This is a genomic window from Microbulbifer litoralis (assembly GCF_023634065.1).
GTDB lineage: Bacteria > Pseudomonadota > Gammaproteobacteria > Pseudomonadales > Cellvibrionaceae > Microbulbifer > Microbulbifer litoralis.
The window spans coordinates 1-57,671 of the sequence record NZ_JALKCV010000011.1 but is presented as its reverse complement, the minus strand read 5'-3'; the positions used below and the strand labels follow the sequence as shown (position 1 = coordinate 57,671).

Here is a 57,671-nt window from a genome sequence, read left to right as displayed (position 1 = left end):
TTGCGTCTGTCGGTTCCTCCATCGGCAGTTTCCGCAATATGTGTTACGCGATGGATGATCCCCTCGCGGCCCTGGAGCGGCTGGAATACGGCTACATCAACCAGACCTACGCCTCCGCGAGGCCGACGCCGGCGGAGATTACCGGCGCCGCCGAACGCATCCTGAAGGATGTGCTGGGCGACGATGGCGCGCGGCAGGTGGCGGAGAGCCCGGTCTGGCAGAGCCATTTCGTCACGGTGCGCGGCCGCGGACCGCTGGCCAGTGAGCGGCGCACGCTGCTGGCGCCGGCGCTGCTGGCATCGGCGCTGGCCAATGCGCTGTCGCGCCGCTCGCTGCGGGTGTTCTGGGACCGGGTGGTCTTTCACGCGGGCGAGCGACCGTCGGTGAACTTCCGCAACCTCAGCACCGTCAACACGCGCCTGTCGCCGGAGAATGTCCGCGCGTCGGTGCTGGCCAGCGGCTCCATTCCGCTGGTGATGGCGGGTATCCGGGATCCCCGGGGCGCGCCCGCCGGCAACTATCGCGACGGCGGTATCACCGATTACCACTTCGACCTGCTGTTCGAGCACCCGCGGGGGCTGGCGCTCTATCCGCATTTCTTCCCCTACATGGTGCCCGGCTGGTTCGACAAGAGCCTGAGCTGGCGCTGGGTACGCGGCGGCGCGCTGCAGAATACGCTGCTGCTGGCGCCGTCACCGGGCTTTGTCGCCAGCCTGCCCTACGGCAAGATCCCCGACCGCAACGATTTCTACAAGCTCGACAACAACGAGCGGCTGAAATACTGGAATACCGTGGTGGATATGAGCCGTCGCGTGGCGGAGGATTTCCACGAGATGTGGCAGGCTGGCAGCATCGCCGATCACCTGATCGAGGTGGCGGCCGACGATGTGTTGCACAAACTGCCGCGGGTGGCTGCCGCGTGAGGTGTTCATGAAGACATCGCCGGAATTCAGTGCTCCCCAGGAGGAGTACCGCACTACCCAGGAGCGGGTCTACTACCAGGTGCGCGACGCGATACTGCGCGGCAAATTCCTGCCCGGTCACGCGATCACTATCCGCGGCCTGGCGGCGGAGTTGGATTGCAGCCCGATGCCGGTGCGCGAAGCACTGCGGCGCCTGACTTCCGAGCGCGCGCTGGAGCTGTCGGATACCCGCCGCGTGACGGTGCCCACGATGACGCCGGAAAAGCTCGCCGAGATCTGCGCGGCGCGGGTGGCGCTGGAGTGCCAGGCGGCGGAACAGGCTCTGCCGTTCGTCGGCCCCGACGAGCTGGAGCAACTGCGCCGCCTCGACGACCGGGTGACCGCGTCGCTGGCGCACAAGGATATCGAGGAGTATGTCACTGCCAACCTGGAGTTCCACTTCACGCTCTACCGGCTCGGGAGGCCGCATATCATCCTGTCGCTGATCGAGAGCCTGTGGCTGCAGACGGCGCCACTACAGCACCTGGTGTTCCAGAAGTTCGGCGTACAGGAGTTGCCGGACCGGCATCGGGACCTGCTCGAAGCCATCACCTCCGGTGTCGCCACACAAGTCAGAACCGCTATTCGCCAGGATATCGAAGAGGGCCTGGGCTCGATTTCCGCAGAAGAATTACTCTAAAGAGTTACATTGATGTTCAGCTATATTCATATCTTTTTACACTTCCTGGTGCCGGTAGCCATTGCCTGGTTTTTCTTTCGCGACGACTGGAAGAAGGCCGCAGTGATTATGCTGGCCGCCAACCTGGTGGATTTGGACCACCTGTGGGCCGACCCGGTCTACGATCCCAATCGCTGCAGTATCAACACCCACCCGCTGCACAAGATGCTGCCAATCTCCGTATACGGTGCCATGATGTTCCTGCCGTGGAAGCCGGTGCGCTGGTTGGGGATCGGGCTGGTTACCCATATGTTGCTGGATGCGGTGGACTGTGGGTTCTGATGCCGGCCTGCGGTAGTCCTCTTGCTAGACCTGCGGGGCTGGCGCCCCGCGTTCCCGGGAACCCAACCTACACTCCCTGATACCCCTATTGCACAATCGGCTCGGCCCGCACTAAAATGTGATCACAAATTTGCGGGAGGCATATCGGCAGCTTTTGGCTGGCCGCCGGCCGGGCCACAGGGAGGTGGCGAGTCACATTTGGTTGTCGCCCCGACCGGGCGGTTTTATCAGGAGCGAGACATGAACAAGAGCGAACTGCAACAACACGACCGCGAACACCTGCTGCACCCCTTTACCGACTTCAACGACCTGGGCAAGCAGGGCACGCGGGTGATCACCGGTGCCGAGGGGGCCTATATCACCGATATCGACGGTCACAAGATGCTCGATGGCATGTCCGGTCTCTGGTGTTGCAACCTGGGCTACAGCCGCAAGGAAATCTCCGACGCCATCTACGAGCAGCTGAACACGTTGCCGTTCTACAACAGCTTCTTCCAGTGCACCACGGTGCCGTCCATCGAGCTGGCGGATGCGCTGGCGGAAGTGACGCCGGAAGGCCTGAACAACGTCTTCTTCACCGGCTCCGGCAGCGAGGCCAACGACACCAACCTGCGCATCATCCGCCGCTACTGGGACCTGAAAGGGCAGCCCGAGAAACGCGTTGTCATTTCGCGCAAGAACGCCTACCACGGCTCCACTATCGGCGGTGCCAGCCTCGGCGGCATGAGCGGCATGCACAAGCAGTTCCAGTCGCTGGACTATATCGAGCATATCCAGCAGCCCTACTGGTTCGGGGAAGGCGGCGACCAGTCTCCGGAAGAATTCGGCGTGCAGGCAGCGCGCGCGCTGGACGAAAAAATCCAGCAGCTGGGCCCGGAAAAAGTGGCCGCGTTTATCGCCGAGCCTATCCAGGGCGCCGGCGGTGTGATCATCCCGCCGGAAACCTACTGGCCGGAAGTAAAGAAGGTTCTGGACCAGTACGATATCCTGCTGGTGATGGACGAAGTGATCTTCGGCTTCGGCCGCACCGGCGAGTGGTTCGGTGCCGACTACTACGGCATGAAGCCGGACCTGATGACCTTTGCCAAGGCGGTGACCAACGGCTACTTCCCGCTGGGCGGCACAATGGTCAGCGACCGCGTGGCGGAAGTGATCAAGGCCAAGGGCGGCGAGTTCACCCACGGCTACACATACTCGGCGCACCCGGCCGCCTGTATGGCCGGCCTGGCGACGATCAACATCCTGCGCAATGAGAAAATCATCGAAAACGTGCGCGACAAAACCGCGCCTTACCTGGCCAAACGCTGGGCGGAACTGGGCGACCACCCGATCGTGGGCGAGGCCCGCAGCCTGGGGCTCGTCGGTGCGCTGGAGCTGGTCAAGGACAAGGGCAGTCGCGCGCGTTTCGACGAAGACTGCACCGCGGGCGCCGTCTGCCGCGATATGAGCATCAAGCACGGCCTGGTGATGCGCGCCACAGGTGACACCATGATCATCGCGCCGCCGCTGATCCTGACCACCGCGCAGGTGGACGAGCTGGTGGATAAGGCGCATCGCGCACTGGACGACACGGCGAAGGCGATGGCTTAAGCTTGTCGGGGCTCGGGGCTCGGGGCTCGGGACTTGAGCCAGTGCGCTCGGCGCACCCTACGGCCCCAGTCCAAAAGAATATCGAAGCTTGATGCGAGGGTCCTGCTGCCGGGGGCGGTTTGCGGGACCGTATGAGACAGGGATGTCGATTACGAGCGTACATGGATGTATTCACAGCGTGTCCTGCAAACCGCCCCCGGCAGTGGGACCGCCACAGAATCATCTTATTGGCACAGGGAAAAGCCCGCTCAAAGGCAATTTATGTCGCAAGAAAAAGAATTCACCCCGCAACCGGAACTGCTGGAACAATCGCAGCAGTTCCTGCGCGAGCACCCCGACCTGAAATGGGTCGAGGGCTTCATGTTCGATATCAACGGCATCCCCCGCGGCAAGTGGCTGCCGGCGGACTCCGCTGAAAAGCTGTTGAAAGGTGCACTGCAGATGCCGCGCAGTGCCGCCAGCCTGGATGTCTGGGGGCGGGATATCGAGAACAGCCCACTAGTATTTGCCAGCGGCGACAGCGACGGCGTCTGCCTGCCGGTTTCGCCCATCTGCCTGGCACCCTGGCACCGCGAGCCGACCGCGCAACTGCATATGCAACTGCACGAGGCCGACGGCTCCCCCCTCTACGCGGATCCGCGCACCCAGCTGCAGCGGGTGGTGGCGCGGCTCAAAGAGCTGGGTTACACCGCCGTCTGTGCCACCGAACTGGAGTTCTACCTGCTGCGCGAGGACGCCGACCACCTGTCGCGGCCGCGACCGGTCAGCGACAATGACGCCGAATTGGTTCCATCCACCGACGTCTACGACCTGGCGGAACTGGATGCGCAGCGACACTTCTTCGCCGACGTGCGCGCCGCCTGCGAAGAACAGGGGATCCCGGCCGACTCGGTGCTCTCCGAGTGCGCCCCGGGGCAGTTTGAAATCAACCTGCTGCACAGCGCCGACGCGGTCAAAGTCGCCGACCAGACGCTGCTGTTCAAGCGCCTGCTGAAAGGGGTTGCGCGCAGCCACGGCTACCGTGTCTCCACCATGGCCAAGCCCTTCGGGGACCAGGCCGGCAATGGCATGCACGTGCACCTGAGCCTGCTCGGTGACGATGGTAAAAACGTCTTCGACGACGGCACCGATACCGGTTCCGGGCTGCTGCGACAGGCCGCCGCCGGCATGCTGGCCACCGCCAATGACGCCATGGCCTTTTTTGCGCCGCACAGCAACTCCTACCGACGCTTTCAGGAAAGCTCCCATGCGCCACTGAACCTCTGCTGGGGCTACGACAACCGCACCACCACCCTGCGGGTACCAGCCAGCAGCCCCGAGGCCCGGCGCATCGAACACCGCATCGCCGGTGCCGACGTCAACCCCTACCTGGTACTGGCGGCGATCCTCGCCGGTGTCTGCCACGGCATCGAGAAAAAACTCGAGGCCCCCGCACCGGTGGAGGGGGATGCCTATCAGGTAGAGAGCGCCAAACTGGTCAACCACTGGAACAGTGCGCTGTGCCACTTCGAGCAGAGCCCTATCTGGCCGACCTATCTGGACCCGCGCTTTGTAGAACTGTTTCTATTATTGAAAAGACAGGAGCTCGCGGAGATCGATGCGCGGGTAACCGACATCGAATACCAGAGTTACCTGCACCGCGTGTGAGACCGGCCACTGGGGGAGGGCGGCGCGACATGCGACGGCCGATGAATGGCTTTGGCGACAGCGCCGGTGCGGGGGGCAAACCTTTGCTATACCTAGATTAAGCGTCCAGTGCGCTTAATACTCTCCTCCTGAAAGTGTGTTCGAGAAAACTGGCCCGCCATCTGGCGGGCATTTTTTTTGCCCACTGAAATTCTGTCGGAATATCTTTCCCCAAAATCCCCGGCATTGAGGCAACCCATACTGCAGGTTGAAAAACCCCGCCTATACTGGAACTAACCGCAACTGCGGCGAAGGAGCTATTTGGCATTAAAAGGAGTTACCCCATGAGACTGAAGCCCCTCCTCATTCCCCTGGCTCTGGCGGGTTGCGCGGGCCTCGCCGCACAGCCGGTTCTCGCCGGCCCTTCCGGTTACCCGATGCAGCCTCCGGCCGACTACAGCGCCGGCGCCATCATGGTTCGCATAGGTGCCTCCTATGTAGATCCCGATGACGATGTTTTTTCCGGGGTGCAATCCTTCGTTGCAGATGATCCATCTACAGAGGACGTCGTTGAAGGGGTGCCGGTGGACGTGGGGGTCGATGTCGACCTGGATGACGACACCACCTGGTATGTCAGCTTTGCCTGGATGGCAATGGATCACTGGGGGCTTGAACTCTATCACTCCAACGATGCGAGCCTGGAGGCCGACCTCTACTCCGATGCCTACTCCGGCCGGACCTTTATCGGTGACTTCTCCGAGGGCATCGGCGACTTCGATACCTACACCACCAGCCTGTTCGTGAACTGGTATCCGCTGGATACCAACTGCCTGATCCAGCCCTATGCCGGTATCGGTGTCAGTTACGTGGATATCGAAGAGGATTTCCTGCGCCCGGTATTCGACGACCCGGATGGGGATTTTGGCCTGTTGCGCTTCGGCAGTGACTTCAGCTGGACGGCGCAGATCGGCGTGGATTTCAATTTCGGTCCCAAGAGCGCCTGGCAGGTGAACGCTTCCGCAATGTATGTGGATGCCAGCCCGGAACTCCATATGGGATTTGATACCGCCACACAACCGCCGGGCTTCGGAGAGCCGGCCGTGCTGCCGGTGCGTATCCGTGACGACATGGACCTGGATCCCTGGATTTTCAATCTGGGTGTGGGGTACAAGTTCAGTTTCTGATCAGCCAATGGTTCGCGCTTTTGCAGGCGGTCGGCAGCGCTGCCGGTCGCCTGCCTTGTGTTTATGGATTCCCGGCAAGCTCCCGGCGGGCCGCGCGACTTTGCCAGTGATGTGGACCGATTCTACCTAGCAGTCATTTCCTCGCCGGTGTATTCTTCGCTCCACCCGCAGTAAAACAACGTAAGGGAAGCCATGACCGCCCTGGAGCATTGTACAGACGGTCCATCCGAGAATTCGCGTCCGCTGAAGATCTGCCTGCTGGGCTACCGCAGCCATCCCTACTGTGGCGGGCAGGGGGTTTACCTGTACTACCTGAGCAAGGCACTGGTCGAGGCCGGGCACCGCGTGGATGTGGTCTCCGGCCAGCCTTATCCCGAACTGGATTCCCGCGTCAAACTGATCGAAATGCCCGGGCTCAACCTGTTTGATACCGAGTCTCCCACGCGTGCGCTGCGCCCGCGGCACCTGTTGTCGTGGACCGACTTTTTCGAGTGGTGGAGCAAACTGACCGGCGGTTTCGCCGAACCCTACACCTTCGGCCGGCGTGTGGCGAAATACCTGCGCCGGCATGGGCAGCGATACGATATCGTGCACGACAACCAATCGCTGTGTTACGGCCTGCTGGATGTCGAAAAAAACGGCCTGCCGATAGTGGCCACCATTCATCACCCGATCACCCGCGATCGCCAGCTGGCCCTGGACGCGGCGCCGGACTGGCGCTATCGCCTTCTGGTGCGCCGCTGGCACAGTTTCCTGCGCATGCAGATCAAAGTGGCGCGCCGGCTGCGCCATATCGTGACCGTTTCCCGGCAATCCGAGCGGGATATTATCGAGCAGTTTGGCGTGGCGCCGGAGCAGATAGAACTGGTCTACAACGGTATCGACACGGAAATATTCCAGCCGCAGCCGCATATCGAGCGGCGGCCACTGCGGATCATGACCACCGCCTCGGCGGACCAGCCGTTGAAAGGGTTGCGCTTCCTGCTGCATGCACTGGCGGAATTGCGCGAACAGCACCCGCATCTCGAATTGCTGGTGGTGGGGCAGCTGCGGGAGGGCGGTGCTACCGAGCAGTTGTTGCGCCAGTTGCAACTGCAGGGCGCGGTGCGATTCGTGTCCGGGGTCTCCAACCGCGAAATGGCCGAATACTACGCGAGTGCCGCGGTGGTGGTCTGCCCGTCGCTGTACGAGGGATTTGGCCTGCCCGCCGGCGAGGCCATGGCCTGCGGCGTGCCGGTAATTTCCAGCGACGGCGGTGCCCTGCCGGAAGTGGTGGGAGACGCCGGCGTGGTAGTGCCGGCCGGAAACAGCGGGGCCCTGGCGCACGCGCTGGCGGAACTGCTGGCAGATGAACCCCGCTGCACTGCCCTGGGAGAAAAAGGGCGCGCGCGCATCGAAAGGCATTTTTCCTGGCGCCTGGCGGCGGATCGCCTGGTGGCTTACTACCGCCGGATTCTCGGGGAGGAACCGGGAAGCTCCCGTCTCCGCCCGGCCCGGGCCGCAGCCAACCCGTCCGGCGGCGGGCGGGACGCGGAGGCCGCCTGATGATTACCGTCGACCCGCAGCTGTTGAACCTGCGACCGGGCCAGAAAGTGCTGGACCTGGGATGCGGTGAGGGGCGCCACGCAATTCACCTGCTGGCCTCGGAAACTGTCGAGGTGGTCGGCATGGACCTGGATTTCGACGATGTCCGCACCGCCCGCGAGCGCGCGCAGCCATTTGTCGAGGATACACAGAGCCCCGGTCGCCTGTTGCTGGGCGTCGGCGATGGCCTGCAGTTGCCGTTTGCGGACGATACCTTCGATGTGGTGATCTGCTCGGAAGTACTGGAGCATATCCACGACTACAGCGGCGTACTGGCAGAGATCGACCGCGTAGTGAAGCCGGCGGGGATTTTTGCGGCCAGTGTACCGGCGTATTTTCCCGAGTGGGTATGCTGGAAACTCAGCACTGAATATCACAATGTGGAAGGTGGCCATATCCGGATTTTCCGCGAGCGACAGTTGCGGTCGCGTATCGAAAAGCTGGGCCACCACTACTTCGCCCGCCACCGGGCCCACGCGCTGCACGCGCCTTTCTGGTGGTTGAAGTGCCTGCTCTGGAACAGGCCCGACTCGCGCCTGCTGGCCGCCTACCACCGCCTGCTGGTGTGGGACCTGATGCAGCGCCCGCTGTTTACCCGGCTGCTGGAAAAAATACTGAACCCGATACTGGGCAAGAGCGTCGTGCTCTATTTCGTCAAGCCGGCGACCGGCAGTGCACTGCCGGCAAACGAGAGCATCGATGTTTTCACCGCAGGGGAGGGCGCCGCGTGAACAACCCGGCCGCTTTGCCGAAGGCGACTGCCGACGCGCTGTTGCCGGCGGATTTTGTCTGTGACAGCGCCCGCTACATTCTCGGCCGGCAACGGCCGGACGGCTCCATTCCCTGGTTTGACGGCGGCTATGCCGACCCCTGGGACCATGTGGAGGCCGCCATGGGGCTCAGTATCGCCGGCGAATATGCGGCGGCGGAAAAAGCCTACCGATGGCTGGCCGGCGTACAACTCGGGGACGGCAGCTGGTGGGCGGCCTACCGGGATGGAAGCGTGCACAACGGGGAGCGGCGTGAGACCAATTTCGTCGCCTATATCGCTACGGGAATCTGGCATCACTATCGGATTACCGGGGACGACAGCTTTTTGCGGGCATTCTGGCCGACGGTGGAGCGGGCTGTGGAATTCGTGCTGGCGTTGCAGACCGGGCACGGCGATATCCACTGGGCCGTCGACGAGCGGGGGCGCGCCAGGCAGGACGCGCTGATCACCGGCTGCTCGTCGATTTACAAAAGCCTCGAGTGCGCCGTCAATATCGCCCACAGCCTCGGCCAACCGCGGCCGCAGTGGGTCTCTGCCCGGGCGGCGCTGGGGTGTGCCCTGCAGGAAATGCCGCAGCGCTTCGACCGCACCTGGGAGAGCAAGGCGCGCTTTTCGATGGACTGGTTCTACCCGGTGTTGGGCGGTGTTTTCTCCGGTGCCGCCGCCCGGGCGCGGCTGCAGCAGAAGTGGGATGAGTTTGTCGTGGCGGGGCTCGGCTGTCGCTGTGTCAACGACGAGCCCTGGGTCACGGTGGCCGAATCCTGCGAGCTGACCATGGCGCTGCTGGCGGCGGGAGAGCGTTCCCGCGCGGAGGAACTGTATCGCGGCCTGCACCGTTGGCAGGATACCGACGGCGGTTACTGGACCGGTTATGTCTACCGCGACAGCGCCATCTGGCCAGAGGAAAAAACCACCTGGACCGTCGGGGCCATGTTGCTGGCAGCGGACGCGCTGGCAAAGCTGACACCGGCGAGCGACCTGTTTACCTCGGTGCGGCTGTTGCCGGAGCCGGCGCGGGTGGCGCTGGGCTGACGGCGGCAACGTCTGTGAAGCAGGGGCAGTGGCTCCCTCCCCGAGCCGAAGTCCTTGACTGTGTATCCTCAGCAGATCCTGCGCAGGATACCGAGGGTGTCGACCATCTCGACCAGCTCGAACTGCCCCGAGGCCAGTGCCAGTTTATAAATATCGTAGGGGGCCTGGCCGCCGTCGGCCGGGTCCGGGAAAATATCGTGAATGGCGAGATAGCCGCCGGGCACGATGTGCCGCGCCCAGCAGCGGTAATCGGTCATCGCCGCTTCCAGGGAGTGGCCGCCGTCGATAAAGACCAGCCCCAGTGGCGTATTCCAGTGGCGGGCGGCAATCGCGGAAGACGCCACCAGCGGCACTACCCAGTCTTCGAGTTGTGCCGTGCGGATATTGCGGCGAAAAGTGCGGAAGCTGTCCATCAGCCGGGCGTGCTCATCGAACAACTCCGGATCGTGGTACTCCTCTCCCGGCTGGTGCTCCTCGGAGCCGCGGTGGTGATCTACGGCAAAAACGATTCCGTCCACCAGTTTGCAGGCAGAGGCGATATAGATGGTGGATTTGCCGCAGTAGCTGCCTACTTCCAGGCAGGCGCCCAGTGCACTGGCCTCCGCCGCCAGGTGGTGCAGGGCGGCGCCCTCGCTGGAAGCGAGAAAGCCTTTGATGGCGCGGATATCGATAGGCAGCTTGATGGACATACTTTCGTCTTCTGGTTTTTTTACTGCGGCAACAGTAAACCGGCGCATGGGCAAAAGCAATTGGCTGCCGATTGAAAACAGAGTTAAAAAATGCGCAGAGACCACCGTCCCTATTGGCTGAAACACTGGCAGCTTCGCTTCCGCCACTGGCGGGCGCGCCATTTTCTGTTGCCGCAGTTCGACGCCGTCGGCAGTGAACCGGAAATCATGGATCCCGGTTCCGTGCATGTGTTCGGGCGCAAAATCCGCCTGGGTGATTATCCGCACCTGATTTCCACACCGGACAACTGTATCCGCCTGACCACTCTCGGCCACCGGGGCAAGGAGGCGGGCATCACTATCGGCGATTATGTGTTGATTTCGCCCGGTGTGCGTATCTCAGCGGAGGAATCCATCACCATCGGCAACGCCTGTATGATTGCCGCCAATGTCTATATCTCGGATTCGGACTGGCACGGCCTGTACAATCGAGCGCGGCCGTTCCGCTGTACCCGGCCGGTGCAGCTGGGCGACAATGTGTGGATCGGCGATAGCGCGATCATCTGCAAGGGGGTCTCCATTGGCGACAACTCGGTGGTGGGCGCCGGCAGTGTGGTGACGGCGGATGTAGCGGCCAATACCGTGGTGGCCGGCAACCCGGCGCGGGAGATCAAGAAGATCGAACCCCGGCGCCGCATGATCACCCGCGAGGTGCTGTTTGCCGACGCCTTCCGCCAGGCGCACAATATGGACGAGCTGGACAGGATGCTGCTGGAGGGCAACAGTCTCCGCGGTTGGTTGCGCTCGCTGTTGTTCCCCCGCCGGGGAGATTGATCAATGATATCGGGGGCGTCTCTCTGTCTGTGCGCCCGCGCCGATTGCTGCAGTTGGTTTTGAAGAATGAAAAAAAAGAGAAGTGTTGTCCTGATCGGGATGCCGGGTGCCGGCAAGAGTACGCTGGGGGTTCTGCTGGCCAAGGAGCTGGCGCTGGATTTCGTCGATACCGACCTGTTGATCCAGTCCCGCGAGGGCAGGACGCTCCAGGAAATCATGAATGAGAGCGATTACCTCAACCTGCGCCGTATCGAGGGCGAGGTGATTGCCGATGCCGAGTTGCCCAGCCATGTGATCGCCACCGGCGGCAGTGTGGTCTACAGCGAGGAGGGCATGGCCAACCTGCGCCGTTTCGGGCCCGTGGTATTCCTGAACTGCTCCGCGGCGGAACTGCGCCGCCGCATTAACAATTACGAAAGCCGCGGCATCGCCAAGGCACCGGGTCAGAGCTTTGCCGCGCTGTTCGAGGAGCGCCAGGCGCTGTACCGACAGTATGCGGATATCACCGTGGATTGCGACGGTAAGGATATGCAGCAGGTGCTGGATCGGCTGCTGGAAGAGCTGCAGACCCTGGCCTGAACATCCGACCTCGGTATTCCTGTTCGGCCGGTGCGCACGGCGCACCCTGCTGAAGTTCCGAGTTCCGAGTTCCGAGTTCCGAGTCCCGAGTCCCGAGTCCCGAACCTATAGCGGCAACTGGGTCGTATACTTGACCTGCTTCAACGCAAAGGTAGAGTTGACCGAAGCCACGTTCGGCAGGTGTACCAGGGTGCGCTTCAGCAGTTGCTCGTAGTGCTCCACGCTGTCCACCACCACGCGCAACACATAGTCCTTGTCGCCACTGGTGGAGTAGCATTCCACGACTTCCTGCACATCCTGCACGGATGACTCAAAACTGTTCAGCGAGTCCTCGTCGTGGTTTTGGATGGTGACATAGCAGTATACTGTGACTCCTAGGTCGAGTTTCCGGGGGTCGAGCAGGGTCACGCGCCCACGGATGATGCCCTCGGCTTCGAGGCGTTTGATTCGGCGCCAGCAGGGCGTGTGGGAAAGACCCACTTTGTCTCCGAGTTCCGCCATGGAATAATCGGCGTTCTCCTGCAGCGCTCGCAGAATCTTGCGGTCAAAATCGTCCAGGTCTGTCGAACGCTTCATATAAACTCCTATCCTACAAAATTTGTTCTAGTCGAGATGGCTGTCATAATTTTACGCACATTTGCGTTAATAAAGCAATGTTCTATTGCGCTTAACGCACTAGTATGACCTGACCAGTTCGTCGCTGATTCGCCGTTTTTTGTGTTTGCCCGCCATTTCCGCGGCAAGCGGGGCCAGAACCGGCGGCGACAGGTGGCAGTGAAGCCGGAACAATAATGGCCAAAAAGCCCTAGTACACACTAGTGGGCCGCTTGTAAAGTTCGGTAACAAAGGAGCACAGCCAAATCGTTCAGGTCAAGGCGAGAAAGCGCTGGAATAGCAGCGTTATTTCAAGCTTTCTCAACGCAGAGCTGGACGATTTGGCGAAGCGAACTGTTACCTAACTTTGCGAGCGGCCCACTAGAGAGATAACCGGAAGTAGGCGTATGAGTGAAGCAGTCAGCAGCCCGCAGCCCGCGGCACCACAGCCCTCAGTGGAAAGCCCGACCAGGCAGGTCTCCCTGGACGATCGTTACACGACCCTGAAAGGGCGTGTACTGTTGTCCGGCATCCAGGCCCTGGTGCGCCTGCCGATTGACCAGATGCGCATGGACCGGGAGCGCGGCCTCAATACCGCCACATTCATCTCTGGCTACCGCGGTTCCCCCCTGGGTGGCTACGACCAGCAACTGGCCCGCGCGCAAAAACACCTCGACGAGTACAACATCCGTTTCGTGCCCGGCGTCAACGAAGAGCTGGCAGCCACTTCCGTCTGGGGTTCCCAGCAGGTAGGCCTGTTCGACGGCGCCGACGTGGATGGCGTCTGTGGCATCTGGTACGGCAAGACGCCGGGTGTCGACCGCTCCGGCGACGCCTTCCGCCACGCCAATGCCGCCGGCTCCTCGCCCAACGGCGGGGCGCTGATCATCGCCGGCGACGACCACGGCTGCAAATCCTCCTCCTACCCCGGCCAGTCCGAATTCGCCTTCGTGGACATGCATATCCCGGTGTTGAACCCCGCCACGGTACAGGAGGTGCTGGACTACGGCCACTACGGCCTGGAATTGTCGCGCTTCAGCGGCTGCTGGGTAGCGATGATCACGCTGGCGGAGAATATGGACAGCTCCTCCACCGTCGAAGTGGACCCGGAGAGGGTGCAGTTCACCTATCCGGATGTGGAGCGCCCCGAGGGCGGCCTGAACATCCGCAAGCAGGACAACCCGCTGGAACAGGAAGAGCGCCTGTGGCGCTACAAGCGCCCGGCAGCGCTGGCCTTTGCCCGCGCCAACAAACTGAACAAAGTGGTGCTGGAGAACCCGGATGCAAGCCTGGGCATCGTCAGCACCGGCAAGGCCCACCTGGACCTGATGCAGGCCCTGGAGGATATGGGCATCGACGAGCAACAGGCGAAGGACCTGGGTATCCGCATTCTCAAGGTGGGCATGACCTACCCGCTGGATGTCCCCGGTATCCAGGAATTTGCGCGCGGCCTCGACTACCTGCTGGTACTGGAGGAAAAGCGCAGCCTGATGGAAGTGCAGTTGAAAGAAGAACTGTACAACGTGCACCTGAAAGATCCGCATTTCCCGCGCATCCTGGGCAAGGTGGACGAGAACGATCGGCCGCTGATGCCGATGTACGGCGAGCTGTCGCCGGCCGTGGTGGCGCAGGTGCTGGGCAAGGTGCTGTCGGACAAAACCCACGCCGGCTCACAGCTGGGCGAGCGGGCGAAACACCGCCTGGTGCGGCTGGACAAGCTGGCGGAACGTATCTCCCAGCAGGCCGGTTCCAGCGTGTCGCGCCTGCCGATGTTCTGCGCCGGCTGTCCCCACAACCGTTCCACCAAGGTGCCAGAGGGCAGCCGCGCGCTGGCCGGTATCGGCTGTCACTACATGGCCCAGTGGCTCGACCGCGAGACCTACACCTTTACCCAGATGGGCGCCGAGGGCGTCAACTGGGTCGGTCAGGCGCCGTTCACCAGTGAGCAGCACGTATTCGTCAACCTCGGTGACGGTACCTACTTCCACTCCGGCATTCTCGCCATCCGCGCGTCCGTTGCCGCGAAGGTCAATATCACCTACAAGATCCTGTTCAACGACGCCGTCGCCATGACCGGCGGCCAGCCCCACGACGGCGAACTGCACCCGGATATGATCTGCCGCCAGGTACTGGCGGAGGGCGTGGAGAAAGTCGTGCTGGTGATGGACGACACCGACAAGTACAAGGGGGCGCTGACCTTCCCCGAGCAGGTGCAGATCCGCCACCGCGACCACATGCCCGTGGTGATGCGGGAGCTGCGCGAGACACAGGGCTGCACCGTCATTATCTACGACCAGACCTGCGCCACGGAGCTGCGCCGCAAGCGCAAGCGCGGCCTGCTGCCGAAAGCGGAAGGGCGCCCGTTTATCAACGACCTGGTGTGCGAGGGTTGCGGCGACTGCGTGCAGCAATCCAGCTGTATCGCGGTAGAGAAAGTCGATACCGCGCTGGGCGACAAGCGCCGCATCAACCAGACCAGCTGTAACCAGGACATGTCCTGCGTCAACGGCTTCTGCCCGTCTTTCGTCACGGTAAAAGGCGGCAAACTGGCCAAGCGCGCCGGTGTCGGCGATGTGCTGCGCACCGAGGCGGCCAAGCTGCCACTGCCGGAATTGCCGCAACTGGACGAACCCTTCAACCTGCTGGTGACCGGTGTCGGCGGCACCGGCGTGGTCACCATCGGCGCGCTGCTGGCGATGGCCGCCCATATCGAGGATAAGGCGAGCAGTACCCTGGACCAGACCGGCCTCGCGCAGAAGGGCGGGGCGGTCTACTCCCATGTGCGCTTTGCCGCGGAGCCGGAGGCGCTGCAGGCGGTGCGCATTTCCGATGGCCGTGCCGACGCGCTGATGGCCTGCGACCTGATCGCCGCCGGCAACCTGGCCGCCTGCCTGGCCAAGCTGGATGAGACCCACAGCCGCGCAGTGGTGAACACCCACTTGAGCCCCACCGCGGCTTCGGTACTGGGCCGCGAGGACAGCCACTCGCCGCAGGCGATCCTGGATACGCTGAGCGATACCGTCAAGGCGCTGGACGCGGTGGAGGGCCACAAGCTCACCAGCGCCGCACTGGGCGATACGCTGGCGGCCAATATCTTTATGCTCGGTTTCGCCTGGCAGAAGGGCCTGCTGCCACTGGGGCAGGAGTCGCTGCTGCAGGCGATCGAACTGAACGGTGTCGCCGTCGAGGCCAACCTGCAGGGCTTTGCCGCCGGGCGCCTGGCCGCCGCCGACCGCGCGGCGCTGGACGCGCTGCTGAGCGAAAGCCGCGACGAACCGACATTGCCCCGGGGGCTGGAAGAGGTGGTCGCGCACCGCGTCGAGCACCTGACCGGCTACCAGAATACCGCACTGGCGGAGCGCTACCGCGCGCTGGTGGATCGGATCAAGGATGCGGAGATCCTGAAGGTGCCCGGCAGCGAGGCACTGGCGGAAGTGGTCGCGCGCCACTACGCCAAACTGCTGGCCTACAAAGACGAGTACGAAGTTGCGCGCCTGTACACCGACGGCCGTTTCGCCGATGCGCTGAAGGAGAATTTCGCCGGCGACTTTGAGTTGGAATTCAATATGGCGCCGCCGCTGATTGCGCCTTTCGACAAGGCCCTGGGTCGCCCGCGCAAACTCAAGTTCGGCGGCTGGATGTACCGGGCTTTCGGGTTGCTGGCCAAACTGAAAGGGCTGCGCGGTACGCCGTTCGATCTCTTCGGTTACACCGCTGAACGCAAAATGGAGCGCGCCCTGATCGGCGAGTACGAGCGGCTGGTGGACCGGGTGATCGGCGAGCTGAACGCCGAAAACCACGCCGCCGCCATCGAGCTGCTGAGTTATCCCGATGCTATCCGCGGCTACGGCCAGATCAAGGAAGCCAGCCTGGAGAAGGCCAGGCAGCAGCGCGAGGCAGCGCAGTTGCGCTTCGAGAACCCGCGTGCGGACATCGAGGACGCCGCGCAAAAAGTCAAGGTATTCGATCCGGCCCGGGCGCAGCAGGTGGGGTGAATGGAGTGTAGATGCCCTGCCGGCAGAGTTGTCCGCTTTACCAGCTCATCTGCGCGCGTATCGCCAACTGTTTGGTCTCGTCGCCGGTAAACTCGTCGTCGCCGAACACCAGGTTGACCATAAAGCGTACCTGCGGGTTGTGGTAGTAGTTGACGCCGATGATGGTGCTGTTGGCTTCCAGGTTGGGAATGTCCCGGTTCTCGATGGTGTCGTAGCGTGCGGTCAGCTCCCAGGCGCCCCAGTCGCTGCGCGGTTTGGCGGATTCGAACGCGCCTTTTTTCAGGTCGTAGGGCTTGTGCTCGCCGGTGATCATCCAACTGCCCATGATGTACCAGGTGTGCACATCCTGGTCGCCGATAAAACAGCCGAAGAAGGGATCGCAGTCGAAACCGGGCGGGGCGTCGAACCAGTCTTCAAAAACCGCTTCCGAGATACTGTAATCGCCGTCGTACTCCGCGTAGGCGTATTCCGCCTGGGCGTAGAGGGGGCCGTAGGTGCCCGCCAGTTCCAGGCCCGCGATATTGACGTCACCGCCGTCGTCGCCGAAATAGAAAAACTCATCGCCGTAGTCGCCGAAGAACAACGACCGGTCGCCGGGCGTCAGTGCAATCAACTGGGTGGGGCCGCGGCGGCCGGCGTAGTCGGCGGTGGCCTCCAGTTCATCGGAATCCCGGTTGGGGTTTTCGTGGCTGGCGGAGATGCCGAAATGCACGGTGCTGAGGTCGTCGTCGATCGGTGCCCAGGTAAAGCGCCCGGCGGCGCCCACGCCCTCGTTGCGCGGACCGGCGGGATCGCGGGTGTTGAAGCCCATCAGGCCGAAGGTGGTGCAGTTCCATACATCGTGCCAGCCGATCCCCTGTTGCCGCTGCCGGCCGTCGTAGATGCCGGAGCCGCTGGAGAAGGAGCGCTCCATGACCGTGAGTTCGTTGGAACTGGTCATCTCGTCCATGGAGCGGTACGGCTTGAAGGAACCGATCTTGACGGTGCCGCCGAAAAAGTCGTGGGCGATATAGGCATCGCGGAAGCCGGACAGCGTATCGCCGGCGGCAAAATCCTGTTCCAGCTTGTATTTCCAGCCCCAGGCCTTGCCGGACAGGCTGATGCGCGCGCGCCGGAATTCGGTGGTGCTGACCGGATCCTCGATATCCGGGTCGAACAGGTAGGTGTCGAAATGGATGCGGCCGCCGATTTTGGCGGAGAAGTTTCCGTCGTCCGAAGTGATTTCCAGGTCGCCCCTGGTTTCGGCCTGGTCGGCGCTGGCGGTGTTGAACAATACTGCGCCGACAAGAACGCAGATGCCGTGACGGCAATGTTTCACAGATACCTCCCTGTAGTCCGGATGCGCACCGGCGGCAGTCCGGCGTGCATCCGAATTCTAGCAGTCCCGGCGAACTTCAGAGCTGTTGTAGCTCAAAACCCTGTTTTTCCAGTTTCTTCAACACGCTTTTGTCTCCCACCAGGTGGCCGGCGCCGACGATCACAAACAGCGATTCGTGCTCTTTGCTGGCCTCGCCGATTTTCTCCGCCATGTTGGCGTTGCGCTCGAAGAACAGCGCCTCGTAAAGCGGCGCGTACTCCGGGTGTTCGGCGAGACCGTCGGCGATGATCAGCCGGTAGAGTGCATCGCCGTCGCCGGATTTCCAGGCGTCGGTCATTTTCGGGATGAAGGATTCGATTTCCTGTAATTCTTCCAGGGTCTGCTGCAGCAGCAGGTCGGGGTTTTCCAAGCCGTTCAACATCCGCAATTGCGGCAGTACCCCCTCGAGCTCGACGATGGGCTTGTCCTCTTTTTTCGCCTGTTGCAGGAAGTGGCGGTCGATACCCAGGTTCGGGTCCAGGCCGCGGGCCTGCATCTCCACCATACCCATGGTGACCATGGCGATCGCCGGGCGCTGGCGGATAAACATCGGCTCGGGGATCTTCCGCTTCTGCATCCACTGCTGCAGCTTGGCGTAGACGTCGGTGGAGATATCGTCCTTGAGGCTGCGGTCGCCGCGGTAGAGGGACTCCTGCATGATCTGTTGTTGCAGTGCCATATCGCCCTGCGCGGCCAGTACATCGGCTTCCACCGCCAGCGCGTCGCTCTGGCGATAGGCTTCGTTGATCGCTTCCCGCAGCGGGTAGAAGTCGGGTGTCGCCAGGTGCACCGAGCCCAGCAGGTGGATCTGGCGACCGCCTTTCTCGGCCAGCCAGAATATGCCCCGGTCGTCGGCGGCGTTGGCCAGTGTGGCCGCGCAGAGCAGCAGTGACGCGAGCAGGAATTGCAGAAGTCTGTGGAAACTCGGCTGTGGCATGGGATGTCCCTTTTTTATGGAGCCCGGGTTTTATGGGGACCGGGTGCGATGAAACGCCATGGTAGCACGCTACCAAAGCCTGACCGATGTGCGCCGATTCACATCCCCGCTGTCGACGCGGTGGCGCCGTTGGTTTTTTTCCGGCGCGGCGCCGGCAAAGCTCGCTGACCCCGGCAAACTTGTGGTCCGCTGCGCGGAAAAAATGTCACAATCGAACAAAATAACCAGTCGGTACCAGTTAGCAGTAGGGAAAGATGCGGATTGTACAAATAATACCCGAGATGGGTGGCGATGAGCCGGCGCGCGGGACTCTGGAGCTGGCCCAGGAGCTGGTGCGCCTGGGGCACGAATCCATCGTGATTTCCAACGGGGGGGAACTGGTATCGCGGCTGACGCTGCGCGGCAGCCGGCATATCCAGATGCCGCTGCACCGCAAGTCTCTCTGGTCGCTGCGCCTGGTCGGCCGCCTGCGCCGCACGCTGTTGGAACTGCGGCCGGATGTGGTGCAGGTGCGCTCGCCGATGCCGGCGTGGATCGCCCGGCTCGCCTGGAAGGGCATGCCGGAGGGTGATCGGCCGCGACTGGTAACCGCGGTACACGGGCTCGATTCGCGCGGCGTTTACGGCGGGGCCGTGGCCTCGGGCGAGCGGGTCATCGCCGTTTCCCAGTGGGTGGCGGACGACCTGCAGAAGAACTTTGCCCGGAAACTGAACGCGCCGCCGCGGGTGATTCCGCGCGGTGTGAATACGCGGGAGTTCGATCGCCAGGCACCGGTTTCCGGTCACTGGCAGTTGCGATTGCTCAACGACTACCCGCAACTGGAGGGCAGGCACTGGCTGTTGATGCCGGCGGCGCTGGCGCCGGACCAGGGGCAGCGGACCTTCCTCGAGATGCTGGCGTCGATTGCGCGCCGGCGCGACGATGTCTTTGGCCTGGTGGTGGGCAGTGCCGGCCGCGGCGGGGAGAAATATGCGCGCGGGCTGGAGCGTTTGGCGCTGGATCTGGGGCTCCAGGAGAAAGTGTTGTTCCTCGGCGAGCGCCGCGATATGCGCGAGCTCTACGCCAGTTCCCGTATCTGCTATCACCTGTCGGCGCATCCCGAGCCCGCCGGGCGCATCGTCGCCGAGGCGCTGGCGATGAACTGCCCGGCCGTGGCCTACCGGGACGGCGGCCCGGGCGAAGTGCTGGAGCGGTGTTTTCCCCAGGGGCTGGTGGAGCGGGGTAGTGTGGAGGCGCTGGCAGAGACCAGCCTGGAGATACTGGAGCGGCCGCAGCCGATCGATTTTGCCGGTTTCAGCCTCGAGGATACCGCCGCGCAGACCCTGGCGCTTTACGACGAGCTGTGCCAGCTGGCCTAGTGGTCCATGCGGAAAGTTGTGTAACTGTTCGCGTCGTCAAAGCGCCCAGCTCTGCGTTGAGAAAGCTTGATCTGACCACTTTGGCTGTGCTCCTTAGTCACCAAACTTTCCGCATGGACCACTAGTGGGCCGCTGGCACCGGTCGCTGGTCGCTGAACAGGTCGGTGTAGACCTGCCAGGTCGCTCGCGCCATCTTGTCCAGTGTCAGTTCCCGCTGTGCGCGCTCGAATACCGGGGCGAAGTCACTTTGCAGCTGTTTCCTGTCCGCCAGGGCGCGGCGCAGTTTTTCCGCCAGGTGCCCGGGTTCCAGGCTGTCGAGCAGGTAATCCGCCGGCAGGTAGTCCTCGGCATTGCCGGCACGGTTGGAGACCACAGCACAGCGTTGCAGCAGCGCTTCCACCAGCGTGTAGGGAGCGCCCTCGTTGCGGCAGGGCAGCACCAGCAGGTCGGTTGCGCGCATGAACGTACCCGCCTTGCCCGTGTCGCCGACGAAGTTCACCCGCTGGTGAACGTCCAGTTCGCGGCTGAGCCGCTCCAGATTGTCCCGCTCCGGCCCGTCGCCGAGCACGATCAGCTCCGTACCCGCCAATTGCGCCAGCGCCCGCAGCAACTGGTCGATTCCCGCCTGCTTGACCAGTCGTGTCGCCACCAGGACGGTGGGGATGGTGTCCAGGTGGATTCCGGGGGAAACCGCCGCTGGCGCGGGAATATCGACGCCGTTGGGGATGACATTCCAGGACAGGCGCGAATTGGCCACGGCACTGTGGCTCACGGCGATGCGCGCGTCGAAGGCACTGGCCAGCTTGTCCCGCGGATGGCGGACATTGTGGCGGGTGATCACCTGCGGGCTGTCGGTGTATTTCTGCACCGCCGCCAGCAACTGTGCGGATTTACTGCCGTGGCCGTGGGTGATCTGGAAGCCGCCGGCGCGGATTTGGTTCGCCAGGCGCCAGACCAGGGTGGGGTGCAGGCGGCTGCGATCGGTGTTCAGGGGGATGAAGCCAACCGCTTCATCCAGCGTCTGCCGGTAGCGGGGGTGGGCAATCACCGAGACCTTCGCATCGGTATTGTGGGCCTGCCAGCGCGAGAGGTCGGCCACGTGTTTTTCCAGGCTGCCGTGCTCGCGGCTGGCGACCAGGTGGCAAATATTCCGGATCATATTTTTGCACTTCGGTCGGGGAGGGCGCGCGAGTCGGTCGCGAGTAGCCCAGGTTGTTATGTGGGCCATTGTGTGGGGGATTTGTTACAGGAGTTTGATCTTTGTGTGACGCTGGCGAGTTGTCGATTTTTTGTGCCGCATTCCGTCGCGGGCACAGCGGCGATTGTTCAGAAACTGAAATGCCAGTTGATGGAGCCGAAATCGAACCCGGGGTTGGGTGTGTTGGTGTAGGCGTTGGAGAAGTGGCTGTAGCGCACTGACACGGCACAGCCACTGCGCAACCGGTAACCGGCGGCGAAGTGCAGGGCAAAGTTGCCGTGGGTGGTGAGTTCGATCTGGCCGAAGTTTTTCTCCGACAGGTAGGCGGCACCGACGCCCGCTTCGGCAAACAGGCCGCTGGCCCGCTGGCCGGGATACCAGCGCAGTACCGGCTTCAGCTCGAAGATGTCCTGGTTCTGGCCGCGCCCCCGGTAATCGATAGACAGATGGGAGTAGCTGCCCTGTGCCCACCATTGCCAGAGCCCGTGGGACATGGGGTATTCGGCGAAGCGATAAGCGTAGTTGACGCCGTACATCTCGGAGCCGGCAATGGAATCCTTTTGAATCAGTATGTCGCTGAGACCTTTACCGGCACTCAGGATCAGCTCCTGTTCCGCGCGGGCGGGTATCGCAAAAGTACCGCAGAGCAGCGCGGTGGCGAGCAGTCGGTGCATCGAATTTTCGCTTATCCATCAAAATCAACGGGTAAGCCTAGTGCGCCCTGCGGAAAGTTCAATATCAATTTACCCTCACTGCGCCCCCGCCGCCGGGCAGCGGCGGCGCAGTGACCGGTTTTCCCACCGTCAGCGCCACTGGCGCTTCAGTTGTCGCAGTGCATCCGAGTGCAGCTGGCGCGCGCGCTCCTGGCTCAATCCCAGTTGCTCGCCGATCACGCGGAAGGAGCAGTCGCGGTCGGAGGCCAGCCCGTAGCGCAGGTTGAGCACCGTGCGCTGCCGCAGGGGCAGTCGGGCCACCGCCTCGCGCAGTCGCTGGGCGAGTTCCTGGTTGGTGACCAGCTCATCGGTGTTGTAGAGCTCGTCCGCCGGCGCGTAGTCCAGCCGCGTGCTGCTCTGGTCGTCCGCCACCGGGTCGTCGAGTGAGCCGGTGGGGCCGGGCAGTTTGAGCAGGCTCTGGATGCGCTCCAGCTCCAGCCCGGTATGCCTGGCCAGGTTTTCGTCCGATGCCGACAGGCCGTCGGAGCGCACCTCGGCGATGGCGCGGTAGATCGCGCGCAGGTCGTCCTGCACATTGGCGGGCTGGCGCACCAGGTCGTCGTTGCGCCGCAGTGCCAGCTGTATCTCCTGCTGTATCCACCAGTAGGCATAGGTGGAAAAGCGGTAGCCCATCTGTGGTTTGAAGCGCTCGATGGCCTTCATCAGGCCGACGTTGCCTTCCTGTATCAGGTCGATAAACGGCACCGCCGGGTTGCGGAAACGCTTGGCGATGGCGATCACCAGGCGCAGGTTGCACTGGATCAGCTTCTTGCGGCTGGCGCGGAAGCGCCGCAACAGGCTCTGCAGTGCGCTGCGATCGCGTTTGGGCAATTGCCCGGAGGCGAGCAGTTGTTCGGCTTGGGCGATGATCAGGCCGTGATCGTAGGCGCCGGTGCTACCGCGTTGCTCCACGCCCTCGCTGCGCAGTTGCACCAGTTCGACCCCGCGTTTCTGCAGCAGTGCAATCAGTTTGTCCTCCAGCTCCCGCAGCAGGCAGGTGGTGGTGTTTTCCTCCTCTGGAGTCAGCAGTTCCAGCCGGTACAGATGCCGCAGGTAGCTCTGCATCGGCGTGCTGCCGGTATCCGAGGCGTTTTCGTCGGCAGCCGACGTGTCGGCGTTATCTGCCTCGGTTTCGGTGGGTTGTACTGCACCGGCAGCTTCCTCGGTGGGAATGTCGCCGGTGAGTGGTTCGCCTGTTTCCTTCAGCCATGCTTCATCCCTTGAGTAGATGTGTTCTCGGGACAAGTGCGTACACCTTCTGTTGGCTGGATTACCGCGCCCGCGGCCATCGGTGGCCACTGGCGTGTGTTTCATTTTTGAATATAGATGAAATGTGGAAATTTGCGCCGGAATAATCATGACCCGGGGGTTTTCGCCGGTAGCGAAAAAATACGGCTTTTCTATGCTGAATTAAGTGGGCGCCGTTTTGAGGGGGAATGCCGCTGCGGGCGATCGCGCCAGCGCTGTCTGGCTGGGTGATAGTGCGCCAGGCCATGTCTTTTGGTTGCCAGAGGGGGATTCTTTATTTCTCCCGATTCTTATTAGTACCCGGGCAGGAGGTTTATGACGATCGACTGGAAGCAATACAACCCGGGTGACTTCTACGACGAACTGATCAGCACGCCGGGTCACCCGCGCGCGCCGGCGCGGCGGCTGGTGAGTTACCTGGGCTCGCTGACCGCGGACGAGATGGAGGCGCGGCGTATCACCGCCGAGGCCACCATCCAGGAAATGGGAGTCAGCTTTACCGTCTATACCGACGAGGGCAATATCGATCGTTGCTGGCCGTTCGATATAGTCCCGCGGGTCATCGACAAGAAGCTCTGGGATGTGGCCGCCGCCGGGCTCAAGCAGCGGCTGCAGGCCCTGAACCTGTTTATCGACGATCTCTACCACGAACAGAAAATCGTCCGCGACAAAGTGTTGCCGCGGCACATCCTCGATGAGTCTCAGAACTTCCGCCCCGAGTGTGTGGGATTCTCGCCGCCCTGCGGTGTCTGGGCCCATATCTGTGGCACCGACCTGATCCGCGACCGCGACGGTCGCTTCTATGTACTGGAGGACAACCTGCGGGTGCCGTCCGGGGTTTCCTATATGCTCGAGAATCGCGCCATTACCAAGCGGGTGCTGCCGGAGATGTTCGATTCCTACCGCATACTGCCGGTGGACGACTACCCGGACAAACTCTACGACACCCTCGCTGCGATCTCACCGCGTCACCAGCGCGAGCCGGTGATGGCGGTGCTGACGCCGGGAATTTTCAACTCCGCCTATTTCGAGCACGCCTTTCTCGCCCAGCAACTGGGTGCCGAGCTGGTGGAGGGCAGTGATCTGCTGGTGGGCGAGAACGACTGCGTCTACATGCGCACCATCGATGGCCTGGAGCAGGTGGATGTGATCTATCGCCGCATCGATGACCTGTTCCTGGACCCGGAAGTGTTCCGCAGGGATTCGGTGCTGGGCGTGCCCGGCCTGATGCGCGCCTGGAAGGCGGGCAATGTGGCGCTGGCCAACGCACCCGGCGCCGGTGTGGCGGATGACAAGGTGGTCTACGCCTTCGTACCGGACATCATCAAGTACTACCTGGATCAGGACCCGATCCTCGAAAATGTCCAGACCTATCTCTGCGATGACCCCAAGCAGCGGGAGCACGTGCTGAAAAATATCGACAGTCTGGTGATCAAGCCGGCCAATGAATCCGGCGGCTACGGCATGTTGATCGGCCCCCATGCCACGGAAAAGGAACGCCGCGAGTTCGCTGCGCGCATCAGGAAGAATCCGCGCAACTACATCGCCCAGCCCACCATCAGCCTGTCGACGGCGCCGACGGTGACCGACCGCGGCAAGGTGGAACCGCGCCACCTGGACCTGCGCCCGTTTGTATTGCAGGGGCTCGACCTGGAGGTGACCACCGGCGGCCTCACCCGCGTGGCGATGTGCAAGGGCTCCCTGGTGGTGAATTCCTCCCAGGGCGGTGGCAGCAAGGATACCTGGATCGTCGACCGGAAGGGGGATTGAATGCTGTCGCGGGTCGCCGAGCGGATCTACTGGACTGCGCGCTACCTGGAGCGGGCGGAAAATACCGCGCGCCTGGTCAACGTCTATTCGAAAATGCTGCTGGACCTGCCCGGCGGGGTAGATATCGGCTGGTACAACCTGGTGACGCTCAACAGCGCGGAGCAGTTGTTCGGGCAGAAATTCAAGAGACGCGACGAGCGCAACGTGATCAGGTTCCTGTTGGCCGATCCGGACTTCAGCGGCTCGGTGCTCACCTCGCTGAAAATGATCCGCGAAAATATCCGCACCACCCGCGATGCGCTGCCGGCGGAAGCCTGGGAGCAGGCCAACGAATCCACCCTCTTCGCCACCAGCCGCCTGGACGAGGGCTTGCGACGCGGCGACCGCTACGAATACCTGGACGGTATCATCCGCTGCTGCCAGCAGTTGAGTGGACTGCTGGATACCACCATGCGCCGCGACGCGGGTTGGGAGTTTTTCCGCCTGGGGCGCAACCTGGAGCGGGCGGACATGACCTCGCGCCTTCTCGATGCCGGCGCCTCCATGCTGCAGGAGCACCCGGGCCGGGAGGAACCGCTGAACCTGGTGCAGATCGTCTGCGGCAATGTGCTGCGCTCCGCCAGCGCCTACCAGCCCTACCGGCGCGTGATCAAGGGACCGGTGCGCAGCCGGCTGGTGGTGCGCTTCCTGTTGGAAGACGAACTGTTTCCGCGCTCGGTGGCCCACTGCATCGACCAGATGATCGACGCGGCGGGCGCACTGCCGCGCCAGCGCCGCGTGCTCAAACTGCTGAAATGCGAGCGCAAACAGATTTTCGCGGAACTGGACGAGGAAAAACTGGAGCACGACCTGCGCGACTATCTCAACTCGCTGCAGCTGCAGCTGGCGGATTTCCACCGGGCATTCAGCCACAACTGGTTTGCCCTGGAACAGCCGGGCGACACATGACCACGCGCGTCGCGTTGCGACACACCACCGAGTACCGCTTTGACCGCGCCGTGACCCTCGCCCCGCACACCCTGCGCCTGCGGCCGACGCCCCACGCTCGCACACCGGTGTCGGCCTACACGCTGCGCATCGAACCCGCGGAACATTGCATCAACTGGCAACAGGACCCTTTCGGCAATTACCAGGCGCGGGTGGTCTTTGCGGAAAAGACCGAGCGGTTGAAGGTGAATGTGGAAGTGATTGCCGAAGTGGAGGCGATCAATCCGTTTGATTTCTTTATCGAACCCTACGCCGAGCAGTTTCCGTTTTCCTATCCCGAAGCACTGGCCCGGGACTTGGCGCCCTACCTGGAAATCCGCGAGCGGGGCCCGCTGCTGCGGCAGTACCTGCACGGCCTGGACCGGCACCGGCAGCCACTGGTCGAATTCCTGGTGGCGTTGAACCAGCGGCTGTACAGCGATATCCGCTACTGCCAGCGTATGGATGCCGGTGTGCAGGATGGCGAGGAAACCCTGCTCCAGCGCACCGGTTCCTGCCGCGACAGCGCCTGGCTACTGGTCCAGTTGCTGCGCCATCTGGGGCTGGCCGCGCGCTTTGCCTCCGGTTACCTGGTCCAGCTGGCCGCGGACGAGCCGGAGCCCGGTGCCCCGGCAAAAGATTTTACCGACCTGCACGCCTGGGCCGAGGTGTTCGTGCCCGGAGCCGGCTGGGTGGGGCTGGATCCCACTTCCGGCCTGCTGGCCGGCGAGGCCCATATCCCGCTGGCCTGTACCCCGTCACCGGAATCGGCTGCGCCCGTCACCGGTTCCACCGAGCCCTGCGAGGTGACGTTCCGTTACTGCAACAGCATCGAGCGGTTGCGCGACACGCCGCGGGTCACCCGGCCCTACAGCGAGGAACAGTGGCTGGCGATCGACGCCCTGGGCGAGCGGATCGAGCGGGACCTGCAGGCGCAGGACGTGCGCCTGACCATGGGCGGAGAGCCCACCTTCGTGTCCGCCGACGACCGCGCGCACCCGCAGTGGAATACCGAGGCCGCCGGGGACGAAAAGCTGTCGCTGGCGCGCGAGCTGCTGCTGCGCCTGCAGCGCCGCTTCGCTCCCGGCGCCGTCCGCCAGCACGGCCACGGCAAATCCTACCCGGGTGAGGAGGCACCGCGCTGGGCGCTGGGCTGTTACTGGCTGAAAAATGGCGAGCCGCTGTGGCGGGATGAAAACCTCCTTGCCGATCCACGGCGGGATTACGGTTCCGGCAATGGCGATGCGCAACGCTTTTTGCAGGCGCTGGGCGCCGAATTGGAACTGGAGGTGGCCTGTATCCTGCCCGCCTTTGAAGACCGCGCGCTGATCGACTGGAAACGGCGGCAACTGCCGGTCGACCTGGACCCGGAAAAACTGTCCGAAAGTGACGATCGAAAGCTGCGCCAGCTGGCCCGCCACCTGCAACTGGATACCGGCGAGCCGGCCGGTTTCGTGTTGCCGCTGTCCCACTGCCGGCGGGGCGACAGCTGGCGCACCGAACGCTGGCGGTTGCGCAACGGGCGCCTGACATTGCTGCTCGGCGACGCGCCGCTGGGGCTGCGCCTGCCACTCGCGGCACTGCCGGGCGGTGGCGACGGGCGTGAACCGGTGCGCACGGCGCTGGCGGTGCAGGCCGTGCGCGGCTGTCTCCACGTCTTCCTGCCGCCGCTCCAGGCGCTGGATGCCTGGATAGAGCTGGTCGCGGCGATAGAGAGGGTTGCCGCGGCGGAACGACGGCCGGTGGTATTGCAGGGCTACGGGCCGCCGCGGGACCCGCGCCTGCAACGCCTGTTGCTGACGCCGGACCCGGGCGTGCTGGAAGTCAATATCCAGCCCGCCGCCAACTGGCGGGAAATCGTCGACAACACCGGCGCGCTGTTCGAGGAGGCGCGGCAACTGCGGCTGAGTCCGTACAAGTTCCTGTCGGATGGCCGCCAGGTGGGCAGCGGCGGCGGCAACCATATCGCGCTCGGCGGCGCCACGGTGGCGGACAGCCCGCTGTTGCGGCGGCCGGACCTGCTGCGCAGCCTGGTGACCTGCTGGCAGCGGCACCCGTCGCTGTCCTATGTTTTCTCCGGCCTGTTTGTCGGCCCCACATCGCAGGCGCCGCGGGTCGACCAGGGGCGCGACGAAGCGCTCTACGAACTGGAGATCGCCTTCCGGCAACTGCGGCCGGGGATGGCACCGGAACAGCTGGACCGGGCCCTGCGCCACCTGTTCGTGGATATCACCGGCAGCCGCCACCGCTCGGAATTCTGTGTCGACAAACTCTACCCGTCGGAAGCGGGGGCCGAGGGCGGCCGGCTCGGCGTCCTCGAATTGCGCGGTTTTGAAATGCCGCCGCACCCGCGTATGGCGCTGGTACAGCTGTTGCTGCTGCGCTGCCTGGTGGCCCATTTCTGGCGCCGCCCGCTGCAGGGGAGGCTGGTGCGCTGGGGCACGCAACTGCAGGACCGTTTCCTGCTGCCGCATTTTGTCTGGCGCGACCTGTGCGAACTCTGCGGGGAGCTCAACGATGCGGGTTACCACTTTGACCCACAGTGGCTGCGGCCGTTTATGGCATTCCGTTTTCCGCGCTTCGGCGAGGTGCAGCTGGGCGATCTGAGCCTGGAGCTGCGCTGGGCCATCGAGCCCTGGCAGGTGCTGGGCGAATCGGTACACAGTGGCGCCAGCGCGCGGCCGGTGGATTCCTCCATGGAGCGGCTGCAGGTGCGGCTGACCGGCGCCGGCGGCGACCGCTACCTGCTGGCCTGTAACGGCCGCCGGGTACCGCTGCGGGCCACGGGTCGCGGCGACGAGCGGGTGGCGGGCGTGCGCTACCGCGCCCACAGCCTGGCCGACAGCCTGCATCCGGAAATCCGTGTCCACACGCCGCTGGTGTTCGACCTGGTGGACACCTGGAGCGGTCGCGCGATCGGCGGCTGCACCTTCCATTCCTGCTATCCATCCGGGCGCCGCTGCCAGGCGCCGCCGGTCAACGGCCTGGAGGCCGAGGCGCGCCGCGCGCAGCGCCTGCAGAAATTCGGCCATACTCCCGGTGTGGCGGAGAATTTGCCGCCGCCGGAGGAGATCGATGACGAATACCCCTACACCCTGGACCTGCGCCGAAGGCCGCCGCTGAGTCGAGGCGCTGACGATGAGTGACGATCCGCTGCTGGAGCGCTTCCTCGCCGGCTACCGCTGTCCCGCGGATATTTTCGACGAGCTGCGGGCGCGCGACGGTGGGCTCGATCCCGGCTGGTCTCACCTGCTGGGCCATTTCGCGCGACTGAGTGCCGCCGAGCTGGACGAACGGCTGCGCAAGCTGCAGCGGGTGCTGCGCGACGACGGTGCCAGTTACATGCTGACCGGACCGGCCGGCGCGCCGGCGGCACAGACCTGGGAGCTGGATCCGATTCCGCAACTGATCGACGGTGCCGAGTGGCGGACGCTCGAGGCCGGTCTCGAGGAGCGGGCGCAGATTCTCGATCTGTTGCTGAAGGATATCTACGGTCCCCAACACCTGGTTCGCGACGGCGTGATTCCACCCGAACTGGTCTACGCCAACGCCGACTTCCTGCGCCCCTGCCACGGTATCGGCATTGACGGCAGGCAGTTGCTGACCGTTTACGCGGCGGACCTGATGCGGGCGCCGGACGGTGTCAGGCGGGTGGTCGGCGATCGGACCCAGATGCCGGCGGGGCTGGGCTTCGCACTGGAAAACCGCGCCGCCATGGCGCGGGTCATGCCGGAGTTGTTCGGCGCCCGGCGGGTGCGCTCGCTGGCGGATTTCTTCCGCGCACTGCGGCGGGCGCTGGAGTCCCTGGCGCCGCCGGAGCGGTCACCGATGATCGGGCTGCTGACGTCGGGGCCGCGGGACCGCGATTATTTCGAACACGCCTATCTGGCCAATTACCTGGGATTCCCGCTGTTGCGCGGCGCCGACCTGGCGCTGCGCAACGGCGGCCTGTTCATGAAGGGGGTGGGGGGGCTGGACCGGATGGATGTGCTGCTGCGCTACGTCGTGGACTACCATTGCGACCCGGTGGAATTGAACGATGAATCCACCCTGGGGGTACCCGGCCTGCTGGACGCGTCGCGCCGGGGGCGGGTGGCCATCGCCAACCCGCTTGGCAGCGGTGTACTGGAGAACCCGGCGCTGCTGAAATACTTCGACGGTATCGCGCGCCACTTCCTCGGTCGGCCGCCGCTGCTGCAATCGGCGACCAGCTACTGGTGCGGCGATCCGGCAGACCTGCAGCGGGTGATGGAGCGGCTGCCGCAACTGGTGGTCAAGCGACTGTTCCGCAAGCCGCAGCGGGACCGCTACTACGGCTACCTGTTGTCCGAAGAGGAGCGCGAGGCACTGTGCCGGCAGATCCGCGCCGCGCCCCATCACTACTGCGCCCAGGAGTTGCAGACACCGGCGCGGCTGCCGGCCCTGGCCGACAGCGGCCTGGTCGGGCGCCCCGCCGTGTTGCGCTGTTTTGCGGTGGCCGGGCACGGCGGCGGCTACCGGGTGATGCCCGGCGGCCTGTCGCGAATCGGTACCAGCGGCAGTCCCTATGTGGTCACCAGCGAGCCGGGGCTGCGGGCCAAGGATACCTGGGTCGCCGACGACAGGCCCGCGGCCGGCGATACCCGCGAACACACGCGGCCACTGGCGGAGGTGAGCGAGCGCCGCGCCGTGCACACCCCCAGCCGGGTGGTGGAAAACCTCTTCTGGATGGGGCGCTACTGCGAGCGCACGGAGATGACGGCGCGGCTGTTGCGCACCGTGTTCATCCAGCTGGGCAGTGACAGTGCGCCGCACAGCGACGGCATGCGCCAGTTGCTGGCGGCTCTCAGCCATACCACCGGCTGCCTGCCGGGCTTTGCCGGCGACGACCGGCAGTGGCGCCATCCGCAGGGCGAGTTGCGCGAACTGGTGCTGGATCGCTGCAAGATCGGCAGTATCAGCGCCACCCTGCAGTCGCTGTTGGGTGCGGCGGAGGAAGTCAGGGACCTGCTCAGCCCCGACAGCCACCGCATCGTCAACGATCTCCACGGACAGCTGGAGGCGCTGCCGGCGGCACTGGCGGGGGATATGGCCACGGCGCCGGAGGAGGCGTTGAATGCGCTGGTCACCAGCCTGCTGGCGGTTTCCGGCCTGGAGCAGGAGAGCATGATGCGGGATACAGGCTGGTACTTCCTGGATATGGGCAAACGCCTGGAGCGGGCCCAGGAGACGCTGACGCTGATCCAGCGCACCTGCGTGGCACCCGCGGAACCACTGGACCGGGCCCTGTTGTTGGAGTCGGTACTGCTCAGTGTCGAGGCGCTGATCACATACCGGCAGCACTACCGTACCCAGTTGTGTCTGCGCGACACCCTGGCGCTGTTGCTGTTCGATGGCGGGAATCCGCGCGCGCTGGCCTACCAGCTGCACTGCCTGCAGTCGGACCTGGCGCAGTTGCCCGGGGGGCACGGCGACACCGGCGCGGCGCGGGCGCGGGACCTGTTGCGGGAGGCGCTGGCGCGGGTGGAGCGAGGCGCTGCCGGGCAGCTGGCGCGGCCGGCGGCGGACGGGCGCCACGCGCTGCTGGACCAGTTTGTCGCGGAGGTGCGCGATCTGTTGATCCAGTTTGCCGTGGCCGTCAGTGATCGCTATTTCGAGCACCTGCAGAACCCGCAACTGCTCGGCCGCCAGGCGATGGACGAAGAATTCTAGCGGGGGCCGCGTTGTTGTACCGAATCCGCCACAGCACCCGCTACCGCTATGACAGCGTCGTCTCCCAGTGCTACAACCAGGGACATCTCCTGCCGCGCGACAGCGGGCACCAGTGCTGCCTGTCCAGCTCCGTCGCGGTGACGCCGCAGCCGGATTCCGCCAGCGAGCGGCGGGACTACTTCGGCAACCGCGTCTACCAGTTCTCGATATTGTCGCCACACCGCGAAATGGCAGTGACCGCGGTCAGCGAGGTGCGCATCGGCGGGCGCCCACCGCTGGACCCCGATCGCGGGCCCAGTTGTGAGCGGGTGCGCGCGGCGTTGGCCGACCCGACCGACGCCGCGCAGCGGCGCGCGCGGGAGTTCTGCCTGAACTCGCCGATGGTCAAGCGGCGCGATGCCCTGGCGGGTTTCGCCGCGGCGTATTTCGCCGCCGGCAACGCCTTTCCCCAGGCGGTGCTGGATCTCAGCTGCAAGATCCACCGCGAGTTCGACTACGACCCGGCCGCCACCACCGTGGCCACGCCCCTGGCCGAGGTACTGGAGCGGCGCAGTGGTGTCTGCCAGGATTTCGCCCACCTGGCGATCGGTTGCCTGCGCTCCCTCGGCTTTGCCGCGCGCTATGTCAGTGGCTACCTGGAGACGCTGCCGCCGCCGGGCCAGCCCAAACGGGTGGGGGCCGATGCCAGCCACGCCTGGTTTGCGGTCTTTGTGCCGGATCTCGGCTGGCTGGAGTTCGATCCCACCAACGACCAGATGGCCGACGAACACTATATCGCCACTGCCTGGGGCCGGGACTATACGGATGTGACGCCACTGAAGGGGGTTCTGTACGGCGGCAAGGGGGGATTGCCGGATGTTTCGGTCGACGTCCAGCGGGTGGAATAACGCCGGCTGCCCCGGCCCCGCTTGCGGGCTCCGGGGGAGCGGTTTTCTTATTTCAGCCGCTTGACCCGCATACTCCGCGCGCCGCCGACTTTCTTCATCATGAAGGAGCCGAACAGCGCCCGCTCCACGACCACCGTATCGCCCTCGTCCCAGATGACCCGGGTGCTGTCGTTCTGGCGCCACACCTGGCCGTTGTCCAGTGTGAACACCAGCTTGCCATAGGCCGCCTCGCCGATATCGTCGATCTTTGCCTGCATGGAGTCCGGTGCCTCCTCGGCGATGCGCTCCTGTTCGCGGCCGAAATCCCGTTCCGCACGTTCGTCCAGGGACCCGCTCAGGGCGTCGTAGCAGGCCAGGCGCTCGCTGTCTTTGTCGAGACTGGCACAGCCCCTGAGCTGGTTGGTGAGGGAGTCGGTGTCGGCGCCGGCACCGGCGGCGGCCAGCAGCAGGGCGATCAGGGTAAAGGTTCTCATGGTGTCGGCCTGGTTGGTGGAGTTAGGCGAATTCTGCCGGACGGTGGCGGAATCCTCAAACGGAAACGTGCTTGTTGTCACGTTTTGGGTAGAACTGCCATGGAACAATGCATGGTGCCTAACAACCATAAATTCACACTGTCAGGGGTTGGAAAATGAAGAAACTCATTATTCCCGCAATCGTCATCGCCGCTATCGGCGGCTACTTCTATTACCAGAACATGGAGCCCGCTTCCCCCGAGGCGGAAATTGCCAGCGAGGTCGATACGGCCGTAGGGGAGGCCGGCGCCGCAATGGAGGAGGCCGCTGCGGAGGCGAAGGATGAGGGCGTGGTCGCCAGCAATGAAATGATGGAGACCGGGGGCGATGTGTTCGCCGATGCCCCCGAACAGATGATGGATACCGCTGCAGAGGTGGCGGATGAAACCGCGGACGCCGCCGGCGAGGCAATGGACACCGTCGCCGACGAATCCGAACAGGCGGTGGAGGAAATCGCGGACGAAATGCCGGAAGAGTAGACCCGTCCCGTGCGAACACCCGGGCCGGCCCGGGTTGTTCTCCCTCCCGCTTATCCCTTTATCCCTGCGCGTTAAACTGTTTGCCGCTCACGCCCTTGCTGTCATCCCCCATCAGGTAGAGATAGGTCGGCATGATGTCCTCCGGCGTCGTCACCGTTTGCGGGTCCTCGGCCGGGTAGGCGGTCGCACGCATATTGGTGCGGGTGGCGCCGGGGTTGATGCTGTTGGCGCGCACATTGGAGACCCCGTCCAGCTCGTCGGCCAGCACCTGCATCAGCCCCTCGGTGGCGAACTTTGACACCGCGTAGGCGCCCCAGTAGGCGCGCCCCTTCAGGCCGACGCTGGAGCCGGTAAAGACCACCGAGCCGGACTGTGCATTTTCCAGCAGTGGCAGCAGGGTTTTGGTGAGGCCGAAAGCGGCGTTCACGTTCACCTGCATCACCTGCTCCCAGGTACCGAAATGGTAATTGGCGATGGGTGTGCGCTGGCCCAGCAGGCCGGCGTTGTGCAGCAGTCCGTCCAGGCGCCCGAACTCCTGGTCCACGGCCTCGGCAAAATGCTCGAAGTTTTCGATGCGCGCCTGCTGCAGGTCCATCGGGAAGATCGCCGGCTGCGGGCCGCCGGCCCGCTCGATTTCGTCGTATACGGCTTCCAGCTTGGGGGTGGTGCGGCCCAGCAGGATCACCGTGGCGCCGTGGGCGGCGAAGGTCCTGGCCGCGGTGCGGCCGATACCGTCGCCGGCGCCGGTGACGAGAATGACCTTGTCTTCCAGTAGGTCTTCGGGGGCTTGATAGTCGCCGATAAATTCAGACATGGAGGTTCCGGAGCTTGTAGTATCGAATAGGCTGGTCGTGGCCAATGGTTGTTGTTATAGGGTTTCCCCGAGTCCCGGGTCCCGGGTCCCGAGTTCCGTTTTTTCAATATAGTGTTTCTGCAACAGCGGCCAGATTTCCCCGGCCGAATCCACCAGGTGATCGGCCCCCCAGTTGGCCGGGTCATCGCCCTCGTCGATATAGCCGTAGCGGCAGCCGATGGTGGGCATGCCGGCATCGCGGCCGGCGATGATATCCCGCTCGTGGTCGCCCACGTAGATGGCTTCCCGGGGAAGGCAGCCGATTCGGCGGCAGGCCAGCAGCACCGCTTCCGGGTCCGGCTTGCGCTTTGCGACGTGGTCGGGGCAGATGACGGCGCTCGGCGCCGGCAGGTGGGTGAAGGCCTGCATCAGCGGCACCGTATAGGCCTCCGGCTTGTTGGTCACCAGGCCCCAGGCGATATCGTTGGCCGCCAGGTGGCCGAGGAGTTTCTCTATCCCGGGGAAGGGGACGGTCTTCTCCGCCAGGTGTGCCAGGTAGAGGTCCAGCAGGCGCTGGCGCAGGTCTTCAAAGGCTGGGTCACCCTCGTCTTTGCCGAACCCCAGGGTCACCAGCGCGCGGGCGCCGTTGGATACCACCGAGCGCACGGCGGCGTCCGGCAGCGGCGGCAACTGTTCCTGCTGGCGGAGTTGATTCAAGACCACGACGAAGTCCGGTGCGGTATCGAACAGGGTGCCGTCGAGGTCGAAGAGTACTGCTTTCATCGAAATACTGCCCGTCGTCAAGCCGCTTTGCCCGCGTGCATCAGGTAATTCACATCCACGTCCCGCGGGTCGAGTTTGTAGCGGCGGGTCAGTGGGTTGTAGGTCATGCCGGTGATGTCGCGGGCTTCCAGTTCCGCCTCCCGCAGCCAGGCTCCCATTTCAGACGGCCGGATAAACTTGCCGTATTCGTGGGTGCCCTTGGGCAGCAGGCGCAGCACATACTCCGCGCCGACCACCGCGAACAGCCAGCCCTTGGGGGTGCGGTTGATGGTGGAGAAGAACACCTGGCCGCCGGGTTTGGCCAGCGCTGCGCAGGCGTGAATCACCGAGGCCGGGTCGGGCACATGCTCGAGCATTTCCAGGCAGGTGACGATATCGAAGCTGCCCGGCTGTTCCGCCGCCAGTTCCTCCACCGCCACGCGCCGGTAATCGACGTTGACGCCGCTCTCCAGCGCGTGCAGCCTGGCCACATTCAGCGGCGCCTCGCCCAAATCGATCCCGGTGACCTCGGCGCCGCGCTGGGCCATGGCCTCGGCCAGGATGCCGCCGCCGCAGCCGACATCCAGCAGTTTCCTGCCGGCCACCGGCGCGCGCTGGTCGATATAGTTGGCGCGCAGCGGGTTGATTTCGTGCAGCGGCTTGAACTCGCCCTCGCGGTCCCACCAGCGGCTGGCGAGCTGTTCGAACTTGGCGATCTCGGCTGGATCTACGTTTGTCATCTCAAATACCAAAAATCAAATATCGGGCGCCCGGTAGCCGGGATCCGCGCGCGGATTCCCGCGGCTGGAACCCCTTTGGCCCCGGTTCCCGATATTTGTTCACTGACTCCGGCCCGCAATTCTACCACGCCACTGGTGCGCCCGCTGAATCACCTCCTGCTCGTTCAGGGTCTGCAGCTGGCGCCCCTTCAGCAGCGGGCGGCCGGCGACCCAGACGTCGCTGACATGGTGGCCGTTGGCGGTGTAGACGAGCTGTGACAGCGGGTCGTGCAGCGGCTGCTGTTCCAGGCCGCCCAGGTCCACGGCCGCCAGGTCGGCGCTCTTGCCGATCTCCAGGCTGCCGGCGATATCGTCGATGCCCAGTGCCCGGGCGCCGTAGATGGTGGCCATGGCCAGCGCGGTGTGGGCGGGCAGGGCGGCCGCATCGCCGCTGACGGCCTTGGCCAGCAGGGCGGCGGTGTTGGCCTCGGCCAGCAGGTCGAGGCCGTTGTTGCTGGCCGCGCCGTCGGTGCCCAGGGCCACATTGATGCCGGCGTCCAGCAGCCGCGCGGCGGGGCAGAAGCCGGAGGCCAGCTTGAGGTTGGACCTGGGACAGTGGGCGACACTGGCACCGCTGGCGCGCAGCAGCTCGACGTCCCGGTCATTGACTGCGGTCATGTGCACGCACAGGGTCTGGGGGCCCAGCAGGCCCAGGCGCTGCAGCCGCTCGGTGGGGCGTTCGCCGGTGTCCGCCAGCGCGCGCTCCACTTCCCCGGCGGTCTCGTGCAGGTGCATCTGCACCGGGATCTGCGCCTCGGCGGCGTAGACCGCGATCTTCCGCAGGGTCTCGTCGCCCACGGTGTAGGGGGCGTGGGGGGCGAAGACCACGCCGATGCGCTCGCTGGATTTGTAGTCGTCCCGCAGCGCCAGCCCCTTCTGCAGCGCGTCTTCGCCATTGCGGCTCCAGGGGGTCGGGAAGTCGAGGATCGGGAAGGCGATCTGCGCGCGCATTCCCGCCTCGCGGGTCACCAGGGCCGTGGCTTCGGGGAAGAAGTACTGGTCGGAGAAGGTGGTGGTGCCGGAGCGCAGCATTTCCGCGATCGCCAGGCGGCTGCCGTCGGCGATGAACTCCGGCGTGACCCACTGCTGCTCCGCCGGCCAGATATGGTTTTCCAGCCAGTCCATCAGCGGCAGGTCGTCGGCGAAGCCCCGCAGCAGGCTCATGGCGGCGTGGTTGTGGGTGTTGACCAGGCCCGGGATCAGCGCGTGGCTGTCCAGGCGGATTTCCTCGCGGGCCTCGAAGCGGGCGGCGGCCTCGGCCGATGGCAGCAGGGCCACGATCTCGCCCCGGTCGATCGCCAGCGAGCAGTGCTCGTACACTTTCTGTTCGGGGATGACGGGGATAATCCAGCGGGCATGTATCAGAGTGTCGATCATATCGGGATATGGGGTGTTGTTTGCAGATTGGCGGATGATACCAGCCCTGGAGCCTGGTGCCTGTAAGCTGATTCGGTGGCGGCCCTGCTGCCGGGGGCTGTTTGCGGGACACGCTGTGAATACATCCCTGTACGCTCGTAATCGACATCCCTGTCTCATACGGTCCTGCAAACAGCCCCCGGCAGCAGGGCCTTTGCATTGAGCACTGGTGTTCTTTCGTAGGGTGCGCCGTGGCAGACAACTGCTCTATGCCTTGTCTGCATGGAGGCCGTCCATGGCGGCCTCGCACCGTTGATCGGCGTCGCGCACGGCGCACCCTGCTGAAGTCCCGAGTCCCGAGTCCCGAGTCCCGAGTCCCGAGTCCCGATCCTCCAAATCTGTGGTAGAATCGCCCGCTTATCCGGGCTGCGGGCCAGCGGCCTGCGTTATAAAAAGGAACGCCGTATAACCATGGGCGAAATAGCCAAAGAAATCTCTCCAATCAATATCGAGGAAGAACTCAAGCAGTCCTATCTCGACTATGCGATGAGTGTGATCGTGGGCCGTGCGCTGCCGGATGTGCGCGATGGCCTGAAGCCGGTACACCGGCGCGTACTCTTCGCGATGTACGAACTGAAAAACGACTGGAACAAGCCGTACAAGAAATCGGCGCGCGTTGTCGGCGATGTTATCGGTAAGTACCACCCGCACGGTGACTCCGCCGTATACGACACCATCGTGCGCATGGCGCAGCCGTTTTCGATGCGCTACACGCTGGTGGACGGCCAGGGCAACTTCGGTTCCATCGACGGCGACAACCCGGCGGCGATGCGTTACACCGAGATCCGCATGGACAAGCTCGCCCACGAGCTGCTGTCGGATATCGACAAGGAAACCGTCAACTACGTCGACAACTACGACGGTTCGGAGCAGATGCCGGAAGTACTGCCGTCGCGGGTGCCGAACCTGCTGGTGAACGGCTCCTCCGGTATTGCCGTGGGCATGGCCACCAATATCCCGCCGCACAATATGAGCGAGGTGGTGAAGGCCTGCCTGGCACTGATCGACAACCCGGAGCTGTCCATCGACGAGTTGATGGAATATATCCCCGGGCCGGATTTCCCCACCGGGGCCACCATCAACGGTCGCGCCGGTATCCTGTTGGCCTACCGCACCGGTCGCGGCCGTATCTACGTGCGCGCCAAGGCGGATGTGGTGCGCGATGACAAGGCCAACAAGGAAACCATCATCATCACCGAGATCCCCTACCAGCTGAACAAGGCGCGCCTGATCGAGCGTATTGCCGAGCTGGTCAAGGAGAAGAAGATCGAGGGTATCTCCGAGCTGCGCGACGAGTCCGACAAGGACGGCCTGCGCGTGGTGATCGAGCTGAAGCGCGGCGAGCTGGGCGATGTGGTGTTGAACAACCTCTACTCGCAGACGCAGCTGGAGAGCGTATTCGGCATCAATATGGTGGCGCTGGTGGACGGCCAGCCGAAACTGCTGAACCTGAAGCAGTTGCTGGAACACTTTATCCGTCATCGCCAGGAAGTGGTGACCCGCCGCACTGTCTACCTGCTGCGCAAGGCGCGCGAGCGCGGCCATATCCTCGAGGGCCTGGCGATCGCGATCTCCAATATCGACCCGGTGATCGAGCTGATCAAGAGTTCGCCCACCCCGGCGGATGCCCGCGAGGCACTGCTTGCCAAGGGCTGGCCGGTGGGCGACGTGCAGCAGTTCCTGGAGCGCGCCGGCGCCGACGCCTGCCGCCCGGACGACCTGCCGGAGGAATTCGGCCTTCGCGACGACGGCTATTATCTGTCGCCGGCCCAGGCCCAGGCGATCCTGGAGCTGCGCCTGCACCGCCTGACCGGTATGGAGCACGACAAGCTGCTGGCGGAGTACAGCGAACGGCTGGAGCAGATCGCCGGGTACCTGCATATCCTGGGCAGCTTCGAGCGCCTGATGGAAGTGATCCGCGAAGAGCTGGAACTGCTCAACAAGGAGTTCGGCGACGAGCGCCGCACCGATATCGTCGCCTCCCGCCAGGACCTGACCGTGGAGGACCTGATCACCCCGGAGGACAAGGTGGTCACCATCTCCCACGGCGGCTACGCCAAGAGCCAGCCGCTGACCGACTACCAGGCCCAGCGCCGCGGCGGTATGGGCAAGTCGGCGACCCAGGTGAAAGACGAGGACTTCGTCGAGCACCTGCTGATCGCCAACTCCCACGACACCATCCTGTGCTTCTCCAACAAGGGCAAGGTGTACTGGCTCAAGGTCTACGAAGTGCCCACTGCCGGGCGCGCGTCCCGTGGCCGGCCGATGGTCAATATGCTGCCGCTGGAGGAGGACGAGCGCATCAGCAGCATGATGCCGGTGTCGGAGTACGACGAGAATTATTTCATCTTCTTTGCTACTGCCAGTGGCACTGTGAAAAAAACCCCGTTGTCGGCCTTCTCCCGTCCTCGCAGCGTCGGCCTGCGGGCTATCGCGCTGGAAGAGGGTGACCGGCTGGTGGCGACGGCCATCACTGACGGTGAGCGGGATGTGATCCTGTTTACCAGTGGCGGCAAGGCGGCGCGTTTTGCCGAGAGCAATGTGCGCTCTATGGGGCGCGTGTCCCGCGGTGTGCGCGGTATCCGCATGCCGGAGGGCAAGCAGGTCATCGCCATGGTGATCCCGGAGGAGGGCGGTGCGGTCATGACCGTTACCGAGCACGGTTATGGCAAGCGTACCGCCATCGAGGATTTCCCGGCCAAGGGGCGTGGAAACCAGGGTGTTATCGCCATCGCCCAGAGCGAACGCAACGGCGAGCTGGTAGGGGCCTGCCAGGTGCTGCCGGGCGAGGAGATCATGCTGATTTCCGACCAGGGCACGCTGGTGCGCACCCGCGTCGACGAGGTTTCCATTCTCAGCCGCAACACCCAGGGCGTGCGGGTGATCCGCCTCAAGGAGGGCGAGCACCTGGTGGGCCTGGCGCGGATCGAGGAAACCGAAGACGAGGACGAGGACCAGGAAGAGGGCGGGGAGGAGTGATCCCCGCTACCGCTGACAGGAAAGGCTGCGATTTTCGCGGCCTTTTTTGACTCCGGTTCCCTAAAAACTGCGCGAAAAGATGATGCCCCTTTCCCTTTAGTGGGATATTGGGTCGATTTATCTAGTTAACCTTGAAACCAATTTTTGCCCATCCCACAGGTGTGTATTTTTTCAATGCGAAAGTTTAATTTTTGCGCCGGGCCGGCGGCCCTGCCGGAACCCGTCCTGCGCCAGGCGCAGGAGGAATTGCTGGACTGGGCCGGCCTCGGCTGCTCGGTGATGGAAGTCAGCCACCGCTCGCCGGAGTTTGTCGCCGTGGCCGAGCGCGCGGAGCGGGACCTGCGCGACCTGCTGTCGATCCCGGCCAACTACAGGGTGCTCTTTGTGTCGGGCGGTGCCACCGGGCAATTCAGTGCCATTCCCTGGAACCTGTTTGGTGCCGGCGACAAGGTCGCGGACTATATTCATACCGGCCAGTGGGCGAAAAAGGCGATTGGTGAAGCGCGCCGCTACGGGCAGGTCAACGTCGTTGCCTCCAGCGAGGATCGCAACTTTACATATGCGCCGGGGCCGGACAGTTGGCAGCAGAGCGATAACGCCGCCTATTTCCACTACACACCGAACGAGACCATCGGCGGTGTCGAGTTCGGTTATGTACCGGAGGTCAGTTGTCCGCTGGTAGCGGACATGTCGTCCACGATCCTGTCGCAACCGATCCCGGTGGAGAAGTACGGCGTCATCTATGCCGGCGCGCAGAAGAATATCGGCCCCTCGGGTATCACCGTGGTGATCGTGCGCGACGACCTGCTGGATCGGGCGCTGCCGGAAATTCCGCGCAGCCTGAACTGGAAGGTCGCCGCCGATGCCGGCTCCATGGACAATACCCCGCCGACGTTTGCCTGGTATCTGGCCGGGCTGGTATTCCAGTGGTTGAAGGCGCAGGGCGGTGTCGAGGCGATGGCGGAGCTCAGCCTGCGCAAATCGCAACTGTTGTACGACTTTATCGATCGCAGCGGCTTCTACTCCAGCCCGGTGGAGCGGGGTAGCCGCTCGCGCATGAACGTGCCGTTTGTATTGGCGAACGACAGTCTCGACAAGCAGTTCCTGCGCGAGAGCGAAGCGGCCGGGCTGCTGAACCTGAAGGGACACCGCTCCGTCGGCGGCATGCGCGCGTCCCTCTACAACGCGGTGCCACTGGAGGCGGTAGAGGCGCTGGTGGCCTTTATGGCCGACTTCGAAAAACGCAATGGCTGAGATTCAGCGCGGGAGCCGATCCAATGGCTGTAGGAGCCTGCCCTGCAGGCGAATGGAGCGGAGGCCCGATCTGTCGCCTGCAGGGCAGGCTCCTACAGAATGTACCAGACCGAACGGAAAGAACGGATGAGTGACGAAACCAAAGACAGCGATCAGGCGCTGCTGACACTGCGCGACCGCATCGACGAAATCGACGGCACCATAGGCCGCCTGATCAGCGAGCGCGCCGAGTGCGCACTGAAAGTGGCGACAGTGAAAAAAGCCACCGGCGCAGATGCGCTCTACTATCGCCCGGAGCGCGAAGCGCAGGTATTGCGCCGCGCGATGGAGCGCAATGAAGGGCCGCTGACCGACGAGGAAATGGCGCGCCTGTTCCGCGAAATCATGTCCGCCTGCCTGGCACTGGAAGAGCCGGTCAAGGTGGCCTACCTGGGCCCCGAGGGTACCTTTACCCAGCAGGCGGCACTGAAGCATTTCGGCAACTCGGCCCAGAGCCGGCCGCTGGCGGCCATCGACGAGGTGTTCCGCGAGGTGGAGGCCGGCGCGGTCAACTATGGCGTGGTGCCGGTGGAGAATTCCACCGAGGGCGTGATCAACCACACGCTGGACAATTTCATGCACTCCAACCTGCAGATCTGCGGCGAGGTGGAACTGCGTATCCACCACCACCTGATGATCTCGGATATCACCCGCGCCGATTCCATCACGCGCATCTACTCCCACGCCCAGAGCCTGGCCCAGTGCCGCAAGTGGCTGGACTCCCACTACCCCAATGTGGAGCGGGTGGCCGTGGCCAGCAACGCAGAGGCGGCCAAGCGGGTCAAGAGCGAGTGGAATGCGGCCGCGATCGCCGGCGATATGGCCGCGGACCTGTACGGCCTGAAGGTGCTGGCGGAGAAGATCGAGGACCGCCCGGACAACTCCACCCGCTTCCTGATCATCGGCTCCCAGTCGGTGCCGGCCAGCGGCGACGACAAGACCTCATTGATGGTGTCCATGCGCAACGAGCCGGGCGCACTGCACGACCTGCTGGAGCCGTTCCGCCGCCACAGTGTGGACCTGACCCGCGTCGAGACGCGCCCGTCACAGTCCGGCAACTGGACCTATGTGTTCTTTATCGACTTCAAGGGGCACCGCGACACGCCCGACGTGGCCGAGGCGCTGAAAGAGGTGGGCGCCTGTGCCTCCGACATGAAGGTGCTCGGTTCCTACCCGCGCGGAGTGCTCTGATGGCGGAAACCAACGGGGGGAATCCGCACATCGGTCGCCTGGTGGTGGTCGGCATCGGCCTGATCGGCGGCAGCCTGGCACTGGCCCTGAAGGCCGCCTCTGCCTGTCGCGAGGTGATCGGTGTCGCGCGCCGGCAGAAGACCTGCGAGCAGGCGGTGGCGCTGGGCATCGTCGATCGCGCGGTCACCGACCTGGGCGAGATTTTGCCGCAGCTGGAACCGGGCGATGTGGTCTTTGTCGCCGTGCCGACGCTGGCCGTGGAGCGGGTGTTTGCCGATCTCCGAGGCCGGCTGCCGGCCGGGGTTACGGTGACCGATGGCGCCAGCGTCAAGGGCAGTGTGGTTGCCGCTGCGGAAAAGGTCTGGGGCGAGGTGCCGGAATTCCTGGTGCCCGGCCACCCGATCGCCGGCTCGGAAAAGAGCGGCGTGACCGCGGCGCGGGACGATCTCTATATCGCCCACCGCGTCATCCTGACGCCGCTGGAAAATACCGCTGCGGGGCACCTGCAGCGCGTGGTGCGTATGTGGCAGGACAGCGGCGCGGAAGTGTTGAATATGCCGGTGCGCGAGCACGATGAAGTACTGGCGGCCACCAGCCACCTGCCGCACGTGATCGCGTTCGGCCTGGTGGACACCCTGGCCCACGACGGGGCCAACGAAAATATCTTCCGCTACGCCGCCGGCGGCTTCCGCGACTTTACCCGCATTGCCTCCAGCGATCCGGTCATGTGGCGCGATATCATGATCGCGAACCGCGATGCCGTCCTCAAATCCATCGATCTCTACAGCGCCAACCTGGGTGCGCTGCGTGCGGCCATTGCCGCCGGCGACAGCGACCAGCTGATGGGCGTATTTACCCGGGCCAAGGCGGCGCGGGATCACTTTACAAAAATGTTGGCCAAGAAAGCGTATACAGAGCCTATGCAAGCACAGGAAGTAACTTTTATCGCGCAACCGGGTGGCAGCGTCAGCGGCGAGCTGCGCGTGCCCGGCGACAAATCCATGTCCCACCGCTCCATCATGCTGGGCTCGCTGGCCGAGGGCGTGACCGAGATCGAGGGCTTTCTCGAGGGGGAGGATGCCCTGGCGACCCTGCAGGCGTTCCGCGATATGGGCGTCGTCATCGAGGGGCCGGTGGACGGCCGCGTGACCGTGCACGGGGTGGGCCTGCACGGCCTTCAGGCGCCGCCGGGGCCGCTGTACGTGGGCAATTCCGGCACCGCCATGCGCCTGTTTGCGGGCCTGCTGGCGGGACAGGCGTTCGATGTGACCCTGACCGGGGACGAATCCCTGTCCAAGCGTCCCATGAACCGCGTTGCCAACCCGTTGCGGGAGATGGGTGCGGAAATCGAGACCGGTCCCGAGGGGCGCCCGCCGCTGCTGCTCAAGGGCGGTGCCAGGTTGCACGGCATCGATTACAGGCTGCCGATGGCCAGCGCCCAGGTAAAATCCTGTGTGCTGCTCGCTGGCCTCTACGCCGACGGCGAGACCAGTACCACCGAGCCGGCGCCGACCCGCGACCACACCGAGCGCATGCTGGCCGGCTTCGGCTACGAAGTGCAGCGCGACGGCCCCCGCGCGACGCTGCGCGGCGGCGGCAGGCTCAGCGGGGGCAGGATCGATGTGCCCGCGGATATCTCCTCGGCCACGTTCTTTATGGTCGCCGCCGCCATTGCGCCGGGCTCCGACCTGCTACTGCAGCATGTCGGCATCAACCCGACCCGCGACGGCGTGATCAATATCCTGCGCCTGATGGGCGCCGATATCGAGCTGCTGAACCGGCGCGAAGTGGGCGGGGAGCCGGTGGCGGATATCCGCGTGCGCCACGCGCCGCTGAAGGGCATCCGCATTCCCGAGGCGCAGGTGCCGCTGGCCATCGACGAATTCCCGGCGCTGTTTGTCGCCGCCGCCTGCGCCGACGGCGAGACGGTGTTGACCGGTGCCGAGGAGTTGCGGGTCAAGGAGAGCGACCGCATCCAGGCCATGGCCGACGGCCTCGAGGTGCTGGGTGTCGACGCCGAACCGACCCCGGATGGCATCGTCATTCGCGGCACCGGCCAGGGCCCGGCCTTCGGCGGCGGCACCGTCGACAGCCTCGGCGACCACCGTATCGCCATGGCCTTTGCCGTGGCATCCCTGCGCGCCCGCGATACAATCCGCATCCTGCACTGCGCCAATGTGGCCACGTCTTTCCCGAACTTCGCCGAGCTGGCGACAAAGGCGGGTCTGAAGCTGCAGCAGGCGTAAGGTTGGGGTTTTAGCATGGCGAGCCCCAACGTTGCCGCGGTAGCAGCGTTGGATTTCGCAGAGCTCAGACCAGCCTGCGGCGTCGGGATTCGGAGAGGAATTCCGATCCCGAATGCGAAGGCCCTGATGCTGGTGGCTGTTTGCGAGACCTTATGAGGCATGGATGCCGATTGGAGCCTACAGGGACGTATTTACGGCGTGTCCCGCAAGCAGCCACCGGTAGCAGGGCCGCCACCGAGTCCGCTTACGGGTAACAAAAGCCGTGTCGGCCTGGTTGTGGGAACTAAATACAGAATTACGCAAATTTCACTATGAGCGAAACCGAAAATCAGCCTCCGGTCATCACCATCGACGGCCCCAGTGGCTCCGGCAAGGGCACCATCGCCAGGCTGGTGGCCGAAAAGCTGGGTTACTCCCTGCTGGATTCCGGCGCCCTCTATCGCCTGACGGCGCTGGCGGCGCTGAATCGCGATGCGGACCTGACAGATGACGCCACCCTGACCGAGATTGCCGACAATCTCGACATCCGTTTCGAGCTGCGCGACGGCGAGGTCGCGGCGCTGCTGGAAGGGAAAGACGTGACCCGCGATATCCGCATGGAGCGGGTCAGCATGGCGGCGTCAAAAGTGGCCGCCATGCCCGGCGTGCGCGCGGCGTTGCTACAGTGCCAGCGGGACTTCCGGCGCGCCCCCGGGCTGGTGGCCGACGGGCGCGATATGGGCACCACCGTGTTTCCCGACGCGCCGGTCAAGGTGTTCCTGACCGCCAGCGCCGAGGAGCGCGCCCGGCGCCGTTTCGAGCAGTTGCGGGAGAAGGGGGTTTCTGTTAGCCTCCGCGACCTGCTGGAGGACATCCGCGCCCGCGACGCGCGGGATATGAACCGCGAAACCTCCCCCCTGGCTCCCGCCGACGATGCGGTCGAGCTCGACAGTACCGGGGTGGATATCGACGGGGTCCTGCAGCGGGTGTTGCTGCTGGTGCGCGACCGGATCGGCATTTCCGGCGCCTGAAGGCCCGGCGGGACACTACAATCAGTTTTTAACGACAGCGGCCGGGATCAGCCAGAATTGCCCGGCCGTTGTTGTAATCCGACCCGCGTGCTGGCAGCGCGGAGGGACCTGGACTGGCGGTTGACTGAGAAACCTTGAGGGTGCCAGTTATCACCGGTGGGGTCCGTTTATATAGGTAATGTAATGAGCGAGAGCTTTGCTGAACTATTTGAAGAGAGCCTGAAGAGCGTAGAGATGGCCCCCGGTTCCATCGTGACCGGTGTGGTGATCGACGTGGACAAAGACTGGGTGACCGTGCACGCGGGCCTGAAGTCTGAAGGCGTAATCCCCGCAGCCCAGTTCGCCAACGAAAACGGCGAAGTCGAGCTGCAGCCGGGCGACGAAGTACAGGTTGCCCTGGAAGCGGTTGAAGACGGTTTCGGTGAAACCCGTCTGTCCCGCGAGAAAGCCAAGCGCGCTGAAGCCTGGAAGATCCTGGACGCGGCCCACGCTGCCGACGAAGTGGTCAAGGGTGTTATCAGCGGCAAGGTCAAAGGTGGCTTTACTGTCGACGTGGCCAACATCCGCGCGTTCCTGCCGGGCTCCCTGGTAGACGTTCGCCCGGTGCGCGACACCGCGCACCTGGAAGGCAAAGAGCTCGAGTTCAAGGTCATCAAGCTGGACGCCAAGCGCAACAACGTTGTGGTTTCCCGTCGCGCCGTAATGGAAGCGGCAACTTCCGAAGAGCGCGAAGCACTGCTGGCCAGCCTGCAGGAAGGCATGACCATCAAGGGTATCGTCAAGAACCTGACCGACTACGGTGCCTTCGTGGACCTGGGCGGTATCGACGGCCTGCTGCACATCACCGATATGGCCTGGAAGCGCATCAAGCATCCGAGCGAGATCGTCAATGTCGGCGACGAGATCGACGTCAAGGTGCTGAAGTTCGACCGCGAGCGCCAGCGCGTCTCCCTGGGCCTGAAGCAGCTGGGCGAGGATCCGTGGGTCTCCATCAAGCAGCGCTACCCGGAAAACAGCCGCGTAAAAGCGACTGTCACCAACCTCACCGACTACGGCTGCTTCGCCGAGCTGGAAGAGGGCGTCGAGGGTCTGGTACACGTTTCCGAAATGGACTGGACCAACAAGAACATCCACCCGTCCAAGGTTGTCCAGGTGGGCGACGAGATCGAGGTGATGATCCTGGATATCGACGAAGAGCGCCGCCGTATCTCCCTGGGCATCAAGCAGTGCCAGGAAAATCCGTGGGATGCCTTCGCGCGCAAATACGCCAAGGGCGACAAGATCTCCGGCAAGATCAAGTCCATTACCGACTTCGGTATCTTCATCGGCCTGGACGGCAGCATCGATGGCCTGGTGCACCTGTCCGATATCTCCTGGAACGAGTCCGGCGAAGACGCCGTGCGCAAGTTCAAGAAAGGCGACGAGATCGAGACCGTTATCCTGGGTATCGACTCCGAGCGCGAGCGTATCTCCCTGGGTGTCAAGCAGCTGGAGTCCGATCCGTTCAATGACTATGTGACCGCCAATGATCGCGGCAGCATCGTCACCGGTATCCTGAAGGAAGTCGACGCCAAGCAGGCGGTTGTCACCTTGGCGGACGAAGTCGAAGGTGTTCTGCGCGCTTCCGAAATCAGCCGCGACAAGGTGGAAGACGCCCGCAATGTCCTGAAAGAGGGCGAAGAGGTCGAGGTCAAGATCACCAGCGTGGATCGCAAGAACCGCGTGATCAGCCTGTCCATCAAAGCCAAGGACCAGGACGACGAGCGCCAGGCCGTCAAGGATCACAGCAAGAAGCAGGCTGAACAGGTTCAGCCGGCGACTATCGGTGACCTGATCAAGGCGCAGATGAACAACAAAGACTGATAGTCTATTGTTGTTAAATGCCCGGAGCTGATTGCTCGGGGCAATTCGAAAGCCGGACTGGGGTTGCCCAGTCCGGCTTTCTATTAGATGATTGCTGTCCTAGAATCAATAACTTACAGAAGAATGCGGGGACGCATGACCAAGTCCGAACTGATCGAAAGGATTGCGTTGAGGTTGGACCAGCTGCCAGTCAAAGATGTGGAGCTGGCGGTGAAAGTAATGTTGGACTCCATGTCCGACGTGCTCTCCCGCGGGGAGCGAATCGAGATACGCGGTTTCGGCAGTTTTTCCCTGCACTACCGCGCTCCGCGCACTGGCCGCAACCCAAAGACCGGGGACTCTGTAGAGCTCGCGGGCAAGTACGTGCCCCATTTCAAGCCGGGGAAAGAGCTGCGCGACAGGGTCAACCGGCGCATGCACAAAGATACAGTGAGCGAAGTATGATATCTGCGGCCGGCACCGCGGCGGCGCACAGGACCGCCCCGCTCGCATCGCCGATTTAACGCCCTTTCCCGGAACGCGGAGGTTCCCTTGTCATTCTTGCGCTGGTTATTGCGTCTCTTTTATGGCCTGTTGGCACTGCTGTGCATTGCTATCGGTGCCTACTTTGCCGTCGACAATCCCGATACCATCGCGCCCGACTTTATCGGCCACACGCTGCCGGCCGGCAGTGTCGGTTTCTGGCTGATCGGCGCCCTGTTGGTCGGGGTGTTGTTGGGATTCATCGTCAGCCTGTTGCCGTTCTACGCCGAGCGCCGGCGGGCGCGGGGGCTGGAGCGGCAATTGCAACGTGTTGAACGGGAACTGCACACGGTGCGCCGGCAGGTGTCGGCAGATTAGAGGCCCGAATGGTCGATTTAACCTTTTTCTTTTTTCTGCTCGCTGCCATCGCCATCGGCTGGCTGCTGGGGCGCAGGAGTGTCCGGAAAAAGGTGGTCCGCGACGACCAGCAGCAGACGCTGGCGCAGTCCTACGCCCAGGGGCTCAACTACCTGCTGAACGAGCGCCACGACGACGCCATCGACAAGTTTATCGATGCGCTGGAGGTCAGCAGCGCCACCTTCGATACCCACCTGGCGCTCGGCAACCAGCTGCGCAAGCGCGGCGAACACGACCAGGCGATCCGCGTGCACCAGAATCTGCTGGCACGCCCCAGCCTGGCGCGCGCCAGCCAGCAGAGAGCGCAGCTGGAGCTGGCCCGGGACTATATCGCCGCCGGCTGGCTGGACCGTGCGGAACGGTTGCTGCAGGAACTGGTGGAAAATTCATCGGAGCTTCGCAATACCAGCCTCGAACACCTGGTGGAGGTCTACCGCGACGAGCGCGAGTGGGCAAAGGCGATCCACGCCGTCAACCTACTGCACGGGCGCCGCTTCAAGCGCCTGTCTGCGGAGTGGGCGCCGATACAGGCGCACTTCTGCTGCGAGCTGGCGGAGGAGGCGATCAACACCAAGGATTACCTCAGCGCGCGCAAACATATCGACGCCGCGCTCGGCTACGACCGCAACTCGGTGCGCGCCAACCTCCTCTGGGGCCGGCTCGAGCACCTGTTGAACCGGCCGCGCGAGGCGATCAAGGTGCTGCAGCGGATCCCCCGGCAGAGCCCGGACTATATCCCGGAGATCCTGGAGCTGCTGATCACCTGCTACGAGGCGATCGGCGACGAGAAGGGGCTGGATCGCTACCTGGAATCGCTGCTGCGGGAGCACCCGTCGAACAGTGTGCTGATTGCGTTGACCGAGCGTATTCACCAGCAGCAGAGTGAGGCGGCGGCGGCGGAATTCATGGGCAAGCAGCTCGCCTTGCGCCCGTCGCTGCGCGGCCTGGGGCATTTTATCGACCTGCACATAGACAGTACCCAGGGGCGCGCGCGGGAAAACCTGTCGCTGCTGAAAACCCTGATCGACCAGCTGATTGCCAGCCGCCCGCACTACCGCTGCGGCAATTGCGGTTTCTCCGGCAACCAGCTGCACTGGCTCTGTCCCAGCTGCAAGCACTGGGATTCCGTCCGCTCTGTCAAGGGCGTGGAAGGGGAGTAGCCGGTCCGTGGGGCGAACCCTGGTTTTGCCCGGAACAGTATCCGTCGCCGCCTCGCCGCGGCTTTTGAGTGAGGTATCCCTTTGCAAACCAACGTCTCTTCACCCGTCATTGTCGCCCTCGACTACGACAACGCCGACGCCGCGCTGGCGATGGCCGACCAGCTGGATCCGGCCCGCTGCCGCGTCAAGGTGGGCAAGGAGCTGTTTACCGCCGCGGGCCCGGAGCTGGTGCGGTCGCTGGTGGAGCGGGGGTTTGAGGTATTCCTCGATCTCAAATTCCACGATATTCCCAATACCGTCGCCAAGGCTGTGAAAGCGGCGGCGGAGCTGGGGGTCTGGATGGTCAATGTCCACGCCAGCGGTGGCGCGCGTATGATGGAGGCGGCGCTGGAGGCCCTGCAGCCGCTCGGTGACAACAGGCCGCTCCTGATCGGGGTGACGGTACTGACCAGCACGGCGCCGGAGGAACTGGCGGCGACCGGGGTCAGCCGCTCCCTGGGTGAGCAGGTGGCCTTCCTGGCCGGCCAGGTTAAGGACTGCGGCCTGGATGGCGTGGTCTGCTCGGCGCAGGAGGCCCGGGCACTGCGCCGGCAGTGCGGTGCGGACTTTGCCCTGGTAACCCCCGGCATCCGTCCGGCGGGAGCTGCGGCCGACGACCAGCGCCGCATAGTGACACCGGCCCAGGCGCTGGAGTGGGGTGCGGATTACCTGGTGATCGGGCGGCCGATCACCGCTGCCGACAGGCCGGCGGAGGCGCTGAACGGCATTCTGGCCGATATCCATCGGTAGCCGGATTGTAATAACATGTAAGCAGATCCAGCCCAATTTCTGCACAGGGGCTGGTACAGTGGTGCGGCTAGGGGAAGTAAAAGCAGTCCCGAAGTGGAAATGAACAATAATCGAATTCACTGGAGGATCACGATGAACCCACTACGTATACCACTGTCTGTTTTCTTTGCCGCACTGTTGCTGGTCTGTTCCGCTGCGGTGAGCGCAGAGGATGTTGCGGATGCAGACACCGCGCAGGTGGCCGCCGTTACCGTCAACCTGAACAGCGCTTCCGCCGGCGAGCTGGCGGAAAAGCTCGATGGTGTGGGCGAGGCCCGGGCGGAGAAAATCGTAAAATACCGCGATGAGAAGGGGCCCTTTACCTCGGCCGAGCAGCTGCTCGAGATCAAGGGAATCGGAACGGCAACACTCGAAAAGAATCGCGACAAGATACTGCTCTGATTTCGACGCTCCGTGCACAGTCGGCAGCTTTGCCTGAAGTTGTCGGCTAGTGTGGAAGGGTTGATTTTAATTTTCGGACCAAAAACAGATGGCGCGTTGGGTTGTAGTAGGCGGCACTGGATATATCGGCGAGGCCCTGTGCCGAAGTCTTCAGCGAGACGGCCACCGGGTGCTGTCGGTGTCCCGCTCCGCCCGGGGTCCGGCAAATTGCGAGCATCTTTCCCTGACGCTGTCGTCCGACAGCGATTTTTCCCGTATTTTTCTCCCCGGCGACCGGGTTGTTTACGCCGCGGGTCTCGCCGGCCGCGCGGATTGTGAGCGCAGGCCGGAGCAGGCGCGCTGGCTCAACAGCGATTGCCCGCTGCAATTGCTGCGCGCCGCCGATACCGCCGGAGCCGAATCCTTTGTCTACCTGTCCAGCGTCAAGGCCCTGTGCCCGCCGCGCGGCATCGTCGCCGACGAGTCGACCGGTATGCCGGCCGAGGACAGCTACGGCCGCAGCAAATGGCTGGGCGAACAGCAGCTGCTGGCGGGGACATTCCGCTGCCGGGTCAATATCCTGCGCCCGGCATCGGTTTACGGCGGCGGTGACAGCGCTGTTCAAGCCGCCGGCCGGGCGCAGCGATGGCGCGCCGCACTGCGCACTATCGGCCGGATACTGCCGCTGATGCCGGCCAGCGGCCGCCGCAGTTTTGTCGCCCTGGACGATCTGCTGCGGGCCATACGGCTGGTCTCCGTGGCCCGGTGCCGGCACCAGGTATTTATCGCCGCGGAACCCGGGTACTACGACCTGGCGACCATTGTGTCGGCCGTGAGCGGTGCCCGGCCGCGCCCCAGTGCACTGCTGACCGGGCTGTTGCTGGGGCCCCTCAGGCCGCTGCGCCGGTGGCGGCCGGCGCGCAAGCTGCTTGAGCTTGAGCAGAGTGAACTCTATAGTGCCGCCCGCCTGCGCGGCGCCGTGTCCTGGCGCGCGCAGCAGCGATTTGTTCAATTTCTGCGGGAGGCGCCGTGACAGGTCTTTTGGATGGTTGGGGGATTCCGGTGCTGCTCGCCGGGGCGGTGAGCTACGTCGCCATGGCGACGTTGCTCTCGCGAATGGGTACTTTTGCCCTGGACCTGCCCAATCACCGCTCCATGCACGAGATGCCGGTTCCACGCACCGGTGGCTGGGCGCTGGTGGCCGGCTGCCTGGCGGCCCTGGTCTTCAGCCCGGTGGCGCTGCCGGTCGCGCTGTTGCTCGGGTTTGCGCTGCTGCTGGCGGTCTCGGCCATCGACGACCTGCGCCATGTGCCCGCCCGCTTCAGGTTCCCGGTGCACCTGCTGGCGGTGGCGCTGGTGCTCATCGCCCTGCCACAGGCCCTGGCCTGGTGGTGGTATCCGCTGCTGCTGCTGGGCGGTGTGTGGATGATCAACCTTTACAACTTCATGGATGGCATGGACGGCCTGGCGGGCAGCATGACCGCGTTCGGTTTTGCCACCCTGGGGCTGATCTGTGCCTGGCGCGGCCACGGCGACCTGGCCGGCCTGTGCGCACTGCTGGTGGCCGGGGCGCTGGTGTTCCTGCGCTACAATTGGCCGTCGGCGAGCATTTTCCTGGGCGACGCGGGGTCCACCTCGCTGGGGCTCGCCGCCGTTGCCATCAGTCTGCACGGCTGGCAGCAGGGGGCGTTCGGGCTGCCGGTGCCGATTGTCGTATTCGCGCCCTTCTGGCTGGACGCGTCGCTGACGCTGCTGCGCAGGATGCTGGGCGGCAAGCGCTGGTGGGAGGCGCACCGCGAACATTTCTATCAACGCAGCGCCCTGCGTATCGGAGTGCGCAAAACGCTCTACTGGGAACTGGTTGCCATGCTGGCGGTGTCTTTGCTGGCACTTGCGCTGGTAACATCGGGGTTGGCATAAAAGGCTGAAACGGGGTGTACAGCCTTGGGGATTTGGGGGATATGTGAAAGGCATCTCACGGACAGTACAAAAAAACTACAAGCCGGCATTGATGCTGTTATACGACCTGTTGATGCTGGCGGCCGCCTTCATGGTGGCGATGACCATCCGCATCAACGAGTTGTCGCCGGCGCTGGAGCCGGCGATGTTGATCTGCCTGACGCTCACGTTGGGGTCCAGCAGCTTTATCTTCATGCGACTGGGGCTCTACCGGACGGTGATCCGCTATATGGGCCAGCAGGCGCTGGTGGCGGTGCTGCAGGGGGTGACCGCCTCGGCGGTGGTGCTGGCCGTCGCCTCCTACCTGACCTACGCCGGGGTGCCGCGCTCGGTACCGGTGATCTACTGGTGCTTCGCCTTGATCGCCGTCGGTGGTTCCCGCTGGCTGGTGCGCGTCTACTACCAGATGGCGCTGGAGATCCACAAGAGCCGCGTCGCCATCTACGGCGCCGGTACCGCCGGCCTGCAGATGTACAAGGCACTGGTGCACGGCCAAGTCTACAAGCCGGTGGCATTCTTCGACGACAACGCCTCCAAGCAGAATACCCTGATCGACGGTGTGCTGGTCTACAACCCGGCGAATATTCTCAAGGTGGTGGCGGAGCGGGATATCTCCGAAATCCTGCTGGCCATGCCCGGTGTGCCCAAGCGCCGCCGCCGGGAAATCACCCGCGCGCTGCGTGACCGCGGCCTGGTAGTCAAGGTGATTCCCGGTGTGGAGGAGCTGGTCGACGGGGCGGGGCGTGTCTCCGATGTGACACAGATTTACGAAAACGTACTCGGCCGCGCGCCGGTGGAGCCGGAAAAAGCCCTGATCGCTGCATCCATCAGTGGCAAGGTGGTGCTGGTGACCGGTGCGGGCGGCTCCATCGGTGCGGAGCTCTGCCGGCAGATTGCCCAGTGGGGCCCCGCGCACCTGGTGATGGTGGAGTCCTCCGAGTTCGCCCTGTACCAGATCGAGCGCGATCTCCAGCAGCAGAAGCTGGACGATGGGCTGGAACTGAGAGTCACCCCGCTGCTGGGGGACGTACGCGATCGCGCGCGCATGGCGCAGATCATCGAGAGCTTCGCCGTGCACACCATCTACCACGCCGCCGCCTACAAGCATGTGCCGCTGGTGGAACAGAACGTGGTGTTGGGGGCGGACAACAATATCCTCGGCACGCTCTCCGTGCTGGAGGCCGCCGAGGCCTACGGCGTGGAGCAGTTCGTGCTGATCTCCACCGACAAGGCCGTGCGCCCGACCAATGTCATGGGGGCGACCAAGCGTTTCGCGGAACTGATCTGCCAGGATTTTGGCCGCCGCTTCGCGCGTACCCGTATCTGCATGGTGCGCTTCGGCAATGTGCTGGGTTCGTCCGGTTCGGTGATTCCGCTGTTTTCCGACCAGATCAATGCCGGCGGCCCGGTAACCGTGACCCATCCCAAGGTCACCCGCTATTTCATGACCATTCCCGAGGCGGCCCAGCTGGTGCTGCAGGCCGGCAGTATGGGGCGCAATGGCGAGGTGTTCGTACTGGACATGGGCGAGCCGGTGCTTATCTACGACCTGGCCCGGCGCCTGATCCAGATCATGGGGCACACGGTGCGCGACGAGGACAACCCGGACGGCGATATCGAAATCCAGATCACCGGCCTGCGCCCGGGGGAAAAACTCTACGAAGAGCTGTTGCTCGGCGACAGTGTCGCCGGCACCGACCACCCGATGATCATGCGCGCGGAAGAGGAGCGACTACCCGGCGAGCAACTGCAACTACTGGTCGGCGCCCTGCGCGATGCCTGCAGCACACACGACTGCGAGCGGGTGCACGGGATACTGAAAGAAGCGGTAAAAGACTACGCCCCCAAGCAGAACCTGGTGGATGTGGTCTGGTCCCACCGCCGCGACCGTCGCCCGCTGCGTGTCACCGGACAGGTGGAGCGGCTGCGCCTGCCCAGCGATTCGGGCGGCGTGCGTTAATCCGCACACTTCGGCTTTCGGAAGGGCTCCGCTTCGGCGGGGCCCTTTTGGTATGGGGACTGGAAATTGACTGTAGTGGCGCAAAACAAAAAGCCCGCAAACTTACGCTTGGCGTTTCCGTGTTTGGCTCTCCCGGGGCCCGCCGCTGGTGCTGCAGTATGCCGGCAGCGAGCGCGGCGCCTATGCGTTCCCGCAGCCGGGAACAGTGGTCGAGCTGGCCTTTGCCTACGGCCTGCCGGACCAGTCCTTTATCCGCACCGTGCTGAGCCTCGGCGTCGGCGTGCCGGCGCTGGACCGGGAGGAAATGGCCTGGCAACAGGATGAAGCGGTGCGCCAGCGAGTGGATGCCGGCGGCAACTGGCGCCGGGAAACCCACGGGGATATCCGGGAGGACTCCCTGCAGCGCCTCATCGCCGCGGTGGAACTGCTGGCGGAATACGGCAGCGAGCACAAAAAAGTGCGCGAGCACTCCACCGAGGAGATTGGCGGGGCCAAGATCATCGAGGCCCTGGGCGCCCTGCGACTGCTGAGTGGTGGCAGCGCCAACCTCTCCGCCCTGGACAGCCTCAACCTGACCACCGCAGCCGATATCAACAGCACCGCCGCGCGCGATCAGAAGGCGTCTGTGGGCCAGGACCTGAAGGAGCAGGTCGGCAACATCGCCGAGCGCATTGCCACGTTGAAGCAGGTAATGAAAGTGCGGGACGGTGGTACCATTTGGGTGGGGAATGAGTCGGTAAATGTACTGCAGGTGCTGGCGGATCTTATCGACGTTGTGGTGGCTCTTGCTGGTACTCTGGAGACTCACAGCCATCCCGGGTTGGGGGCGCCGCCCAGCGAGCAAGGTGCGATTGTGGGGCATAAGGGCGATGCGGAGAGTATTGCCGGTGATCTTTCGTCCTTGATTTGAAGTGTTTGCTGGCTTTCTTGCCTGTTCTCTGCCCGTCTACCTATCTTCGTGTAATTTTCCGTAATCCATAGGCTATTGCTTGCCTGGGGCCGATGTCCCAAAATTCAGATCTACTTGGACTTCAGCAGGACATTTCATGTGTCTATATCTAGGCAGCTTTGCCCAGATATGGACACTTATGGTTAGATATAGGCATGATGGCTATATGTGACAATGTCGCAGATTAAACTGTTATGCATTAGAGGCAGAGTAATGAGTAACATTCAAGGAAAATGTCTTTGTGAAAATGTGAGGTATGAAATCTCAGGACAGTTGGGAACTATCTACAACTGCCACTGCTCTAAATGCCGCAGGTGGCATGGCGCTCCATTTCGCTCTCGAGCTTCAGTTGATGTGTCGCAATTTAAGTTGCTTTCCGGAAAAAATTTCATTTCTTCGTTCAAATCTTCAGATAATGTAACCAAGCATTTCTGCAAGCTCTGCGGGTCTCCTTTACATAGTACATACGCTGATAGGCCCAATGTAATTGGTATTGCAATTGGTGCTCTAGAGGGGGTGGAGTCAAATCCTGAAGCAAATATATTCACAGCTTCAAAAGCTTCATGGTTTGAAATTACTGATGGCCTTAAGCAATATGAAACGTGGCCGGGTAGTGAGGCTGAAGTAAGAAAAACAAAGGTGTAGAATAAGTCTGGATTCAGAGATTTTACTGAAAACTAGGGCTAAGAAAATATAAGCTAAGTGAATATGCTATGAGTAACCCTTTTCATTTATCATTTGTCGTTTCTGATTTGGAAGCATCAAAAAAATTTTATACTGAAGTTCTCGGGTGTCCTATAGGAAGAGATCAAGGGAGTTGGATTGATATTCTGTTTTTCGGCCACCAAATAACCATTCATAAAGAAAGCGAGATTTTGGAGGCTCGGTCAATTGATCACTTTGGCCCCATTCTTTCAAAAAATGAGTGGAAAGAGATTTCAGATAAATGTGAAGACAATGAAATTAATTTTGTGCTCCCGCCTACAGTTAAAAACTCTGGCACAGAAAATGAATCAGGAAAATACCTTATTAAAGATCCGGGCGGAAACTTACTCGAGTTCAAGTACTATGGTACTTCTGCTCATCCGATGGTGCAGGGACATGCATAACAAGCGCTGCAGGCCGACGTCTAACTTTGTGCACTTTATGCGCGGTCGCTACGCTCCCATTATCGCGCATAAAGCGCACAAAGTTAGCCGCGGCTGAGCGCGGCGTTAATTGCGACGTGAAGTCGTATAAATTTCTGTTACACACTTTGAAGAATTACAGGAGGTTATTTCTCAGAACGATGTAACCCGATGTTCTGCCATCGGTTTCCTACCGGCACATGCGTGGAGAGTAATCTCCGGGTGTGAAGCTGCCGGGACAATGTAACCTGCGGGCACTGCCCGGGAGAGAAACCGCGAGGAATTCTCAACTCTGCCAGCACCAGGGCGGTAAGGGGCTAGGAATGGATAGTATGGTCAACCCAGGTGAACTGCTGCACTCCCGTTACGCGCAAGAAGCCAAAGGTGCTGAAAGGCTTTAACCAAAAGGTAAGTGGACAGGCTGGCGGGCTTTTAACGTCCCGCCACGCAGATGACGCTCCACCGGGGGACGGGCAGGACCTAACCTATTCTGAGATTTATACGAAAGTAAGTGATCAGTCTTCCCCACCCTCGGCCTGAACCGACTTTTCTGTTAGCGCCACTTCCCTGACATTCCACGGCAGTAGCGCTTCGATGGA

The 57,671-nt window shown here is 63.4% G+C and carries 48 protein-coding genes (1 of these 48 running past the window's edge); 36 read left to right on the top strand and 12 right to left on the bottom strand.

The genetic code is table 11. The features are described from left to right. From MWN76_RS15550 to MWN76_RS15510, 9 genes are all read left to right on the top strand, one after another. Positions 1-923, top strand: partial view of a hypothetical protein gene (locus MWN76_RS15550; RefSeq protein WP_250462795.1) — the 3' portion only. The gene continues 184 nt to the left of window position 1, outside the view; the window shows 923 of its 1,107 coding nt (coding positions 185-1,107); the start codon falls outside the window, past its left edge; the stop codon is at positions 921-923. A 7-nt stretch (positions 924-930) separates the two neighbouring features. Beyond that, positions 931-1,602: a GntR family transcriptional regulator gene (locus tag MWN76_RS15545; RefSeq protein ID WP_250462791.1), complete on the top strand. Its 672-nt coding sequence runs from the start codon at positions 931-933 to the stop codon at positions 1,600-1,602. Between the two features lie 12 nt (positions 1,603-1,614). Further along, positions 1,615-1,923, top strand: coding sequence for a DUF6122 family protein (locus MWN76_RS15540; protein WP_250462788.1), 309 nt, complete (start codon positions 1,615-1,617; stop codon positions 1,921-1,923). 240 nt (positions 1,924-2,163) lie between these two features. Beyond that, positions 2,164-3,513 (top strand): aspartate aminotransferase family protein, encoded by a 1,350-nt coding sequence (locus MWN76_RS15535; RefSeq protein ID WP_250462785.1) that lies wholly within the window; start codon positions 2,164-2,166, stop codon positions 3,511-3,513. 261 nt (positions 3,514-3,774) lie between these two features. After that, complete coding sequence (locus tag MWN76_RS15530) at positions 3,775-5,160, top strand: glutamine synthetase family protein (RefSeq protein ID WP_250462781.1); 1,386 nt, start codon at positions 3,775-3,777, stop codon at positions 5,158-5,160. 323 nt (positions 5,161-5,483) lie between these two features. Next, positions 5,484-6,323, top strand: coding sequence for an OmpW/AlkL family protein (locus MWN76_RS15525; protein ID WP_250462776.1), 840 nt, complete (start codon positions 5,484-5,486; stop codon positions 6,321-6,323). Between the two features lie 192 nt (positions 6,324-6,515). Beyond that, positions 6,516-7,868, top strand: coding sequence for a glycosyltransferase family 4 protein (locus MWN76_RS15520; RefSeq protein WP_250462773.1), 1,353 nt, complete (start codon positions 6,516-6,518; stop codon positions 7,866-7,868). Further along, entirely contained in the window at positions 7,868-8,638 is a 771-nt protein-coding gene (locus MWN76_RS15515) for a class I SAM-dependent methyltransferase (protein WP_250462770.1), read from the top strand. Before MWN76_RS15520 ends, MWN76_RS15515 begins: the two co-directional genes overlap by 1 nt. Next, entirely contained in the window at positions 8,635-9,711 is a 1,077-nt protein-coding gene (locus MWN76_RS15510; RefSeq protein WP_250462767.1) for a prenyltransferase/squalene oxidase repeat-containing protein, read from the top strand. The genes MWN76_RS15515 and MWN76_RS15510 overlap by 4 nt, the downstream gene beginning before the upstream one ends. 68 nt (positions 9,712-9,779) lie before the next feature. Here MWN76_RS15510 and MWN76_RS15505 read toward each other — a convergent pair whose 3' ends face one another. Further along, positions 9,780-10,400 (bottom strand): class I SAM-dependent methyltransferase, encoded by a 621-nt coding sequence (locus MWN76_RS15505; protein ID WP_250462764.1) that lies wholly within the window; start codon positions 10,398-10,400, stop codon positions 9,780-9,782. 90 nt (positions 10,401-10,490) lie between these two features. Between MWN76_RS15505 and MWN76_RS15500 the strand changes: the two genes are divergently transcribed. Beyond that, entirely contained in the window at positions 10,491-11,213 is a 723-nt protein-coding gene (locus tag MWN76_RS15500) for an acyltransferase (RefSeq protein ID WP_250462760.1), read from the top strand. Positions 11,214-11,279: 66 nt separating this feature from the next. Next, positions 11,280-11,792 carry a shikimate kinase gene (locus tag MWN76_RS15495; RefSeq protein ID WP_250462758.1) on the top strand — a complete coding sequence of 171 codons (513 nt, stop codon included), beginning with the start codon at positions 11,280-11,282 and terminating at the stop codon, positions 11,790-11,792. 105 nt (positions 11,793-11,897) lie between these two features. Here the strand turns inward: MWN76_RS15495 and MWN76_RS15490 are convergent, their stop codons facing one another. Beyond that, positions 11,898-12,368 (bottom strand): Lrp/AsnC family transcriptional regulator, encoded by a 471-nt coding sequence (locus MWN76_RS15490; RefSeq protein ID WP_250462755.1) that lies wholly within the window; start codon positions 12,366-12,368, stop codon positions 11,898-11,900. Positions 12,369-12,793: 425 nt separating this feature from the next. Here MWN76_RS15490 and MWN76_RS15485 point away from each other — a divergent pair, with 425 nt between their 5' ends. After that, positions 12,794-16,381, top strand: coding sequence for an indolepyruvate ferredoxin oxidoreductase family protein (locus MWN76_RS15485; RefSeq protein ID WP_250462751.1), 3,588 nt, complete (start codon positions 12,794-12,796; stop codon positions 16,379-16,381). A gap of 37 nt (positions 16,382-16,418) precedes the next feature. Here MWN76_RS15485 and MWN76_RS15480 read toward each other — a convergent pair whose 3' ends face one another. Then, positions 16,419-17,699 carry an OprO/OprP family phosphate-selective porin gene (locus MWN76_RS15480; protein WP_250462747.1) on the bottom strand — a complete coding sequence of 427 codons (1,281 nt, stop codon included), beginning with the start codon at positions 17,697-17,699 and terminating at the stop codon, positions 16,419-16,421. Positions 17,700-17,775: 76 nt separating this feature from the next. After that, the gene (locus tag MWN76_RS15475) at positions 17,776-18,675 is read right to left on the bottom strand and encodes a TraB/GumN family protein (RefSeq protein ID WP_250462744.1); all 900 of its coding nucleotides are present in this window, start codon (positions 18,673-18,675) and stop codon (positions 17,776-17,778) included. Positions 18,676-18,929: 254 nt separating this feature from the next. Here MWN76_RS15475 and MWN76_RS15470 point away from each other — a divergent pair, with 254 nt between their 5' ends. Further along, positions 18,930-20,033, top strand: coding sequence for a glycosyltransferase (locus tag MWN76_RS15470; RefSeq protein WP_250462741.1), 1,104 nt, complete (start codon positions 18,930-18,932; stop codon positions 20,031-20,033). Between the two features lie 121 nt (positions 20,034-20,154). On the opposite strand, the gene MWN76_RS15465 is transcribed toward MWN76_RS15470, so the two are convergent. From MWN76_RS15465 to MWN76_RS15455, 3 genes are all read right to left on the bottom strand, one after another. Continuing rightward, positions 20,155-21,192, bottom strand: coding sequence for a glycosyltransferase family 4 protein (locus MWN76_RS15465; protein ID WP_250462737.1), 1,038 nt, complete (start codon positions 21,190-21,192; stop codon positions 20,155-20,157). A 167-nt stretch (positions 21,193-21,359) separates the two neighbouring features. Continuing rightward, a complete protein-coding gene (locus MWN76_RS15460; protein WP_250462735.1) occupies positions 21,360-21,905 on the bottom strand; it encodes an acyloxyacyl hydrolase in 546 nt (181 codons plus the stop codon). Between the two features lie 129 nt (positions 21,906-22,034). Continuing rightward, positions 22,035-23,189, bottom strand: a complete 1,155-nt coding sequence (locus tag MWN76_RS15455; RefSeq protein ID WP_250462733.1) for a sigma-70 family RNA polymerase sigma factor — start codon at positions 23,187-23,189, stop codon at positions 22,035-22,037. A gap of 318 nt (positions 23,190-23,507) precedes the next feature. Here MWN76_RS15455 and MWN76_RS15450 point away from each other — a divergent pair, with 318 nt between their 5' ends. Genes MWN76_RS15450 through MWN76_RS15430 form a run of 5 tightly spaced genes read left to right on the top strand, consistent with a single transcriptional unit; the run spans position 23,508 to position 32,506 of the window. Next, positions 23,508-24,962 (top strand): circularly permuted type 2 ATP-grasp protein, encoded by a 1,455-nt coding sequence (locus tag MWN76_RS15450; protein WP_250462730.1) that lies wholly within the window; start codon positions 23,508-23,510, stop codon positions 24,960-24,962. Continuing rightward, positions 24,963-25,910, top strand: a complete 948-nt coding sequence (locus MWN76_RS15445; protein ID WP_250462727.1) for an alpha-E domain-containing protein — start codon at positions 24,963-24,965, stop codon at positions 25,908-25,910. Continuing rightward, a complete protein-coding gene (locus tag MWN76_RS15440; RefSeq protein WP_250462724.1) occupies positions 25,907-29,074 on the top strand; it encodes a transglutaminase family protein in 3,168 nt (1,055 codons plus the stop codon). Before MWN76_RS15445 ends, MWN76_RS15440 begins: the two co-directional genes overlap by 4 nt. Then, positions 29,067-31,619 (top strand): circularly permuted type 2 ATP-grasp protein, encoded by a 2,553-nt coding sequence (locus tag MWN76_RS15435; protein WP_250462721.1) that lies wholly within the window; start codon positions 29,067-29,069, stop codon positions 31,617-31,619. Before MWN76_RS15440 ends, MWN76_RS15435 begins: the two co-directional genes overlap by 8 nt. Positions 31,620-31,630: 11 nt before the next feature. Beyond that, positions 31,631-32,506, top strand: a complete 876-nt coding sequence (locus MWN76_RS15430) for a transglutaminase family protein (protein WP_250462718.1) — start codon at positions 31,631-31,633, stop codon at positions 32,504-32,506. Between the two features lie 47 nt (positions 32,507-32,553). Here MWN76_RS15430 and MWN76_RS15425 read toward each other — a convergent pair whose 3' ends face one another. Then, positions 32,554-32,979 (bottom strand): hypothetical protein, encoded by a 426-nt coding sequence (locus tag MWN76_RS15425; RefSeq protein WP_250462715.1) that lies wholly within the window; start codon positions 32,977-32,979, stop codon positions 32,554-32,556. A gap of 155 nt (positions 32,980-33,134) precedes the next feature. Here MWN76_RS15425 and MWN76_RS15420 point away from each other — a divergent pair, with 155 nt between their 5' ends. After that, the gene (locus tag MWN76_RS15420; protein ID WP_250462712.1) at positions 33,135-33,497 is read left to right on the top strand and encodes a hypothetical protein; all 363 of its coding nucleotides are present in this window, start codon (positions 33,135-33,137) and stop codon (positions 33,495-33,497) included. Between the two features lie 58 nt (positions 33,498-33,555). Here the strand turns inward: MWN76_RS15420 and MWN76_RS15415 are convergent, their stop codons facing one another. The 4 genes from MWN76_RS15415 to MWN76_RS15400 all read right to left on the bottom strand — a co-directional run bounded on the left by MWN76_RS15415 (position 33,556) and on the right by MWN76_RS15400 (position 37,208). Further along, on the bottom strand, positions 33,556-34,311 hold the full coding sequence (locus MWN76_RS15415) for a YciK family oxidoreductase (protein WP_250462709.1): 756 nt from the start codon (positions 34,309-34,311) through the stop codon (positions 33,556-33,558). Positions 34,312-34,365: 54 nt separating this feature from the next. Further along, positions 34,366-35,073: an HAD-IA family hydrolase gene (locus MWN76_RS15410; protein WP_250462706.1), complete on the bottom strand. Its 708-nt coding sequence runs from the start codon at positions 35,071-35,073 to the stop codon at positions 34,366-34,368. Positions 35,074-35,090: 17 nt separating this feature from the next. After that, positions 35,091-35,792 (bottom strand): bifunctional 2-polyprenyl-6-hydroxyphenol methylase/3-demethylubiquinol 3-O-methyltransferase UbiG, encoded by a 702-nt coding sequence (gene ubiG / locus MWN76_RS15405; RefSeq protein ID WP_250462703.1) that lies wholly within the window; start codon positions 35,790-35,792, stop codon positions 35,091-35,093. A gap of 99 nt (positions 35,793-35,891) precedes the next feature. Further along, positions 35,892-37,208, bottom strand: coding sequence for a TRZ/ATZ family hydrolase (locus tag MWN76_RS15400; protein ID WP_250462700.1), 1,317 nt, complete (start codon positions 37,206-37,208; stop codon positions 35,892-35,894). Positions 37,209-37,658: 450 nt separating this feature from the next. Here MWN76_RS15400 and gyrA point away from each other — a divergent pair, with 450 nt between their 5' ends. The 17 genes from gyrA (at position 37,659) to MWN76_RS15315 (ending at position 57,054) form a co-directional block, all read left to right on the top strand. Continuing rightward, a complete protein-coding gene (gyrA, locus tag MWN76_RS15395; RefSeq protein WP_250462697.1) occupies positions 37,659-40,226 on the top strand; it encodes a DNA gyrase subunit A in 2,568 nt (855 codons plus the stop codon). A gap of 174 nt (positions 40,227-40,400) precedes the next feature. Beyond that, positions 40,401-41,480, top strand: a complete 1,080-nt coding sequence (gene serC, locus MWN76_RS15390; protein WP_250462694.1) for a 3-phosphoserine/phosphohydroxythreonine transaminase — start codon at positions 40,401-40,403, stop codon at positions 41,478-41,480. A 126-nt stretch (positions 41,481-41,606) separates the two neighbouring features. Further along, positions 41,607-42,710 (top strand): prephenate dehydratase, encoded by a 1,104-nt coding sequence (gene pheA, locus MWN76_RS15385; RefSeq protein WP_250462690.1) that lies wholly within the window; start codon positions 41,607-41,609, stop codon positions 42,708-42,710. Further along, the gene (locus MWN76_RS15380) at positions 42,710-44,956 is read left to right on the top strand and encodes a bifunctional prephenate dehydrogenase/3-phosphoshikimate 1-carboxyvinyltransferase (RefSeq protein ID WP_250462687.1); all 2,247 of its coding nucleotides are present in this window, start codon (positions 42,710-42,712) and stop codon (positions 44,954-44,956) included. The genes pheA and MWN76_RS15380 overlap by 1 nt, the downstream gene beginning before the upstream one ends. A 311-nt stretch (positions 44,957-45,267) precedes the next feature. Continuing rightward, a complete protein-coding gene (cmk, locus tag MWN76_RS15375; RefSeq protein WP_250462685.1) occupies positions 45,268-45,966 on the top strand; it encodes a (d)CMP kinase in 699 nt (232 codons plus the stop codon). 183 nt (positions 45,967-46,149) lie between these two features. Then, a complete protein-coding gene (rpsA, locus tag MWN76_RS15370; protein WP_250462682.1) occupies positions 46,150-47,829 on the top strand; it encodes a 30S ribosomal protein S1 in 1,680 nt (559 codons plus the stop codon). Between the two features lie 135 nt (positions 47,830-47,964). Continuing rightward, positions 47,965-48,273 (top strand): integration host factor subunit beta, encoded by a 309-nt coding sequence (ihfB, locus tag MWN76_RS15365; RefSeq protein ID WP_250462679.1) that lies wholly within the window; start codon positions 47,965-47,967, stop codon positions 48,271-48,273. 87 nt (positions 48,274-48,360) lie between these two features. Further along, a complete protein-coding gene (locus tag MWN76_RS15360; protein ID WP_250462675.1) occupies positions 48,361-48,669 on the top strand; it encodes a LapA family protein in 309 nt (102 codons plus the stop codon). A gap of 8 nt (positions 48,670-48,677) precedes the next feature. Further along, a complete protein-coding gene (lapB, locus tag MWN76_RS15355) occupies positions 48,678-49,868 on the top strand; it encodes a lipopolysaccharide assembly protein LapB (protein WP_250462672.1) in 1,191 nt (396 codons plus the stop codon). Positions 49,869-49,949: 81 nt separating this feature from the next. Next, positions 49,950-50,657: an orotidine-5'-phosphate decarboxylase gene (gene pyrF, locus MWN76_RS15350; protein WP_250462669.1), complete on the top strand. Its 708-nt coding sequence runs from the start codon at positions 49,950-49,952 to the stop codon at positions 50,655-50,657. 132 nt (positions 50,658-50,789) lie between these two features. Further along, positions 50,790-51,098 (top strand): ComEA family DNA-binding protein, encoded by a 309-nt coding sequence (locus MWN76_RS15345; protein ID WP_250462666.1) that lies wholly within the window; start codon positions 50,790-50,792, stop codon positions 51,096-51,098. 88 nt (positions 51,099-51,186) lie between these two features. Continuing rightward, positions 51,187-52,110 (top strand): NAD-dependent epimerase/dehydratase family protein, encoded by a 924-nt coding sequence (locus tag MWN76_RS15340; RefSeq protein ID WP_250462663.1) that lies wholly within the window; start codon positions 51,187-51,189, stop codon positions 52,108-52,110. Then, complete coding sequence (locus tag MWN76_RS15335) at positions 52,107-52,997, top strand: MraY family glycosyltransferase (protein WP_250462660.1); 891 nt, start codon at positions 52,107-52,109, stop codon at positions 52,995-52,997. Before MWN76_RS15340 ends, MWN76_RS15335 begins: the two co-directional genes overlap by 4 nt. A gap of 91 nt (positions 52,998-53,088) precedes the next feature. Further along, on the top strand, positions 53,089-54,996 hold the full coding sequence (locus tag MWN76_RS15330; protein WP_250462658.1) for a polysaccharide biosynthesis protein: 1,908 nt from the start codon (positions 53,089-53,091) through the stop codon (positions 54,994-54,996). A gap of 148 nt (positions 54,997-55,144) precedes the next feature. After that, a complete protein-coding gene (locus tag MWN76_RS15325) occupies positions 55,145-55,906 on the top strand; it encodes a hypothetical protein (protein WP_250462655.1) in 762 nt (253 codons plus the stop codon). A 252-nt stretch (positions 55,907-56,158) separates the two neighbouring features. Next, positions 56,159-56,590 (top strand): GFA family protein, encoded by a 432-nt coding sequence (locus MWN76_RS15320; RefSeq protein WP_250462652.1) that lies wholly within the window; start codon positions 56,159-56,161, stop codon positions 56,588-56,590. A gap of 68 nt (positions 56,591-56,658) precedes the next feature. Beyond that, positions 56,659-57,054 carry a VOC family protein gene (locus tag MWN76_RS15315; protein WP_250462649.1) on the top strand — a complete coding sequence of 132 codons (396 nt, stop codon included), beginning with the start codon at positions 56,659-56,661 and terminating at the stop codon, positions 57,052-57,054. Positions 57,055-57,671 lie beyond the last annotated feature (617 nt).

Coding starts and splice junctions, on each gene's coding strand:
- MWN76_RS15530 (WP_250462781.1), top strand. CDS start 3,775: ATGTCGCAAGAAAAAGAATTCACCCCGCAACCGGAACTGCTGGAACAA.
- MWN76_RS15445 (WP_250462727.1), top strand. CDS start 24,963: ATGCTGTCGCGGGTCGCCGAGCGGATCTACTGGACTGCGCGCTACCTG.
- MWN76_RS15425 (WP_250462715.1), bottom strand. CDS start 32,979: ATGAGAACCTTTACCCTGATCGCCCTGCTGCTGGCCGCCGCCGGTGCC.
- MWN76_RS15475 (WP_250462744.1), bottom strand. CDS start 18,675: ATGCCACAGCCGAGTTTCCACAGACTTCTGCAATTCCTGCTCGCGTCA.
- gyrA (WP_250462697.1), top strand. CDS start 37,659: ATGGGCGAAATAGCCAAAGAAATCTCTCCAATCAATATCGAGGAAGAA.
- lapB (WP_250462672.1), top strand. CDS start 48,678: ATGGTCGATTTAACCTTTTTCTTTTTTCTGCTCGCTGCCATCGCCATC.
- MWN76_RS15515 (WP_250462770.1), top strand. CDS start 7,868: ATGATTACCGTCGACCCGCAGCTGTTGAACCTGCGACCGGGCCAGAAA.
- serC (WP_250462694.1), top strand. CDS start 40,401: ATGCGAAAGTTTAATTTTTGCGCCGGGCCGGCGGCCCTGCCGGAACCC.
- MWN76_RS15400 (WP_250462700.1), bottom strand. CDS start 37,208: ATGATCGACACTCTGATACATGCCCGCTGGATTATCCCCGTCATCCCC.
- MWN76_RS15340 (WP_250462663.1), top strand. CDS start 51,187: ATGGCGCGTTGGGTTGTAGTAGGCGGCACTGGATATATCGGCGAGGCC.
- MWN76_RS15330 (WP_250462658.1), top strand. CDS start 53,089: ATGCTGTTATACGACCTGTTGATGCTGGCGGCCGCCTTCATGGTGGCG.
- MWN76_RS15415 (WP_250462709.1), bottom strand. CDS start 34,311: ATGTCTGAATTTATCGGCGACTATCAAGCCCCCGAAGACCTACTGGAA.
- MWN76_RS15520 (WP_250462773.1), top strand. CDS start 6,516: ATGACCGCCCTGGAGCATTGTACAGACGGTCCATCCGAGAATTCGCGT.
- MWN76_RS15315 (WP_250462649.1), top strand. CDS start 56,659: ATGAGTAACCCTTTTCATTTATCATTTGTCGTTTCTGATTTGGAAGCA.
- MWN76_RS15450 (WP_250462730.1), top strand. CDS start 23,508: ATGACGATCGACTGGAAGCAATACAACCCGGGTGACTTCTACGACGAA.
- MWN76_RS15495 (WP_250462758.1), top strand. CDS start 11,280: ATGAAAAAAAAGAGAAGTGTTGTCCTGATCGGGATGCCGGGTGCCGGC.
- MWN76_RS15435 (WP_250462721.1), top strand. CDS start 29,067: ATGAGTGACGATCCGCTGCTGGAGCGCTTCCTCGCCGGCTACCGCTGT.
- cmk (WP_250462685.1), top strand. CDS start 45,268: ATGAGCGAAACCGAAAATCAGCCTCCGGTCATCACCATCGACGGCCCC.
- MWN76_RS15345 (WP_250462666.1), top strand. CDS start 50,790: ATGAACCCACTACGTATACCACTGTCTGTTTTCTTTGCCGCACTGTTG.
- MWN76_RS15545 (WP_250462791.1), top strand. CDS start 931: ATGAAGACATCGCCGGAATTCAGTGCTCCCCAGGAGGAGTACCGCACT.
- MWN76_RS15500 (WP_250462760.1), top strand. CDS start 10,491: ATGCGCAGAGACCACCGTCCCTATTGGCTGAAACACTGGCAGCTTCGC.
- MWN76_RS15380 (WP_250462687.1), top strand. CDS start 42,710: ATGGCGGAAACCAACGGGGGGAATCCGCACATCGGTCGCCTGGTGGTG.
- MWN76_RS15490 (WP_250462755.1), bottom strand. CDS start 12,368: ATGAAGCGTTCGACAGACCTGGACGATTTTGACCGCAAGATTCTGCGA.
- MWN76_RS15525 (WP_250462776.1), top strand. CDS start 5,484: ATGAGACTGAAGCCCCTCCTCATTCCCCTGGCTCTGGCGGGTTGCGCG.
- MWN76_RS15460 (WP_250462735.1), bottom strand. CDS start 21,905: ATGCACCGACTGCTCGCCACCGCGCTGCTCTGCGGTACTTTTGCGATA.
- MWN76_RS15540 (WP_250462788.1), top strand. CDS start 1,615: ATGTTCAGCTATATTCATATCTTTTTACACTTCCTGGTGCCGGTAGCC.
- ubiG (WP_250462703.1), bottom strand. CDS start 35,792: ATGACAAACGTAGATCCAGCCGAGATCGCCAAGTTCGAACAGCTCGCC.
- MWN76_RS15440 (WP_250462724.1), top strand. CDS start 25,907: ATGACCACGCGCGTCGCGTTGCGACACACCACCGAGTACCGCTTTGAC.
- rpsA (WP_250462682.1), top strand. CDS start 46,150: ATGAGCGAGAGCTTTGCTGAACTATTTGAAGAGAGCCTGAAGAGCGTA.
- MWN76_RS15505 (WP_250462764.1), bottom strand. CDS start 10,400: ATGTCCATCAAGCTGCCTATCGATATCCGCGCCATCAAAGGCTTTCTC.
- MWN76_RS15470 (WP_250462741.1), top strand. CDS start 18,930: ATGCGGATTGTACAAATAATACCCGAGATGGGTGGCGATGAGCCGGCG.
- MWN76_RS15535 (WP_250462785.1), top strand. CDS start 2,164: ATGAACAAGAGCGAACTGCAACAACACGACCGCGAACACCTGCTGCAC.
- MWN76_RS15465 (WP_250462737.1), bottom strand. CDS start 21,192: ATGATCCGGAATATTTGCCACCTGGTCGCCAGCCGCGAGCACGGCAGC.
- MWN76_RS15410 (WP_250462706.1), bottom strand. CDS start 35,073: ATGAAAGCAGTACTCTTCGACCTCGACGGCACCCTGTTCGATACCGCA.
- MWN76_RS15320 (WP_250462652.1), top strand. CDS start 56,159: ATGAGTAACATTCAAGGAAAATGTCTTTGTGAAAATGTGAGGTATGAA.
- MWN76_RS15485 (WP_250462751.1), top strand. CDS start 12,794: ATGAGTGAAGCAGTCAGCAGCCCGCAGCCCGCGGCACCACAGCCCTCA.
- pheA (WP_250462690.1), top strand. CDS start 41,607: ATGAGTGACGAAACCAAAGACAGCGATCAGGCGCTGCTGACACTGCGC.
- MWN76_RS15420 (WP_250462712.1), top strand. CDS start 33,135: ATGAAGAAACTCATTATTCCCGCAATCGTCATCGCCGCTATCGGCGGC.
- ihfB (WP_250462679.1), top strand. CDS start 47,965: ATGACCAAGTCCGAACTGATCGAAAGGATTGCGTTGAGGTTGGACCAG.